We start from the raw sequence: 40816 nt of genomic DNA, 5'->3' as shown, positions 1-40816 counted from the left end.
CCAGGCAGCCCCGTGAACCTCCTGCCCGGCTCAGCCGACCGGGCTCCCTGCACGCGTGCGGCTCGACCGCCGCCTTCGTGCTGGGCCACACTGGGAGCACAGCAAGCCGAGGAGGTGAAGGGGAGCGTGAGCGTTGCCGCCGCTGACCATTACGGGCCGTGGACCGTGGACGATGTCCTGGCCCTGCCCGAGGACCCGCGGAACCGGATCGAGTTGGTCGGGGGCGCGCTGATGATGAGCCCCGCGCCAGGCCTTGCACATCAGTGGGCCTCCCACCGCCTTCACGTGCTGCTGGAACAGGCCGCTGAGACCGCGAAAGCGCCGGTGCTGGTCTTCGACGCCATCAACGTTCTGGTACCGGACGGCCTGATGATCCCGGACCTGGCCGTCGTGGACGAGGGCGTGGACCTGTCCGGTGTGACCGTGCATGCCCAGGACGTCATCGCCGTCGTGGAGATCGCCTCTCCCTCCACCCGCGTCGCGGACCGGAAGATGAAGCCCGCTCTGTATGCGGCAGCGGGGATCGAGCACTACTGGCGCCTGGAACTGGAGCCCGCTCCGCGGCTGTACCTCGGGCACCTGGAGCACGGCTCCTACGCCGACCGGCTGGTCCAGGCCGGCCAGACCACGGCAGTGACAGAGCCGTTCCCCCTGGACATCGACCCCGCCCGGCTGGTCAAGCGGTAAGCAACCAGCACGCGCCGACCATGCACTGGAGCATGCGGCTATTGGTGTACGCGCAGGCCTGTCGGCGTACACGTGAACGTCGACGGGTACGCCGACGGCGCCAGCAATGCCCGGCACGCGCCGGCGCGACAGCCGCGGCTGGCACCCCCAAGACTGGCGTCGCCGAGTCGCCGCCCAGCGGCACTGTTGACGGGGACCGGTGGTGCTCGGGGCGGCGTGTCGGAGTGCCTGCCGCCCCCGCAGCGCTCCCTGCGGTGCCCCCTACGCCTTCCCCTACGTTTTCCCCTACGGTGACCTCCCGTGCCCGGTGTTGCATTCGTGCAGGTCAGCGGGCATGCGCGGGGGTGGCGGCGGTGCCGACAGCCCTTTACTCCCGTGCTTGTGTGTCAGTGGTGGGTGGTGGAGTGGTCGTGGTGGGGCTTGCGGTGGGGCCCGGGGTGCCCGCCCGGCCCCGGGGGTTGTGCGTGCGCGGGCCGTCGGCCGCGCCCCGCGGCGGCCGGGGAGCCGGTGCGGCCCCGGGGGTGGCCGGTTGGGATGTGGAGCGGCGGCGGGGGAGGCGAGGTGTGGGGTGACGGGGAGCAGGCGGTGGCCGTATGGATCGACGGCCCGGGTGCGGGGTCTGGTGCTGCTGGCTTTGGGTGTGGTGAAGGTCGCCACGGCCGGGCAGCTGCGGCAGCTGGTGCTGCCGGGGACGGCGGATGTGCAGACGGTCCGCAACGCGTGCAAAGACCTGAAGGCGGCGGGGCTGGTGGAGTCGGTGGGATCGGCCAACCGGCCCGGCCGGTCGGGCAGGCCGGTGGCGGAGCAGGTGTGGAACCTGACTACGGCGGGGCTGGCGGCGGCCGCCGGCGAACTCGGCCGCCCCGCCAAGGAGATGGGCGGCACGGCCCGGGAGGCGGCGAAGGCCGGTGCCGCGCACGCGCTGAAGGTGACCGACACCATCGACGCGTTCTGCCAGTCACCACCGCAACCCACCCACCCCATCCCCCGCCGCAGCCCTCGCCTCGCTGACGAAGCCAGGCCCGTAAGCGCCGGGCCCGCCCCTACACAACCCAGTCCAGCCGAAAGCGCCGGGCCTGCCACCGGCACCCAGCCCGCCCCTGCAGTCCAGTGGGCGCCACGGCCGTTATCCGCCCGGCCTCGCGGCCTGGGCACCCTGCGCGGCTGGACGACGGAAGTGATCCTCCCGGTCACCGGAACCTTCACAACGCCCGGCAGGGGCAGCCTGCGCGCCGACGCGGTGCTGACGGCACCACAGGACCAGCTGCCGGTGCTGTTCGTGGAGGTCGACAACCACACCGAACCGGCAGCCGTGCTGGCGGACAAGATCGCCCGCTACCACCGCTTCTTCCAGCGCACCGTCAACGGCCACCACGTAGCAGACCAGGTCCCGCTGTGGTCGACACGATGGGAGGACTCCCGTCGTGGGGGCTACCCGCCGGTGGCGATCGTCTTCACCAAACGCGTCAACCCCCAGGCGCTGCAGCGCCGCATCAGCGAAGTGGCCCGCATCTCGGCCCCGTACTGGCAGGGCACCTGGCACACCGGCCCCTACACCGACGCTTCGGGCACGCCAGACGGCTGGCGCACCTACGACCGCACGGTGCCCGTCCTGGCCACCACCTTGGACCAGTTGGCCACTGACGGCCCGCACGGCCCGGTGTGGTGGCGCTTCGGCCACGACGTCCGCGAGGCGCTGATCGCCGCCCTGGCCAACCCTGACGACCACCGCGCCTACCGGCAGCGTGACGAGCAGCGGCGTGCCGCCCGGCAGGCTGCCGAACAAGCCCGCGTCGCGGCCAAGGAGGCCCGCAGGCAGCGACACAAGGAAGAACAGCGCCGCCGCCGGGCAGAAATGTGGCCCTGCCCGGCCTGCGGCACCGACGTTCATCCAGGCGACTACGACGGCGGGCACGGCGACGGCCTGGCGCCCGGGGCCGAGTGCCCGGCCTGCCGCAGCGAGCGTGAGCGCCTTGACCGGGAGCGGGCCGAGGCGGAAGCGGAGTGGGAACGAGAGCGGCGTGGCAACGGACTGTTCGGCTGGCTGCGCAGCTGAACCCCGCCCATGCGGTCTGTTCGTTGCCTACACGGGAAGTCCGAGTCAAGCCATGGCGACCATCGTGAGGCGGCGGCCCGGCCGCTGCTCAGGCTGTGCGCATGAGGGTGTCGCGGTCGGGGCCGAGCAGGAAGGATAGGAGTTCACGCATAACGCTGGCGAACGCCCGGACTCTGAGTTCGGTCAGACGGGCGTTGCGCGCGGTGTTGGGCAGATGGTTCAGTGGCCCGAGCCCGCATCTGACGTACAGATGATTGAGGTACACGCGATCCCGCGCCATGGAGGGTACGTCCGCCCACTCCACGAACGCAGACACCGCCGCTTCGCAATGCCACTCGTAGTGGCGGATCCCGAACCGCAGACCGTGACCGATGTACTCGATCCCACCGCTGATGTCGGCCGGCCCGGCGAAGCCTGCCTCAGGCAGGAAACGGAAGGCTTCTGGTCCCACCCTGCGAACAACCCGCTCCCCGGACTCCCGCTTTCCCATCCATCCACCGTCCAGCGGAACTCCCGCTACCGCCAGATCGCGGTCGAGGGATCCAGCGCCGGATCGCTCGCTGCGGGATCGAGCCCTCCGGACGCCTGTGCCGCAACCGGTGGGTGGTCGAGCGGACTGTGTCCTGGCTGGCCGGGTGCCGACATCTCCACCGCCGCCACGAGCGAAAGTCCGAGCACTTCCTCGGCTCGTAGGCATAGCCGCCGCCTTCATCTGCTTCCGACGCCTGGCGGCTGCCTGATCAAATGCACACAATGCCCAACGCACTCGGAACGTCCCGGATCCAGGCGGCACGGGCCGGCTCCGAAGCGGCGACACGTTCCAGCACCTCGATGAACCGCTGACCTTCCTCTGAGTCCATCTTGCCGGGTTCAAAGGCGATCTCTTCCAGGGTGCTCAAAGCCATCTGCGAGTCGCGTCCGACCTTGACGAGATCCTCCAGGGTCGCCACCGCCACCAGAAGTGCCCGCACCACTTCATCCCCCTGAAGTACGACTTCACCCTCCCCTGGCACCAGCGATGACGAGGCGATGCTGCCACCCCGAACGCTTCCAGGACACCTCACACGAGACGCCCACCGTGACCAGCGAGCCAAGAGAAACAGCGTTTTATGACGGTTGTGGATTGACGAAGGTCGGCAGGTAGCGGAACTCGCCTCCGGTGCCTTCCTGTAGGGAGTAGTCCTGCCAGCGCATGGTGTAGGTGCCGTGCAGGGTGCGGGTGTTCTTCTCGTGCGGCCGGTCCGGCGTGCCCCACAGGAGGGTGCCGGTGAGGGTGTGTTCCTGATGGAGGCGGAACATCTGGTCGCGGCTGGGTTTTGCGGTGGGGGAGGGCGCTGTCCACAGGGCGGGGACGTTGGTGACGAGGAGTGCGAGGCCGTTCTGGTCGGGGCGGTGGCAGAAGCGTTCCAGCCGGGTGATGTCGGTGATGAAGCCGAGCCGGGCGAGGTCGATGGCTGCGTGGGACGTGAGCGCGTATTGCTCCTCCCTTGTCCCGTTGCCGGCCGTCCCGTTCCATGCCCGGGTGCAGTGTTTGAACTCGACGGCGGTCCGGCCCGTTGGGCCGATGCAGAGCAGGTCCAGGTGCTCGATGCGGTCCGAGGCTGGCTGGCGGACCTCCAGCCGGGAGTGCAGGTGAGGCGCGATCTCCCACAGGGTGCGGGCGAAAGCGTGCTGCAGATCTGCCTCGGAGTGGAACACCGGCCGGTTGTGGCGCAGCCGGTCCATGACCGTGGCGAGCGGTACTTCTCCGGCGATCAGCTGTGTGCCGCTGTCGGTGGCGTGCGATGTCATGGCCCGCTCCCTGGTGCGTTGTCTGTCCGATTGCAAACAAGGGTGGCACCAGGCACCCCGTCAATCTGCGGGATAGGACACCTCACCGCATACCGTAGGCGAACCCATCCCACAGTGCCGAGTACCCCGGCGGCCACGAGCAGGTCCATCCAGTGGTGTCCCGTGTCCGGAGACGGGATCCCCGGACACGCCCAGTGCCAGGCCTCCTACACCCGGTTGCGGCTTGCTCGCTACCCCCTTGACGGGTCCGCCGCTGGCCCGGCTGGCTTGGTCCGGCCGCATCCTTGGCCATGGCGGTGCTCCCACGGGGTCCTGTTGTCAGGCGCCGACGTGCTCAGTGAGGCAGACGTACTCCGGCGGACGCTGGTATCCGAGACCGCTGTAGTCGAGGACGGCCGGGTAGGTCATGCGGGTTCCGGGGTACTGCGGCGTGCAGTCCTGCGGGGTGTCGTAGAAGACGATCGAGTAGTCCCCCGGTTTCGTGACGCGGGCGTCGGCGGGGTTCACCAGGTCGGCGCCGCACTGGTATCCGGGGGCGTTCATCAGCAGCGCGGCGTCGCGGGAGGTGCCGTCGCCGCTGCCGGTCCAGGCGACGCAGTACGACATGCCCGGGTCTCCGCCAGTCTCTGGCTCGGAGATGATGTTGACCTTCTGCAGGGCGGGAGGACCGCCACATAGGCTGTTGATGTCCTTGACATAGGCCGGGGATCCGACCGTGCAGATGTCCGCCTTGGATTCGCAGCTCGCCGGGCCCTGGGGGGACTTGAAGGTGACCGGCAGACACGTGGCCGACGCGCTCACCGTCGGCGTGCTCTTCCCGTGCACGGCATCTGGGGTGCCCGCCGCCGGGGAGACGGTTGCCGAAGTCGAATGCCCGCCGGGGTAGACCGTAGCGGAGGCCGCCACGGTCTTTCCGGCCCCTGAGCCGCTGTGCCGCCTGTCCCGGTCCTGCTCGGCGAACGCGTACGCGCCACCCGCGGCCACGGCGAACGCGGTGACACCGGCCGCGGCGACCAGCCACGTACGGCGGCGGGTGATCCGCCGCCGAGCCATGACCCAGGTCGTGTCGTCCTCGGTGTCCGGCAGGTCCCACCCGGCCGTCACCAGGTCACCCACCAGGGTCGGCACTTCGGCCCCTTCGCGCAGAACCTGGGTGGTCTGGGAGGCGAGCAGCACCGTGCACTGCTCTGCCAGTGCCGCGGCCGTGGGCCGCTCCTCGGGTGCTTTGGCCAGCGCGGACGTCACCAGGTCGAGAAGGCCGTCGGGCACGCCGGCGGTGTCAGGGTTGCCGGACATGACCCGGAAGGCGACCGCGTCGGGGGCGCCGGTGCCGAAGGGCGGGCGCCCCGTGGCGCCGTAGGCGACCAGGGCTCCCCAGGCGAAGACATCCCCGGCGGGGCCCGTGGCTCCGGTGCGGTAACCCTCAGGGCTGATCCAGCCTGCGGTACCGGTCATCACGCCGGTACGGGTCACCGAGGTGCCATCCAGGGCATGGGCGATGCCGAAGTCCAGCACCCGTGGCCCGTCCGGGGCCAGGATGACGTTTCCCGGCTTCACATCGCGGTGCACCACACCGGCTGCGTGGACGGCCGCCAGCGCGGCCGCGGTCCCGGCCGCCAGCGCATACAGCCGCGCTCCGCTGAGTGGGCCGTGTGCGGCGATGAACTGGCCGAGTGTGGGGCCGGGGACGTACGCGGTTGCCAGCCAAGGGGTGGCAGCATCGGTGTCCGCGGCGAGCAGCGGCACCAAGCAGGGCCCGAAGACCCTCCGCGACACCTCGACTTCCCGCTTGAACCGGGCGCGGAACTCATCGTCGCAAGCCTGCGCGGGGTGAATGACCTTGACCGCCAGCTGCCGCCCCTCGGGATCCAGGGCCGCGTGCACGGTGCCCATGCCGCCCGAACCGAGCCGGCCGATGATCCGGTAGGGGCCTATCCGGCCCGGGTCGCCGGGCCGCGCAGGATGGACACGCGTGGACAACGAAGACCCCCCAAAGGCCAAGAACGCGCCAACCGCGCCGGTTGGGCCCGCAACTGTCTCACGCGCGCACCGGCCGCCTCAGCCTGGGGTGGCATACCTGCCGCGCCCGGGTTGGCGCGCAAGGGAGGATTGAGGATCCTCGGCCGACACACGGGCGGTGTGTGCTGCTAGTAGGAGCGCAGGGCTCGGTCGGTGGATCCACGTCGCGCGCGGTGGCGTGCGCGCAGCCTCGATCGCCGCGAGCCATGCGGCGACGAATGGCGGGCATGTCCGGGCCGCGCCGGCGGCGGGCCCGGACCAGCAGGCGCAGCCCTTCGAGGGCGTAGTCCGCCTCCACCTCGAACTGGGCCAGGCTGCCAATCTGCGGTAGGGGGTCAGCAGCGGTCTCCCGCGGTGCGTGCGGCTTTGACGGCCGAACCGTACAGGTTGCGGGCGGATCCGGGGTCGGACAGGTCCCGCGTGCCAGCCGACGCGGGAGATGGCTGCGTTAACCATTCGCAGCCGTAGGGTCGTTGTCGGTTCTACGGTTTAGCCTTCGATCATGCGACCGCCTCTTGAACACGAGCTGCGTGATGTGCTCGTACACAACCTGGAGTTGATCGAACCGGGTCTTCGGCCGGTTCAGCTTGAGGAGTACCCGCTGCCCAATGCCCATGGCACCCGGGGCCGCATCGACATCCTGGCTCGCGATCGTCATCAGATGTGGGTAGTCGTCGAGCTGAAGCGCTCCCGCTCCAGTGCACGGCAGGCTCTGCACGAGGTGACCAAGTACACCGAACTTCTCTGCCGGGAGAAGAATCTTGCACCTGACCGTATCCGGGCCGTGATCGTGGCGATGCCGGACGACTGGGAGGAGCTGCTCACGGCCGTCAGCAACGTCGCACGGGACTGGAGCCATGATCTGCGCGGTTACCGGCTTCTGCTGAGCAGCAATGGTGACCCCATGGGGGTCGAGCGGGTGCCGCTCCTGCCCCGAGCGTTCGAGCCGCGCATCACGCCCATCCACAACCTGTTCTTCTTTGCCTCGGAGGAACAACGTCGGCAAGGCTGGAGCATCATCAGCGAGGTTGCCGCCGAACTTGGGCAACTTGACTTGCTGGCGGCAGACTTCGATCGAGTAGCGGAGAAGCAACACATCCCTGCGCCGTTCGGACTCTATCTGGCGGTAGGGCGGGTCAACGAGGCACTCGCCTCGAAGGTTCTGCTGCGTGGTTACGACGGGCCGGAGCCGTTCGCTGCCGAACACCCCGCCGAGTACTTGGCCCTCTGCGCGATCTGCAACCGTCTTGTGAGCAGCCGTTTGCGTGGCATGGGCATGGAATCTGCTCAACCGGGACTGCTGCGGAACCTCGCCGACAATCCCAACTGGGCCATCCGAGGCTTCCGAGGGACCGGCGCCTTCGATGACTCAGCGGCCTTCGAGGAGCGGGACCTGTTCCGTTTCCTCAGCGGGGACGATCGAGGCGACAGCCAGATTCTCTACACAGGCTCGGCGAGTCCGCAGGTTGCCAGCCGCTGGAATGGGTTCCGGCGGGAAGTCCGACAGAGCTTGTCCGGCAACTGTGAGTGGGAGTCGCTGGTGGGCGGCTGGCTAGACGACGTGAGCCAGAAGGTCGAGGACGGAGACGTAGGGCTGCACGTCTACAACCCCTGTGACCTCCTGCAAACAATCATCCATGGGTGGCCGGATCGGTTGGATGAGTTCCTGCCCATGGTCATGGGGGAAGCCACACGAGCCGAGGGGTTGCCGAGTACGGTGCGTGGTGCCTTGTGCTGGAACGGGCAGGGCATGCCGCTCCCTGAAGCCGTACAGCTCGTCTACGGAGACCCGCATCGCCTGATCAGCAACATGTACGCAGGGACGATGTGGCAGCGCGACCGAGAGCTGCTGGACCTTCTCGGGCTTCACTACGTGCTCCTAGAGAAGATCGGCCCCAGCAGGGCTAGATCATCTGCGGTCGATGAGCGCCGCATCTGGGTCGAGAACGAGCAGGGTGTATGCGTCTATTCCTCAATCACGCAGCCCTACGATTTCGCGCGGGCGTATGCGGAAATTACGGCTGATGGCGAGATCGTCTCCGTCGAGCAGTACCTCAACAGGTATTCCCGTGAGGTGGAGATGGTGGCCAGGGAGTACCGCGCCGTCATTCACGTCATGTAGAGGGCACCTGGTCAACGTCTGCACCATTGGGTGCGGGATGCCTGTCACGAGGTTGGTTCGGATGCTCCGGTGAGTTCGCGGGACATTTTGTTATGTCTGCGCTGCCGCTCGGTCGGCTTGGTCTTCCTCTTCGAAGAAGGGCGCCCGCCGCCTTGTCGCGGCGACGTTGAAGTGATCGACGACGGGCACGGCAACACCTGGCGCCTGATGCGCACCGACGACCAGCCGGACGGACTTCTCCCGTGTGGGGGGTGTTGGTGTGGTGGCAGGTGATCTCTGCGCGGGGGCGCCCGTCTCTCCGGCCGTTGGGGCGGGCCTGGGAGCCGCTGCGCTGGGCTTGTGGCGGGGCGGTCTATGGGGTGGGCCGCCGAGGTGTGCCCGGCGTCCGGGGTCGGGGCTGCGCGGTGGGGGTGTGGGGTGCCGTATGGCGGCTGCAGGAAGACGGAGCGCCGCTGTCGGTGTCCCCATCGCACCCTGAACGGTTCAACCCCGTCTGTCCCAAGGTGGGTTCGTGGACGTTATTTCGCACAGTCGAATATTCGAACGTGCCGATAGGCGCCGATAGACGCTCGGCCGCCGCGTCCGGCCACGCGGGACTCGGCCGCGGGCAGGCTGTCACATGGACGTGCGAGGGTGGTTCAGGTCGCGCCAGTCCCGGGGCGACATTCCGTATGTCTGCCTGAACACCTTGCTGAAGTGGGACGCGTCCACGAAACCCCAGCGCCGTCCGGTCGCCGCGATGGTGCGCAGGGGCCCGTGCGGCCCGGCCAAATCCCGCTTGCACTCGGCCAGCCGGCGTGTACGGATCCAGTCGCCGAGGGTGATGCCCGAGCGGGCCAGTACGGCGTAGAGATGTCGCACGGAGACGCCGTGGACGGCGGCGATCCGTGCGGCCGACAGATCGGGGTCAGCCAGATGCGCTTGAACGTACTGAGTGACCCGCTGGGTGAGCGTCGCCTCCAACGGCGCCTTGGTCAGGCCGGAGTCGCCGTGCTGGGTTGCCAGGACGGCGCGGAGCAGTTCGATGCTGGGGGTGACGACGGACTCGGCGTCCCGATCACCCTGATGGATCTCGTCGCTGACGGCCAACTGCGAGAAGTAGGTGAAGGCGAGCCGCGCGACGGGATTGCCGGGCCCCAGGGCGACCGCCGCCACATCCCTCAACAGCCGCTCGGGCAGCGCCAGTGCGGCACGGGGGAAACGCAGGAAGTGGTGGTCGACTCCCTCGTCGAAGAGAAGCGTGTACGGGGCGACGGACTCGTAGACGGCGCACTCGCCCGGCCTCAGCACGCACTCGCGGCCGTTCTGCACCACCAGACTGGTCCCCGTCATCTGCACGCCGAGGAAGACGGCCGGCTCCTCGTCCTCCCGGGCCAGCCGTTCCGTCCGGTGGATGGTGACGGAGGTCGCACGTGCCGAACAGATCCGGAGGGGGCCGACGGTGCCGAGACCCAGGCGGACGGAGATGCCGTCGGTCGGCGGACCGTGATCGATGTCGACCGCCACGATGGAATCCCGCACCGCGTTCCGGACCACTTCCTCCCGGTCCTGCGGTGGCGTGAACGCGGTGTCCAGAACCGGGCTCATGCGCCGCACCTTTCTTTGCCCGCGTCCGCCACCCGGCCGGCCTGACGCCAGCCTGCCCCGTTTCCCTACGCGTCACCCGTCGAACGATCACCCGGACCTCAGTTTGACGGTCTTGTCATACAACGTGCAGCTAATTCGACAGGCGTGCACAAAGGCATCACCGCCCTCGTCCGACACCCTCACCGGAGACGGTGCACGGCGGACAAAGAAGCCTGCACATATGACAAAGACCGGGTCCTATGGTGCCGCTAGTGTCCATGGCCGAGCCCCGGGACAGCACCGCGAGCCGTCCTCGGGCTGCCACGGAAACGACAGTGCTTCTCGCACGGAGGGGAACGACAGGCATGCGCAGGACAGGCAGGAGCAGGGCGCTTCTGGCGACCGGGACCTTGCTGGGGGCCCTGATGGGAGTGGCGTCCGCCGCCGTCCCGGCCCACGCGGCGGACGGGGTGTGCACGGGAGCGGCCTCGGTGCAGAACGGATCGACGGGCCGGCACTTTGTGTACCCGATCAACGTCGCCAACAACACCATCTACTGCTACCTGCAGTCCGGGCACACCGGTCCGGGCGTCAGGGCCCTGCAGAAGAACATGAACAGCTGTTACGGCAAGAAGCTCGAACTCGATGGCATCTTCGGGTCGGACACCAGGAATGCACTGCGTGACGTCCAGAGCAGGATCGGCGCGGCGGTCGACGGCGTCTACGGCCGGGAGACCCTGGCCAAGATGAAGTGGGCCCGCTACAGCAACGAAACCGGCGCCAAGTACGACTGCGTCTGAGCGTGACGTGCAACCTCGCAGGTCACCCGACCTACTGATCTCACAGCGTGATCAAGCACGCCTGCCCGATACTTCCCATGAGGAGCATGATGTCTTCACGCACGCCCCGCAACAAGCCTCGCGCCCTTGCTGCCCTGGGCGCCCTGGCAGCGGTACTCGCCTGCGGTGTCTCCGTCTCCCCCTCCGCGAGCGCGGCCGGTATATACCCGACCTGCAACACCACCAAGGCTGTTTCCATCAGCTCGGGTCACTCCGTCACGGTTCCCGCCTACAACAGCGGCAGCGGCAAGACCCTGACCTGCAATCTGGTATTCGACAGGGGCACACAAAACCCGGCCGTGACGGCGCTGCAGCGGAGCCTGAAGAATTGCGAGAGCTACGGCTACCTCACCATCGATGGTTACTACGGCCTGGAGACGATGACCGCCGTCGAGTTGCTCCAGGAGGACTATGGGCTCGGCGCGGACGGCGTCTACGGCCCGAACACCCGTGACAGCATGAAGCACTACAGTTCCACGCTGGGCTGCGCCCGCCTCTGACACCGCGATTCAGCGCCTGACGGTACTGGCCGTCCCTCGCCGCTCCGGCCGGACCCCCGGCCGGAGCGGCGATGCCGCTTGTCGGCGCCGCACCATGGCCGCGCGACTTCCTTGCCGGCCAGCGGCGCGCCCCCGCTGTCGCAGTCCGAGGCGAGCTGGCCGCGCCTCCATACCTGCCAGCTCCCTTTCGCAACAGCTCCGCACGTTCCCTCGGCCCTTCTCCCAGTGCTGCTGCTACCAGCGCATGCCGAGTGCGTTGAGTTCGGCCCGCCGTTCTGGGGTCAGTTTGTCGGCGCGGCGGCGCGTGTTGTCCACGAACTGACCGAGCTTGATGTCGGTCACGGTCCCGTCGGGCTCAGCGAGCTGCTCGACGTGCTTGCGGGGCGGCTGAAGGGCTCCCTCGCGGGCGTGGAACTGCCGGGCCGCCGAAGGTTCACCGCCCACTTGCCCGCCTGCGTACGAGGCGCCTGCGGCCTCTCCGACGGGTCCGCCGGGCCTAGGTGGAGCATGTTCTGAAGCATCCAGGCCTGCGCGGGCAGCAGCTGCTCCCACCCGTGGCGCTGTGCCTGGACCCACGCCCCGAGGTCCTCCCCCTGCACGCTCACTTGGCCCGGGACGGTGGGGAGTGGCTGGCCGTTCTCGATCAGGGCCCGGCACAGCCGGTAGCACCGCTGCCACACCACGGGCCAGGACGGGCACCAGGACGGGTCGATCGCCTCCAGCGCGTCCAGCCGTTCCTCCGACAGGGCGCCGGCGGTGGAGCCGACCGGCAGCCCTGCCTCACGCCGCTGCGCGATCGTGTCCGCAAGCCGTCCGGCGGTCCGCTGGTTCTTCGTCCAGACGCCAACGGGGTAGCCGTTCCAGACTGCTGTGGCGGGCGGCAGCAGGTGCCCGTGCTCGGCCGCCCACTCCGTGGCGGCTGACAGTCCTTCCTGCCAGGCGACGTCCCAGTGGGACCACACCATGCCCAGATGTGAGTGGGTGCGTTGGTGGCATTGGGTGGGTGTCAGCGGGGTTGGGGTGGTTAGACCTGGTCGCGGCTGTAGAGGCTGTTTCATTCTGCTGTCATGGGGTGACCAGGTGGCTGCTGTTTAGTGGTGAGAGTGGGGCGGTTCGGCTGTCGTGGGGGTGGCTGTTCCTATACCGGTCCCGGTCGCACCGATAGCTGTACCTGTCGCGTCCGTGCGCCGCTGTCCTGTCCCAGCGAAGATGCACCGGTCTCACCGAAGATTGACGACTGAGCTGTTCGTCTCATCGAAGTTTCGCCTGACACAGCTGCTGGCTGCGGCTTCCAGGAGCGTGGGTGGCAGGTCTTGTCCGTGTCCGAAGCGGTAGTTGCGACGACGGGGCGCGGCCCCGCGAGTGCGGCACCCGGGTACGGCATAAGCTCGGCAGATGGCCAAGTACTTCGACGTGCACCCCGAGAACCCCCAGCCTCGCAGCATCGCCCAGGTCGCCGACGCGGTGCGGTCGGGAGCGCTCATCGCATACCCCACCGACTCCTGTTACGCGCTGGGCTGCCGGCTGGGCAGCAGGGACGGCATGGACCGGATCCGTTCGATCCGCCACCTCGACGACCGGCACCACTTCACGCTGATGTGCCGGGACTTCGCGCAGCTGGGCCAGTTCGTGCAGGTGGACAACGACGTGTTCCGGGCCGTGAAGGCGTCCACGCCCGGCAGCTACACCTTCATCCTCCCGGCCACCCGTGAGGTGCCGCGCAAGCTGCTGCACCCGAAGAAGAAGACCGTGGGTGTGCGCATCCCGGACCATGTGGTCACCCAGGCGCTGCTGGCCGAAATGGGCGAGCCGCTGCTGTCCAGCACACTGCTGCTGCCTGACGATGAGGAGCCGATGACCCAGGGCTGGGAGATCAAGGACCGGCTCGATCACGCGGTGGATGCCGTGGTCGACTCCGGGGACTGCGGCACCGAGCCGACGACGGTGGTCGACTTCTCCGGCGGCGTGGCAGAGATCGTACGGCGGGGCGCGGGAGACACCTCGCGGTTCGAGTGAGGCCACGAGGCCGGTCACGAAGGTATGGATCTTGCGTGGCAGCATGAGACGTGCATGCGGCGCCGGGGGCACCAGCTTACCGCCGCTGATTCCTCGGGAGTCTCGGCATGACCGCCGTACAGGGGACGGCCGTCGACATCACGACCGACGACGGCACCCCGACGCGTAGCAGTCACTGCAGGTCAGGGCCCAGCTAGGGTACGCGGGGCCTCATCACCGATTGCCCGCGCAGGTGTAGCCACTGTCGCCCCGACCCCCGCAGCCTCAACAGCCGCGAACGCAGGGCACCGGTCAAACTTCAGTGGGAACGGTCAAACTTCACTGAGACGGGACATCCGTGCGCCGCACGTCTGCCCGGAGCGCGCGGGCGTCAACGGGGGTGGGCCGAGCCGGGCCCGGTAGCGCCGCATGCGGTCCCCGGAGCGCCCCCTGGCACGGCGTGGCGTCCGGGGCCGCTGCATCGCTGTTGGTCCGGAGCATCGCCCGCATCGAGGGCCAGGGGTGCGAGCCGCCCGCTGTATCTGCCGCGGCCGGGGTTTCCAGGGACTGGGAGCTGCTTGGCCTGCCCGCATTGCCGGCGCCCGGGCCCAGGCCGAGGCCCGTATCCGCTCGGGCTGTGCCCCACGGGGTACGGTGCTGGGTGGCCGTATTCGCCGGACACGTTTCCAGCATCGTGCACAGGCACATGAGGAGTGCTCGTCGGGTGGTAGTGGGCCGTGCTGCCAATGCGGTGCTGGTGAGCGGGTATCAGCCTGGTTCTCGCCCTGCCTGTTGATGCTGTGGGCGGCACATTCGGGTGTGCCATGCGGCGGTAGTGCGAAGCCGATGCTGCCCGGAGGGTTGTACTACCCTCGCTGATGGGCTGGCATCGGCTTCGTTGAGCGGGTGCGCCAACACCCTCTCGGTTCCCTGGTGCATCGGTTGGAGCCAGTAGCAATCAGGGCTGACCGGTCCCGATATCTGTGGGCCGGTCTTTGTGATGTCGAGTGTGCCGATGAGGCCTCGGTCATGTCCGCCAGCAACGGGCACGGTCGTGAGTCAACCCAGGTCGTGCGTGGGCGTGCGTCGGGGTTCAGAGGTAGGACGGACCAGCGTCTGCGGGTTCTTGTGGTAGGGCGCTTTGCAACGCGCTGAACAGGAACTTCGGCGGGTGCCCACTACTTCGCAGCTCCCCGGAACCACCATGGGTGAGACGCGCCATTTGCAGCTTGATGCTTTGGTGCGCTGATGAATCAATGTTCCTGCGTGGGCCGTTGGTGGTCTAGGCGACTGACACCATGAATGGCAGCAAGTTCATTCCGCGTGCTGGGAGCGCCAACTCCCGTACGGCGCGAGGAGTGGATCAGTTGGAGCCAGTTCACAGCACCGTCCGGCGATCTTGTGATCGCCGGACGGCTTATCAGGCATAGGTGATCATCATGGGCGTCACGCCCCTTCCTCCTGTCGCGTACGACGCGACCTCCCCGCAGCAGCCGTCCGGCGCTGGCGACCTCCCTGACGTGCCCGAGCGCGCAGGCTTCGGCATGGCGCACGCGCTTGTGCTCATCTTCTTCATCGTCACCGCGGCGGTGCTCGCCGAACTGGGCATGCGGGTGGAGGACGTGCTGTTCCTCCTCGGCGGCGCCGGCGGCATCGGCGCCGTCGTGCTCCTGCTGGTGATCACCAGCGGCCGTACCACGGGCCGGCTCGGCCGCGCCTTGGACGCGCTGGACGCCTACCGCAGGTCGGGGCGCTGACGTGGCCGTCACAGCGGGGCGGCCCGAGCTGCCCGTCGACCGCTCCGTCGCAGCGTCCGGGGACCTCGCGGACTTCCTGCGCGGCCGCCGAGCGGCGGCGGGCGTCACCTACCGGCAGTTGTCCTGGCGTACCGGCAAGTCTGCCGCGACGCTCGAGCGCGCCGCCGCAGGCGGTCGCACTGTCCCTGCTTGGGACACCGTCGAGATGTTCGTCGAGATGACGGTCAGCAAGGAGGAGAAGTTCATCGGCGCGCTCGCGGTTGCCATGATGGACGCCCAGAAGCTGTGGATCCGTGCGCGCCGGGCCGTCCGCGCGCCCTACTACGTCCACACCGCGCCTGCCCCCCTGCTCGTCGCATCCGCTGCCGACTTCAGCCGGGCCCTACGTGATCAGCACATCTGGGGAGGCGTGCCTACCCCGGGCGAGATGGAACGGGCCGCCGGCACCGGCGAGCTCCCTCGCACCACCGCGCGCCGCATCATCAACGGCACGAGTCTCCCCGTCGACCCCCGGCAGGCCAGGGCTTTCCTCCGTGCTTGCCACGCCGACCCCACCACACTCGCGGACTGGATGGACGCCGGCCACCGCGTCACCAAGGTCGACTCCTGGCTGAAGGCTGCCGAAAAGGAGCGGCTGCTCCTCCTCGCCGACAAGAGCATCCCGCTTTCGCCGTCGGGCCTGACAGCCGTGGACGGTCTGCATGACTTTGGTGCGGCCCGTCTCGACGCCCTGGATTCGGCGGCGTAATCCGAGTTCCTCGTGAGTGCCCCGGGACGGGCTTCCGTTCCGGGGCGCTTACTTGCGAGGTGTATTCGGGGGTCGAGGTGTTCGCGGCATCTGAACTTTCGTCTAGCAGACGACCGCTTCCCACTTGTTGACCGATCTCACTGAACCTTGACTGGTCCCCTACTTCAGCTGGCCCGAGCACCAGAACACCTGGGTGATGGACGGCACGGTGTCCCTGAGACACTCCGCACCATGACGACCAGCGTGCAGCCGCCGTACTTCTGGGGCGACGAAGGCCCGTACTTCAACCCGCCGCCGCAGCGGATCGTCTGCTGCCAAGAGCACGGTGAAGGGCTGGACCTAAGGAACCTCAAGGCCGCGGTCGCGATCCACGAGGCCGGGCACGCCGTTGCCGCGTTCCTCCTCGGCGTGCACGTCCCGTCGATCGAGCTTGAGTCCACCTCCGTGGTTCGCGATTGCGGGACGGTGACCCGGGTGGAGGGCGCGAACGTCGGGGTGTCGTTCGCGGGAGCCACGAGGAAGACGGCATTGACGGTGCTCGCGGCCGGCGTGAGGGCGCACCAGTGGTCCCAGCGGGTGACGGGGATGCTGACGTCCGAGCGGGTGCTCTTCGCGGAGCGTGGCGGGACGGCCGACTGGGAACGGGCGCGGCGCCTGGCCCGGGAGGTGGACGGCGGCGCAGAGCTGGCCCCTCGCGATTACTGGCGGCACTGGGAAATAGCTGACGAACTGCTGTCCCCGCACTGGGAGGCCGTCACCAAGGTCGCTGCGCTGGTGGTCGAGGGGCCTGTGTCAGGGGAGGTGGCGGCAGCGGCGGGCGGGCTGAGCAACGCGGCTCGGTGACCTTGCTGGGGGCTTGGACCCATGGGGCGTGAGTCCGCCTTGCGCCTGCGGGCAGAACCAGTTGCGTGCTGCCGCTTTCCAGGCCCAGCTTGCCCTCCGCTTGGCGAAACTTCGGTGAGACGAACAGCCCAGTCGTCAATCTTCGGTGAGACCGGTGCACCTTCGCTGAGATAGGTCACCACTTGTTCGGCTGCCTGAATGCGGGCATGCGGCGCGGTGTCGACTGCCTGCTGTCATGGGGTGACCAGGTGGCTGTCACGGGGCGGCTAGCAGACGGCGGTCCTGCTGTGTCGGGTTTGCCGTTTTTGGTGTGGGTGGGCGGCTGGGGCGGGTGGGGTTGGTTGTGTGACGGTTCCGGAGTCCCTGGTGGGGGAGGCGGCTGCTGTTCCGGTTGTCCCGGTGGACACGGGACGGGTGGAGCGGACGGCGTGGCGCTGGCTGGCCGAGGGGCGTGAGGGCCGGGTGGAGGCTCGGCCGCGGCAGGGCGGGTTCGTGGTGGGCGACGCCTTGTGGGAGGTGCTCACCCAAGCGGGCGGGAACGTCGCAGAGCTGCGCCGCAGGATGCTCCAGGCGCAGGACGAGGGCGTGCTGGAACGCTGGGGAGCGGAGTTCGTGCCGTCGCTGGCGACGCTGCACCGCGCGGTGAAGGACAGTCTGCGTGAGGGCCGGGTCCTTCAGGTCGCCCGTGCGGCGTCGGGCCGGGTGGAGCCGAGCCGGTACGACCGGGCGCTGGCCGACCTCGGCTTCGCCGATGGTGTGGGTGGTCCGCCGGTCGTGGACGGCCCGGCCGGCCGTGTCCACTGGGACTGGCGCGAGCGACAGGAAGCCAGCCGCTACGCCGCGATGCTGACCCAGCACCGGACCCCACCCACACGCTGACCCCGGGCCGGACGGCCCAGCTCCCAAGAGCACGGGGGAGTGAGTTGCCCTTCAGCACTCAGCCGATGGCGAACTCGACGTTGCTGAAAGCGACGTGCACACCGTGGACGCGCCGGCCTCCGTCACGGAAGTAGGCGTGACCCAGCGCCCGTGCCAGGATGACCATCTGCTGCGCCTCGCCTGCGCCGGCGTCACGGGCGGCGAACAGCTCCCGGGCTACTTCCCCCTGCAGGTACTGGGTGATCTGCCGTATGCGTGGATCGTCGGAGGACCCCGCGGAGGCGGCGAACCCGAACCGCGCTCTGACATGGAGGGCGAAGCCCTCCGTCTCGGCCCGGGCACGCCGCCGGGCCCGGATCCGCGGCTGCGACTTGGTCCGGACCGCTTCCTCGATCACCCCGGCCTGCGGGAGGCCCGGTGTGCGCCGGGCTCCGGGCTTGTTCGTCACCCATCGCTGCACGGTGCGCTGCGACACTCCCAGTACCGCGGCGACTTGCTGGGTCGAACCGTACGTCGTGAGCAGGAACCGCAGACGAGCGGAGGTGCTCGAGGGAACGGGTCGCGTGTGCAGCGCGCGCTCCAGTCCCTGCGCGATCTCTCCCACGGTCGCCCCTTCCTTCCTTCCTTCCTTCCTGGCGTTGCAGGCGAGGCTGCCCCGGCCCGAAGTGTCAGGTCTCCCATCCCGGGCCGCCCCTGCCATGCCGTTCGGGCGTCCTGGGGACAGCCCTGGCGCCCGTGCGCTACACGCTGGCGTCCCGCGGATCCCCTTCCCGTCGCAGCACTGATTTTTTTCTGGCCCGCTCCCGATGCTGTGACCTGCGGAAACAGTGTGACATCCGGGGCAGCGGGGGCAGTTGGGAAAAAACTTGGTCTCCGGCATCCGGATTCGGCGTCCGGCGGGCGTGTAAGGGGTTGAGGGCCTTGCGTCCTCGTCAACGAGTTCGTCACTACTGGGAGGCCTTGTCAATGACTTGGTCGTACTGGGCAGGGGCAGGCGGGCTTCCCGCCATGCTCCTGCTGTACTACGCGATGCGCCGCGCGCGGGGTGTCGTGGAGTTGCTTGTGAAGGCGCACGTCGAGACCAGGGTGGAGCGCGAGCAGCGCGCCACCATGGTCTCGATGGCGCAGTCCCTGCCCGACGGCGGCGCCGCCGCCCGCTTCGAGCAGGGGCGGCCGGCCTGGCTGTTCCGCAAGGACGCAGCCGACCCGGCAGGCCACCGGGCCATCGCGACGCGGGAGGCTGCGTGAGCGAGGCCGCACCGGGAGCGGACTACGAGTCCTTCGTCCTCGAGACGATCGAGGCGTTTTCCCGATTGGCCCGGGCCAAGGCGGGCGACCTGCACAGCGCCCAGGACGCTGTGCAGGTCGCCTACCTGAACATGTACCGCCGGTGGGAAGAAATTTCTGCACGACAGGGGTCCCTCGCCGCGTACGGCCGCACCGCAGTGAAGAACGCGGTCAAGGACCAGTTCCGCCGGAACAAGCGGATGGTCACGGTACCGGTACCGGTTCATGAACTGCCCGAGATTGAATCAGGCATCGGCGTTCCCGGTGCCGCGTACGAAATGGTGAAGGAAGGAATCGACGAACTTGTCGCAAGCCTTCCCGAACGGCAGCGCGAGGTCATCACCCTGTGTGTCCTGCAGGACCTCAGCACTGCAGAGGTTGCACAGCGCCTCCAGATCAAGGAGGAGTCGGTGAAGCGCTACATCAAAGCCGCCACCAACAACCTGAAGAAGTCCATCAACGAACACGGCGAGGAGGTAACCGCATGACGAACCTGTCCACTTGGACGCATCAGCCCGAGGAGCGAGGAACCATCCGGTTCCTCGCCCTGTGGCTGCTCATCGAAGGTTCCGAGCAGGCAGTTTCCAAGGGTCCTCGGATCGGCGAGGACCCTGTCCAGGCGGAGGGGGGCCAGCCTGCGGGCTGGCCCCCGGCCCCCGCCCCCTGCCCGGAAAGCGGCGGAAACGGAAATCATCGAATCGGTGCAGTACGTGAACTGCACGCTCTTCTGAAGAAGGAAGTCGATGATTCTGCAACACCGCAAGAGACACGGCGCGTAGCTGAAATCCTTGAGTTCCTGGACAGGGATGGCGAAGCGCGAAGCTGGTGGGAAAAAGCAGCCCTCAAGGGTGACGAAGATGCGCGAGACTATCTCAGTGTCCTCGACTCCGAGAGGGATGATCAGCTATCGGAATGCAGCGGGCAAGAGAAAGAGCGCACGGGTGAATCCCTTACATCGGTCCTAGGCGCATTCGCATGCCGATCCGCCAGTAATCACCTACCTGCAGACAGAGTTGATTCGGCGTTGGGGGATGCCGGAGTCGAACTGTCTGAAGCAACGCAATTCCTGGTGCGCGAGATCGAGGACTTCCTGACGCACCTGGACCACACCACCGGCGGGCCGCGATGCTGACCCACTGCTGCGTGCCGTGCCTACAGACAGGAGAGTCTGTATAGACCAGCCTCCGTTAGGCCTTCGCATGAGAAGGCCAGACGACTCGTTGACGTGGCGGCCACCCCCGCAGGGGGGTGGCCGCCACTGCGTTGAGAACGAGAGGTCCGCTAGTCGACTTGCGGACCGTCATCGGTCAGTGCTCCAGATACGCGGGCACAGAACCTGACCCACGCGCTGGCATGCACGGCAGCGCGGAGCAGGTGAAGACGGTCACCGCGGGGCAGCGCCACCCCGGGTCGGACTGCACCGGATAGCCGGGGCGGATGACGGGCCCCGTACGACCGGGGCCGGCAGGCGCGTCGGTACCAGAGCCTGAGCAGCCAGTGCTGTGGGCGAACATGATCAATCACGCACAGGATGGATGCGCGTTACGCATCGTCAGAAGCCTGGCAGGCGGCCTCCTGGGACTTTGGGCGTTGGCCCGCAGAAGGCGGGATCGCGCTCCTGCGGGTTGTGGGGTCAGGCGGCTTGTCGACGAGGCGGCCGCTTGGGCGTGGTGCGGCCGCCATGGCGTTTCTTCCTGCTGGCAGGTGCTTTGTGCGTGGTTCAGGTGTGGGGGGTGGGGTTGGTGGTGGCGAGGTCGTTGAGGACGGCGTTGACGGTGGACCAGCACAGGTCGGCGGTGTCGTAGTCGGCGCTGTGGCGGGCTCGTTTTTCGGCGAGGGGGTGGACGAGGTTGCGGTAGGTCCGTACGAGGTGGGAGGCGATTTTGGCGTCCTGGTCGATCCAGTTGTTGGCGTGGGCGTGCTCGATGAGGTGTTGCAGGCTGGCGTTCGTCAGCGAGCCTGGGATGGGTGTGGTGGCGGTGCGGGCTTCGGCGGCGTGGACGAGGACGCCTTCGAGGAGGCTGCCGAGCATGATGACGGCGGCGGTGTAGGCGCCGTGTTCCTGGCAGATGTGAGCTTCGTCCAGGCGGAGTTGAACGGTGCGTGCGAGGTTGGGGTCGGAGACGACGTCGGTGATGGCGACTTTGAGCTCGACGCGCTGTGGCTGGGACGGCCGGCTGCCGTCGTGGGCGGTCAGGGTGGGCGTGGTGTTGTCGTAGGCGATGCGGAGCCCTTCGAGGGCCAGGACCTCCTGCAGGCGGGCGATGACGGTTTCGTACTCCTTGGGGTCCTGCTGGTACTCGCGCCGGTCGGCCAGGCGCAGGATGACTGCTTCCACGTCGCCGGCGGCGTCCTCGTTGCGTTCGCGCAGGAGGTCGTGGACCCAGCGCAGCCGTGGCCCGTCGTGGTCGGGGACGTCGTCCCAGCCTGCTCGGCGCAGGAAGCCGGGCAGTTCCCAGCCCCGGCGGTATTTCATGCCTGCGTCGTCGCCGCAGACCATGGCGGCGATCTCTTCCAGGGTGCTGTCGTCGAAGGTGGTCGGTCCGGCCGCAGCGGTGTCGGTCATGTCGCCTCGCATCTTCCCTGGCCTGCGCATCAGGGGTGATGCGCAGGCGCTGCTGGTAGTGACCTGTGCCGGCGTGGGCGTGCCGCGGGGAGGGGGCAGGCCCGGCCCGGGCGTCTGGCAGCTTGCGCGCCGGCCCGTGTTCTATTCGTCGCTGTTGTTGTCTTCGCCGGTGCCGGCTTCCTCGTCAGCCAGGTCGTCCTCGTCCTCTTCGTCGTCACCGTCATCGTCGGGCAGGTCGACGGGCGTCCAGGCAGCGGCCGGCCCGGCGGTGTGGGGATCGGTGACCGAGGGCATGGGTTGGATGCCGAGGACCTCGAGCTGCTCCCACAGGCCGGTCAGGGCTTCTTGGGGTGACAGGGCGAATGCGCTGCTGCGGATGCGCCAGAACGTCCAGCCGGCACGGCGGAGTTCGCGTTCGCGTTCGGTGTCGTGGCGGATCTGTTCGGGGCTGGAGTGGTACGGGCTGCCGTCGCATTCCACGGCCAGTCGGCCGTGGTCTCCGATGACGACGAGGTCGATGAACTTTCCGTTGACCTCCCACTGGGGCACGACGTGGTAGCCGCGTTCCTTGATGTGGAGGAAGACCTTTTGTTCGAACAGGGACTGGAAGGGTGCCTGCTCGTGGTCGGGGCTGACGGTTCCCAGCGGCGGTGAGGGCGGGTAGGGAGGCGGTGGGTTGAGCATGTAGGTGAGCAGGGAGTGTCGCAGGTCCTTGCTGCTGAGCTGGTCCGGGGTGACGGAGTGGAACAGCCACATCTGGTTCCGGGCCCGGGATGCGGCCACGTTGAAGCGGCGCTGGTCATCGCGGCTTGTCACGGCGCGGGTGTTGTCGCCGTCGATGACCATCGACAGCAAGATGACGTCGCGCTGGTCGCCTTGGAACTGTTCGGCGGTACCGACCGTGATCTTGTGACGTTCCCGGGCGGCCGGGTCGATGCGTGTGTCGATGAGGTTCTGCACGAGCTGGGTCTGGGCGCCGTAGCGGAGAATGATCACGCCCATGGTGCTGCTGGCGTAGGCGGGGTCCTGGGTGAGGCGCAGCAGCTGATCGACGACTGCCTCGGCTTCGGGCCGGTTGATCAGCCGTTCCCGCCGGCCCTCGCAGTGTCCTTCGGGCACATGGACGGTCTTGAGCGGCGGGAGCCGGTCGGCGCCGTGCTGGCGCAGCAGCACCAGCTCGTTGTCCGGATAGAACTGGGTGGAGGACCATTTGATGATCTCGGGCATGCAGCGGAAGTGCTCGGTGAGGCGAACGACCTCGGTGAAGCGGGCCGAGAGCAGGTCGTACAGGTTCGACTTGGGGTCGAAGCCCTCGCGCTGCCAGTCCTTGAGGCCGGCGAGTCGTTCGTCGAAGATCTGGGTGATCCGCTCGTGCTTGCTCTGGTTGTAGAAGGGCGCGCACTGCCGGTCGTCGCCGACGACGATGATGCGCGGGGCGAGCCACAGCAGGAGCAGGCCGTCCAGACCGACCTGGCTGGCCTCGTCGACGATCACGACGTCGAAGGAGTCCGGTTCGGGAGCGAGGGTCTCGGTGACCTGCCGCAGTGGCATGATCCACGCTGGCACCGCGCCTTGCGCATCCCGCATGGCGGACCGGGCGTTCTTCATGTGCCGCCGGCCGTATCCGGTGGTGACCTGGCCGGCGTTGGCGATGGCGCTGCCGTAGGCGGCCAGAGCCTGCTTGTGCTGGAGGGTCATCCGCTCCAGGCAGTGGGCCGCCGCCCGGTCGCACACCAGGTCCACGACCACTTGCCGCAGACGCGTCTCCACACGAGTCAGCCGGCCCTGTAGCTGTGCTTCCCGGCCCGGCTGAAGGTGGGCGTCGAGAAAGGCCTGGGCCTGTCGCCAGGCCCAGGCGTTCGGCAAGCCAGCCAGGCGCATCCGCCACGCGGCGTCCTCGGCACTGCCGGCATATGCCGCGGCCAGAGCGGGATGGGCTGCGGCCAGCTGCTGGAAGATCTTGCCGGCCTCGCGGCGGTCCGCCTCCCGCTGGTAGGCCACCACCAGCGCCTCGACGGCTTCGCGATAGGCCTGCGCGTCACGCGCTGCCACAGCGTCGGCCAGATGCTGCACCTCGCCGGGGGTGCGGGGGCCGGGCGCCGGCAGCACCCGGGCGGTCTCGGCCACCTCCGCCTCGGCGGCCCTTACCTGAATCAGCACGCGGGCACGCCCGACCGCCTCGCGCACCATGCCCCACTGGGCGAAGGTCGTGACCGGGGTGTCGGCGCCGAGTGCCGGGAGAGCCCCGTGCACCTGCCGGATCGCCTCGACACAGGCATCGACCGCCTCCAGCGTGACAGCCCGGTCCAGCAGTTCCGCGACCACCTGCTCGATGCCGTCCGCCTCGGGCGGCTCCCCGACACCCTGCCATCGCTCGCGCAGGACCCGGGCGTGGGAGCGCAACTGCAGATGGCTCACCACAGCGGCGACCTGCTCCGCACCCTGGGGCGGCATCCCGTCGACGCGGCACTGCTCCAGCAGCAGGCGGGCCCGCTTGACGACGGCAGGCTTCAGCCACCGCCCGCCGAGCGTGCCTCCACCACGCAGATGCGCCTCCAGTTCCCGGCCTGCGGTCAGGTACTCCCTTTCCTGACTGTCGGACAGGGCCGGGATGTCCACGTGCGGAAACGCACCGGCAGCGATCCGTCCTTGCGTTTCACGAGCCCGCCGGGACGCCATGCGGACGCTGTCCCACAGCGTCTGCCGGTGCTGGGCGAGCCCGTCGTGCAGAGCACGGCTCGTCCACGCCCGCTCTGCCCAGGTCCCAGGATCGGCGGAAAGCCCCACATGCTGCAGGGCCTGCTGCGCGCGGACGCAGAGCACCTCCAGACCCTCCAGCCGGTCCGGGCTGGCCTCCGCCAGATGCTGCGCCAATTCCTCCGCCTCTGGCGGTGAACCAAGAGCGGTCAGTGCCTGCTCGGCATCCCGCAGCCGGGTCAGCCGGCTCGTGACGTCCTGCGGCGCCGGCACAGAAGCCGGGTCCGGACACGACTGCGCCGGGGACTCCAGGATCTGGCGGCCGTGCCGTGCCACCAGCGTCACCATGCGTTCTGCCTCATCGGTGGTGACCGGCGGCCAGGGCTCGCCCGGGTCCGGCAGCGGCGGACACCAGCTGTAGTCCCCGGCAGCCGCCTCCACGGCCGTGACGATGTCGTCGAGCCTGCCGCGGTAGCCAGGAGCGACCTCCCCGTGCACGTACCACTCGGTCTCCCGCACAGCCCGCAACTGGTCACGCAGCGCGGCTTGCTCAGCCTGCAGCGAGACCCGATCCCGCTCACCGTCCTCCATACGCTGCCGGAGCACGGCCGTGTCAGTGGTGGCACGCAAACGCGCCAACGCCGCCAGAGACCGCTGCACATCGGACCTGCCGCCCTGCCCCGGATTGCGCTGCAGAACGCACAGATCACGCATCCGGGGCGGCAACTGGTTCCGCAACACCTCCAGGGCCTGGTCCTTGGCGCTGGTGACCAGGACGCGCTTGCCCTCCGCCAGGAGCGCCGCGATCAGATTGCTGATGGTGTGGGTTTTGCCCGTGCCCGGCGGCCCCTGGACCACCACACTGGTGTCCCGCCGCAGCCGGTCCAGCACGTCACGCTGAGCAGCGTTGGCCACCATCGGGAACAGCGCCTCAGGCCCCAGCGCCGGCGGAACAGGACGACCTCCACTGCCCCACGCCACCCGCTGCGGCTGCTCCAGCTCATACAGCAACTGCGCCAGCCCCAGCGGGCTGCGCGCGCCCGGCTTCTTCAGGTGGCGTGCGATGGACTCGTAGAACCCGATCGCCGAGCGCCTGCTGTTCTCACGCAGGATCAAAGCCGGCGCCCGGTGCACCCAACCCGCCCCGGCCTCCTCGGTCAGGTCCGGATGCTCGACGCCCGCATCGAAAGGCAGCGACCGATCCAGCCCGAAGGCCCGCTGCGCCCAGGTCTGCAGAGCCGCCGTCGCCGGGTCGTCCAGCGGATGGAACCCGACCTCCTCGACCTGAGCACGCACCGACGCGATGAACTCCGAGGTGTAGCCGTCCGACTCACTCAGGAAGTCCGTGTCCTCCAGCCGGCACGACTCGTCCGACAACAGTGACACCGTGACCTCGACAGAATCAGCATCCACGGCAAGCGCCACCGGAGCCGTCAGCAGATGACGCCGCACCCGGGCAGACGGGCGCTCCGCACCGATCTGCACCAGCCCCACGGCCAGCACCACCTCGTAGTGATCACTATCTTGCTGAACCTTCTTCGCCATCCGGTACAGCTGCTGGTACTGCCTCCGGTACGGCTGCGCCTCCAGCTCATCCTGCGCCCAGCGCCGCCACCGCTCCGCCCACTTCTCATAGGCCTTGACCACCTCGGGAGGCCACTGTGCCACCGCGCGGAGGACTTCCCCGCCGCTCGCATTCCCGGCTTCAGCATCAGGCGTCCCGGCCGGGCCCGGCTCCGAGCGTCCGGCACCCCGCACGGGCTCGGGCTGGAACGCCTCGCCGGCGGGTACGGGAGGTTCACCGAGCGCGGGGGGATGCGGGCCCGCCACGGCAGCCGCGGCGGCCGGCACCTTGCCGTGCAGCACCTTCGGCAGTGGTGGCGGATCCAGCGGCGGACGGTGCCTGGCCGTCACCAGCCGGGTGCGGGCCGCCGTACCCGAAGAGAGCATCCGCTCGGGAAGGTCGGCCAGCCACACGACGTCGGAATACTTCACGCAGTCGCGTACGGCCCTCTCGGTCCCCTTCACCAGCTCCTGCAGGCAACCGATGAGCACCCGCGTATCACGCACAGCCGCCGGAGAACTCCCATCGAGAATCGCCCCCTCAGCCATCTCAACCCCCCAACGCCCCCCACCCTGGCGAGCCTTTCAGGATGCACGGCGGACGGCGCTCCCCGCAACGCCCGCATCGCTCCCGACGGTTACCTTTGGACACTGGGCCCGAGAGCACCACTGCACCTCTGCGGGCACCGGGGAAGAGCGCCCTCGTGACCTTAGGAGGGCCGGGGCGGTACGGGCGACGACCGTGCTGACCTGGACGGGGAGTGCGCCGACCTGATCGGCAAGCTCCGCGCGTCGCGCCCGCTGTGGTTCTCGTCCTGAGCGGCGGCCAGGCGCTGCTTGCAAGGCCCGGAGGCTGGGCCGACGCCTGTGACCCCCATGCAGGATCTTTTGCCTGGGGAGTTTGTGGGGCTTCAGCGGCCTGGTGTGTCGGTGGTGGCCGATAGCCTTGCAAGGGTCGTTGCCGGAAGGAGCCACACTTGACCGGGTTCAAGATCAATCAGCGTGGGATCGACGAGATGATGCGCCAGATCCAGAAGGGCGTGGAACGCTCGGTGCGGCGCCATCCGATTCGTATCCCGATTGGCACGGATCCGGTCACCGGCTCCGGTACGCACGGCGACATCGACTACGACCCGTACTTGCCAAAGGCCCTGCTGTGGCTCCACGAGCGGGCAGTCGAGCAGCGCGGGCACTTCCAAGACATGGCGGTCTTCACCGAACGCGAGCACCTTTCGCAGGAGGAAGCCGGAGATCTCGCGCTCCAGCTTGAGCAGCACGGCTTCGTCCAGATCTCTCGTAGCTTCGGCGGTGACGATACGGCGGTGCACCTGACGGACGAGGGCCGCGTAGAGGTGCGGCGGCTCAAGCAGCTCGCTGGTGACCGCGTCCGCCGTGCCGACTACGCGACCAACGCCCTGCTGCGATGGCTGTACGACCAGGACACGTCTGTCGAGCCTGAGAAGTTTGCGGACGCCCCTACCGCCTACTTCGTCGGCACCCCGCTCACAGCCGGTGAGATTTCCAGTGCCGTGGCCGAACTCGTCAGCTACGAGCTCGCGGAGAGCCCAACTCACCGTAACGACAGCGACCCGTACCTGCTGCAGATCACCGACGGAGGCAGCGCCTGCATCCGCAGCGGCCGCGCAGTAAGGAACTACATGGACACCCAGAGCACCGCCGGGACCACTAACAACTACCACGGGAGTACCGTCGTCCACGGCGAGGTGAGCGGCGGAGTTGTCGTGACCGGCGACCACAACACGGTCAACGCGGGCAACGGCATCGACGCCCAAGCCCTCACCAGCCTCGTGCAGGGCCTGCGCGACGTCGCCCCGCAGCTTGCCCTCGACCCGGTCGACGCCGAGGACTTTGACGCCGAGGTTGTGGCCCTTGAACGTGAGGGCGGTGACCCCGAGCAGGGGGGCCGCATCTGGCGCAGGATCATGCGCCTAGCAGGCCCTGCGCTCACCACGGCCGTCGCCACTGGCGCTGGTCAGCATCTCGTCGAACTGGGTGCTGGCCTCTACAACTGACTTACCCCGCGATGAATGCATCCCGTACCCAGCTGGGCGGGCGTCTTTTGTGGGCTGCGGCGTGCCTCGCTCGACTCATTTCCGGCGAAGGCGGTGTGGCCATCGACGGCCGCGAGGTCGATGACGACCAGCCCGGGTTCCGCCAGGTGCAATTCGTTGATCGGCTCCGTGTGCGGCACGACGCGCTGAACGCTGTCAGGTTCGCCAGCATGCGAAGATACACCCGGATAAGGCGCATCCCCGCGAGGGGCGGCGTTGGCACTGCACCGACGACTGCGCTACCGCCGGCTGCCTCAACGGCCGGCCTGCTCCCGCAGGAAGCGGCGCTCCTTGATCCGTCGACGCGCCTGCCACCAGCGGGCGGTGTAGGCGAGGTCTTCCCGGCAGACGTCCAGAAACGCATCACGGGCGGCCACCACGGCCTCGGCCTGTTGCTGGAAGCGGTCGGCGTTCTCCTCGTTCAGGTCAAGGTCGCCGGTCGCGGCAACAAGGGTCTCCGCTGCGGCGATGACGTGCACGCTGCCGCACAGCCGCACGCCCTGCAGCGCGCCGATGAGTTCGCTGCTCAGTTCCCACGCCTGGGGCAACTGACCCAGCAACACCTTGTCCGCTGCCCGTCCGGCCTTATGCCGGAGATGGGCGAACTGGTAGGCGAAGCCGAAGGAGCGGGCGGAGGCATCCAGTAGTCGCCGGTATGCTTCCGCGCGGTCCTCGTTGCTGCCCAGCCGGGGCACGCCTGTGGGCCGGTACCGTCCGATTAGAGCGCTGGCCACGGTGCCCGTGGCCTTGATCCCGGCAGCGGCCATGCCCGGCGTTATGAAGGTCATACCCGGTTCTACCACCGGCGGTTCTGGCGCCGGAGCGGTGCTTCCGTCTACGTGGCCAGCGACGATATCAAACTCCAGACCAAACTCCTTGCCGTCGGACTGCCGTTCATCAAGGACGCATGAGCGGACACTCTGCGCCTACTGCGTCTGGCCGCGTTAGCCGAGACACGAGGAGTGGCGAAGGCTGACCACACAAATCAGGAGCGTGGTAGCGCCGTCAAGTGAAACCCTTGGCCAATGAGTGAGCGCAGCCGTGTCACGATCGAAGCCATTGACACCCGCACGCCGACGGGCGAGTGTCCGAACTGCAAGCTGAACGTGGCGTTCGACCATGTCAGCCGACGAGATGTCTGGCCGACCCTGAAAGAGAGGCCCTTCGGCGCCGTCCGCTCAGGTGCAGATTTCAACGGCACTAGTCCCAGCCCGGACCCGCGACCCAAGGACGACGTCTTCCGTGTTGTCGAGCACATTCTGACTTGCCAGAGGTGCAGGAAGACTGCTGTTGTGCACCAGCACTGGGGCCCGGACCTGCCCACGGGTGACGATCACGACGCCATCGCCACAGCCATCGAGAACAAGGCGTCCAAGCCTCGGATCCTGGTCCTGGTGCATCCTCGACGGTCGGCGCAGACCCTGGATCCAACGGCCCCCCAAGAAGTCCGCGACCTCTTCAGCGAAGGCACCAAATGCCAGGAGGCTGGCGCGCTCCGGGCAGCAGCAGCGATGTACCGAGCGGCCGTCGAAGGGCTTTGCAAAGACCGCGGGGCCACCGGACGGAACCTCAAGGAAAAGATCGCTGACCTGATCAACAAAGGCGTACCAGCCGATGTCGTCCGCGACCTCGACGAGGCCCGGACACTGGGCAACTGGAGCCTTCACGACGGGCTGGCCTTCTCCTACGAAGAGGTAGACGATGTGGCTTCGCTGATCCAAGAGGCCGTATTCATCATCTACGTCCAACCCGAACAGCGCGCTGCCCTCCGAGCGGCACGCCAGCAACGTCGCGATCGGTCGCGCACTGGAGCATGAAGCAGCGCAGTCACCGCGGTCGCGCTCATGCGGCCACCGCAGCGACCTGCGAACAGGCTTCAGATGAGGGGCCGGGTCCGTTGAAGGTGCAGCAACGTGGACGGCAGCGCAAGGTCACTCATCGCCTTCTCAATGGTCGGCTTCATGGGGTTCCCCACCAACAGCGGGCTGATGGCCGCTGCCGCCTGAAGCAAGGCCACGGGAATCCACAGCCGCTCGGCGGTGATATCGGCCTCACCGCCCTTGGGTTCCGTGGTGAACTTCAACTTGCCGTCGTCCATGATCAGGAAAGCGTCGGCAGTCGCACCCGTGGTGTGTGAGTAGGCCGACTGGTGCCGGTAGACCGGATAGACATCGGCAGTGCCGTACGCCTTGACCATGGTGTCGAAGTTCTTGAGCTCGCCGACCAGCCGCCTGTGGATCTGCTCGCTCTCGGGGTTGGCGAACACGATCGGGTCTTCTGAAGGCGCGGGAGCTGGCTCTGGAAGATTCCAGGTCTCGTTCATGTTCTGGGCGAGCTTCCGACGGTGCTCGTTCCAGTAATCAGTGAGCGCCACGACTGCTGGCTCGCCGCTGTCGGCCAGCCAGTTCATCGCATAGGAGTGGCCCAATAGATTTCGCATCAGAGGCGCCGCCTCCACTGTGTACCCCTGGTCGTACAGGGATACCAGTGCCCGCGCCGTCCGGTTCGTGAACTGCCACCAGCCCATCAGCGGCCGAACGACATTCTGATGCTCGAACAGCACCCGCACACCCTCACCGGTGACCTGCTCAGCCGCTCTCAGGATCACCGGCACAACCGCCCGGCAGCGCCGCAGGCACTGCTCATTGGGCCCGAACTTGTAGACCATGATGAGCAACCTACCGACGAATCCCACGCATGAACGAGCGAATTTGGCTCGTCCGGCGGCACCAGGCTATGGCGCTGCCCTTCGCTACTTCACCAAGCAGATGCCCAGTTTGCGCAGGGTGTATCGCTTTTCCTCGGTGACCTTGTCGCGCCGGGAGTCAGGGTGTGATGTCGGGCAGGTGGCCGTCGGCGTCGACCAGGTTGGCGAGGACACGGTAGGGGCGGTGCCAGTCCAACGGCCACGGTCAGTTCCAATCCGGGTCGATCGCTGGCAGTTTCAGTACTGTTCCCTCCGGTCAGGCAACAGTCGAATGTCTTGCTGCGTCCGGCCTGGGTGCCTCGTTGTCCTTATGTGGTGGCAGGTTCCTGGCCGGAGGCTTGGAGGTCCGCGCGGGGGTTTCCTGGTGGTGGGTCGGGGGGTGGTTGCGGGGCTGTGGTGGAGGCGGTGGCCAGCCGGTAACTGATGATCGCCTGGATCTTCTTTTCGGGGTCGTGGATTTCGTCGAGGGCAGCGGCGAATTTCTCGTCGACGAGATTCCCCTTCCGCTGGCGGATGTGGTCCAGGACCATGGCGGTCACCGGTACGGCGAGGCAGCTGGCGATCACGATGGCTCCGACGGCCCACCAGGGGGCACGGCCCAGGGCGCCGGCGAGGACGGCGGGGAGGCCGGCCGCGATGCCTGCGAGCGGTGTCGTGGGGGAGTTCATCGTGTGGATGCCCTTCCGGCACCGAGCGGCGCTGCCGCCTCGTGCCTGAACGAGCCGGTGAGGGCCGGCTGGGTCGGGGAGAGACGGCGCGGGTGCGCCAGGGTGTGCAGGCATGCCGAGGGCCGGCGCCGCCGATGGGCGGTCCGGTGGTGTTTTACGGCAGGCTGCTGCTCCCCGGGGGCACTGAGTGGCCCGAGGGAAAATTTAGAAGAGGTGGTGTGCGGTTTTTGCGGGGGAGGATTTCTTCGGCTTTTTGGGCAGGCTGGGCTACATGATGTAGCTAACAAAAAGAATGCTTATAAAGCCCCTAAGCCGATTCATATAACCTCTGCCGCACCGCCTTCCTCGTGATCGTCGTCGCCCTGCTCGATGAGTAGGCAGGCTAGACGCGCCCACCAGTATGACCCATCACGCCGCCCAGCGTGGCCAGTTCGGCTCTGCCCGTGCGAGCTGTCATGCGGAAGCCCGCCAGGCACCCTGTTCTAGGCCAGCGACGAGACGGGAGCTGTGTCCCATCAGGGCGTCCTGAGGTTCTGCGTGTATCCGGACAAATCCTAGATGCCCGAAGCATCCTTGAACGCCTTGTTGCGGGCCCGCTGCTCGGGAGTGCTGCCGAATCCGGTCAGGGATCTACGCAGCTTCTCGGCCAACTTCTTCTGGGATCGCAGCGCCTTGCCGAGTTCAGTCGCCAAGGCCGGATCCGCAACCTTCAGGATCGGGTGCAGATACTGCAGCAGAGCTGTAGGGATGGAGGCGGGGTGGCTTTCGATGAGTGACCCGATGATGTGGGCGACCTTCGCGGCTGTGCCTTGGTCCTCGGCCATGATCGGCAGCACATGGCTCCAGAGCGCTTCTGGTTCAGGGCAAGCGGCAACGATTACCGCGATCCGATCCGGCTGCCAGTCGGGCTGGGCGAGGCAGTGGTCGATGAACGAGGTCATGGCCGACCCTGCCTGCGGAGAGCCGTGCATCAGTTGCAACGTCTGCGGCAAGTGGTCGCCGGACGATTTGACGAGTGCCGCGCACAGCAGGTCCGAGTCCGCCGTTTTCAGGTACTGCGCGAGACCGGGAGCACGGCCTCGCGCGTCGGCCACCAACCTGCTCTGTTCCTCACTCCCGAGGTGCTTCCACAAGGATGTGGCGTACTGCCAAGGTGCGGTGTCTTCGGTGCTGAGCAGGTGTTCCAAGAGCAGGTTCGGCAGGCCGGTTCCCGCAATGTCAGCGCGTTCGGCTGCTGCCGTTGCCCTGCTGCGGGTGGACTGGGGCAGGGCGGCCCAGTGGGAGGCGAACATCGGTGGCCACGCCGAGTCGACGGCCGGGTCGTCGATGTAGTGCGCGAGGAAGGACAGAGCCGGTTCGATGCGGTTGTACGAAATCAATGCGTGCATGACCTGCAGGGCTCGGGGCAAGTACTGACTCCGCACCATCTGGTCGCGGAAGACGAGCTGGAGGCTTTCGAGCAACTCCTGCGTTTCCTGACCGATTTGGTTTTGGATGCCGACGATCAGGCGTTCGGCGACGCCAGACGCGCCGTCGCGCCCAGTGGCCGTTGTCAGTAGCATCGGCAGTGTTCGACGGGCGAAACGGCCACCCGGAGTGAGGGCTTCCACCTCGGTGGTCAGCGTAGTCGCGCAGAGTGAAGCAGCTTGCTGTACCTCCGACGCGGCGTCTTCGGGGAGTGCGTGCAAGTAGTGGAGCAGACCGTCTCGAAGGCTGGCACCGACAGGATCATCGAGGTCGCGGTGGCTGTCGAGTGTGTGAGCGAGCGCCATGGCCAGCGAGGCGGCGTGCTCTTGGGGCAGGCCTGTGAGGATGCCGCCAGCCACGGCAGCCAACTCTTCGTCGTCGCCGGCTACGGCAGTAACTGCCTCCCCGACTGCTCGGAGGGCTCGGTCAGCGTCTCGGAGCTGCACAATGCCCGGCAGCCAGTCCCGGAGCAGGCGGGCCGTGGTAAGCGCACTGTCGCCTTCGTCCTCTGCGAGGAATGCTGACACGGCGACGGCAATGTCCGAGGCGAGTGTATGCGGGGAGCCGTCAGGGGACGGTCCCCAGTCGTCTTTCGGAGCCGTGTGGCACAGGATCTCGACGGTCTCTAGCTGTACCTCGTCGCTGTTGCTGAGACAGAACAGCAGGGCCTTGATGATCTTGCGTCCCCATCCGTGGGTGTCAGCCCCGTCGATGGTGAGCTGGCCAGCCCTCCGCAGCGCTGTTCCGTCCCCGTAGCGGGCGGCAAGCACCATCAGCGAGCTGAACACCTCGGTCGGCAAGGCATCCGTGGGAACGTGCCGGCGAGTCGTCCAGAACTCCAGGTTCTGCTTGCTGCCGGCCTCAGCCAAATGGTTGAAATAGCGGACGACGTCGGGGCGCAGAGCCGTTGCGTGGCTGCCGGAAGGCAAGGTGAGGAGCGTGGTCGCCCATGTGCGTGCCTCTTCCTCGTCGGTAGGAATCTTCTTGAGAGTGCCCAAAAGCCGGTTGAGGTGTGCGGCATCGGTGAGGTCGAGAAGCGGCGCGAGAGCGTAGCTGGGGACAGGCAGGCTCATCTCGTCCCACAGCCGGGCTATACGGTCGGTGAGGGCCCGGACAGCCTGATAATCCTCGTCCTGAGCGGCGACGGACTCCAACTCTGGCACCTGTGCCAGCCCTTCGACAGCGGCAGCCAGCGCGTTGTCACGGTCCTGGCCAGGACGCGCCGCATCGATGGCTGCGGTGGCCGCCTCCAGGACCCGGGTGCGGTTGGGCGCCTCACCGAGGCGTGCGGCGAAGGCTGCGCTGTCACGCTGGACCAGTTCCGATTCGATGGCGGTGGCCATCTCACTTCCAAGAAGGCGGCTCGCTTGCGTAGAGCCCAGACTCAGCAACGCTCCGATGCGAGCCGGCCGCTGTGTCTTGGCGCGTCGGACTGTGGCATTGAGATAGGCAAGCCCGACCTTCTTCAGATCCAACCGGAGAGGATCAGCATCCTTGATCCTGAAGGTCTCCAAGAGCGGATCGGCCAGAGCCTTCTCGTCGCCCAGCAGCGCGTCGTCCAGCAGATGCAGCAGCCCGTGCTCGGCGTAAATGCGGTCGTACAGGGTCCGGAAGTCATGCCGCAGTACGGTCAGCCTGGCCAGTTCCACCGGATAGCCGGTGACTTCGCCAAGGGCGATGCGAGGGGGCCTGCCCGAGCCTTCGGAAGCTTCCCGGTGGCGTGCGAGATCGTAGTCCGTGAAAAAGGAGTTGAGCAGCCGGATCACGTGACGAGGATCCCGGACATCACGGTGGACCAGGACTTCCAGCAGCGTTCGCATGACGGCTGGACCACCGAGTGCGGATACGGCCGGGTGCTGCCGCGGGCCGTGGAGCAAGATCTCCTCGGCGTAGGTACGCAGATCCGCATCATGATGGGCCGGCAGGACAATCCGCACCGTGAAGAGCTTGTTCAGGTACTCCTGCGCTGCCTCCTCGGTGGCCTTGCGCGTAGTCCTGACCTCCGTGCCTGCGTGGGCGCTTTCCGACGGAACCACAGGCCGGTGCGCCAGCCCTGGGCGGACACCGACGATCGCCTCGCGCACGATGTCCTCGTCGCAAGAGAGCAGGAACACGGGCTTGTGCCTGTGGTGGGCGCCTGTCAGCAGCAGGCTGCGCAGGGTCGCCAAGGCGTCCAGGACCTCGGATGCCCCCAGCCGGTCGATATCGTCGACCGCGATCACCACGCGCCGGCTGATCTTCTCCAATAGACGAATGAAGGCACGCTCAAGCTCATCCGTGGCCTCGGGACGAGGACTGGTGACCGTGATCTCGTAAGCCTTGAGCGTCTGTACCGCTCCTTCCTTGCCGGCAGAGAGCACCCCGGCGACGACAGCACCGACGACAAAGACCCCCGTGAGTGGAGTCGCACCATCGGCGGCGAACCACGTCAGGGACGGAACTGTGCGGGCCGCTCCGAGAAGGTGGAGCAGCGCCGTGGCGCCCATGCCGAGCCCCCAGACAACGACGAGCATGGCCGCCACCCAGACGAGTCCAGTCAGGGCAGCAAAGAAGTACTTCCGCCCACTACTACCCGTTTGTGCGCTGCTCTTGGACCGCCGCGGCAGCGTGTGCTGGTGACTGCCTTCCAGCCTGTTCCGGTCGCTTTCGAAAGCGTCGTCCTTGATGAGCTTCTGACGATGCGCGTCATCGAGCAGCGCGTACATCAGACCGCGGGCTCGGGCTACGCCACTATGGTGCTCGGCGCTGACATGCAATACCGCCCACTGATCGTTGTTGGCTAGCTCGGTCGCGAGCATCCGCACCACCGACGACTTACCGCTTCCGAACGGACCGAGCAAGCCAACAGCGAGGGATTCCTTTGAGCCCCGGATGATGCGGCTGAGCTGCCTCGACACGGAGTGATGATCAAAAAGATCAAGGTCGCTACGCGTAATCGCGGTGTCCTCGATCGTCCACGGGTCCTGCGGCACCATTCATCACTTCCACTCCGCGCGCGGCTCACATCGTGCGCAGATCCTATGAGCAGGTACCGACAGGGCCGAACGACCAGTCCACTCATCCCATCGACGATGATGTTCTTTGCCCGCGCCTCCTCAGAGAAGATCAGGCTCAGCCCCAGGCGCCGCCCTGCGATCCATGAACACGTTGGATCACGACCGCCCGACCTGGCCGCCCACGCCAGCGCAGTCGCTGCACCGGATCAGACACGGGGGACTTCATGGCTGACAGACGGCAGGAACTGCATGCTGGCAGCCACGAAGGGCAGGACGCGACACAAGCCAACCGGGTCTCCTACGGTGCGCCGCATGAACAGCAGTGATCCCGATAGCCAGTTCCCGATCGTCTACACGTACCGCCTGTGGGGCGGCCCTGCGCACGGCCGTCTGGTGAAGTCCTACACAGCCCCCGACCTGCACGAGGTGTACCGCTCAGGTGACTGCAGCTACTGGTGCAGTGGCGGGAAGGACGCCGACGGCAATCACCTTGCGCGGCCGTCCTACGAATGAGCAGCCCGCGTCTGCGCCCAGCTGCCCGAGCTCGCTGCGGATGTTCCCGGCAGGCGCTCCCAGCGCTTGGTCGCAAGTTCACCACCTGCACGCCGATAGCGTTCGGGCCAACCACGACGCGACAGCGTCGCCGACACGGTCGTCCCGCCCGTCCTAGGCCGGGCGGGATGCCCGTCCACTGTCGCAGATCCTGGAGACGTCTTCCCGCGCCAGCAGAACTTTGAGCGGCGCTGGACCATCGAGCACCCGCCATCCCCTCACCAGCCGCGTGAGGAAGCCTGGACGAGGCCGAGCACGCCCCAGGGTCGGCGACGAGATCCGGCTTACTGGTCGGACGGCGCGGTGTCAGGCCCACTCCACGCCCAGCTCGGCGAGGGCGGCGCGCTGCTGTGCCTCCAGCCGGTCGCGTCGGGTCTTGTGGTTGCTGAGGAACACGCCCAGCCGGACGAGTTCCGGTTTTGCCTGACCTTCCACTGCAATCGGCTCTGTGTGGCCCCTGGGTACTCGGTAGTGGCCTTCGCGGGCGATGTACTGTGCGAGTGCTGCCAGGCCGCGTTGGAACGCCTGCTGCGCCTTACTCGATCCGTGCGCTGTGCCCTTCGGCGCCGCGCCCTCGCTCGGCGGGGCGGGTTGGATGCCGAGTGCGGTGAGCCGCTCCTGTTGCTCAGTGCTGAGCTGGGCCCAGCCCTTCGACTGCCGCACCAGCCATGCCCCAAGATCGTCTCCGTTGAAGGTGACGCCGGGGTGGATGCCGGCCACTGAGTGGTCGGGCTCGGTCTGGGCGAGGTCGCGTAGTACGGCGTAGTGGCGTTGCCAGTCCAGGGGCCAGGGGCAGTTCCAGTCGGGGTCGATGGCGGTGAGCTGTGCCGCCCGCTGGGCGGCGCGTTCGGGGTCTTTGCCCAGGCCGCCCTTCCGGCGGAGGTTGGCCATCTGCTGCCCTACCGGCATCGGCTTGCCGTCTCCGTTGTCGGGGGCTTCGCCCCATACGGCGTCCTGCCTGGGTGCGAGGTGCCTGTGGGTGCGGTGGAAGGAGCGGAATGCGGCGAGTTTGGTTTCCCAGGCTTGGTCACCGGGTTCCCAGACCATGCCGGCTTCCGGCTCGTCCAGCAGCTTCCTGCGCCGCTCTTCCAGCTCACCCGCCCGGAGCGCTCGTCGTTGCTGGTTGACCCAGCGTCCGAGCGGGAATCGCGTCACGCCGAGGTCGACTTCGGTGTCGTAGGGCACGGCGTGCAGGCCGGTGATGCCCTTGTTCTCGCGCCAGTGTCGGAGGGCTTGGTAGCCCTCGAGCCAGACCAGGGATTCGGGTCGGTAGACGCGGGTGCGGAGGAATGCGGCGATGGTGGCGGGGTCGCGGGGGGTGGCGAAGTTCAGCAGCGCCGACTCCACCGCGGCCCCTGTCCCCGTCCGGCCCTCAGCAGCGCCCCCGCCGGTGGCCGTGCTGCCGTCCGGGCCGCCGTCGGCGCTGATGATGCGGCCGTCGGCGTCGCGCCGGACATGTACTTTCCGCTGTCCGCTGGTCAGGGCGCGGTTGGCGAGCTGCTCGAGGAGGTGCTCCGAGTGCGAGCGCAGTCCTTGCAGGACGGCGACCAGGGGTGCATACGAGGCGGAGGCGATCATGTCGGTGGGGTCTTCGCCGGGCTGAAGGAAGACGGGGACGATGATGCGCGCCACCTTCGCCCGGCCGTCGGGGTTGGGCCGGAGGGCGCGGCCGATGTTCTGGACGATTTCGACCTGTGAGCCGCGGGTGTCGGCGAAGCAGACGGCTTCGACGCCGCGCTCGCCGACGATGTCGACGCCCTCGCCGAGGACACGAACCGAGGCGAGGAACGCCCGGTGCACCCGCTTGCCGTCCGCATCGGTGCCGTTGGCGAACTGCCGGAGTACCTCACGCCGCTCCGCCACGAGGTGGTCGCCACACAGCCACTGCGCCCAGACCCGGTCCGGGGGCACGTGCCGGTGCGCGGCGAGATCGTAGAAGCCGGCGTCGATCGACGACGCCGGCAGTGAGCCGGCTTCGGCCAGGGCATGCTCGGACGGCTCGCTCCCATAGAGCTCGGCTGCGGTTTCCGGGAGCTTGGCGGCGAACGCGGTGGCTTCCTCGACGCGCTGGTGGAACGTCATGACCGTGCGGAGGTTGTGTGCGGCGGCGTGTTCCAGCAGCGCTGCCTGCAGCAGCGCGAGCCGCCGGCCCCGCATTGCCTCCTCGGAGGCTCCCACGGTGAGGTCGGGGTCCGGGATCTCCAGGACGTCGATCTCGAAGCCGGCGAGGATGCCCCGCTCCACCGCCTCCGACAGCCCCAGCTCGAAGATCCACTCCCCGTAGGTTCCGGCCGGGTCGGAGACCATGGAGGCGATCTCCAGCTCGGTCCCGTCCTTGCCCTTCGGCGGCCGCGGCGCGGCCAGGATCCGCGGCGTCGCGGTCAGGTACAGCCGGTAGGCGACGGGGATGCGGGTGTTGTCGTGGATCGCGGCCCACGGCCGGCCCAGGTCCCCGGCAACGCCGTGCGCCTCGTCGAGGATCGCGAGGTCGAACGGGGCCAGCTGCTGCCCGTACAGGCGCTGCCCGCCGGCCAGTGCCGCCTCCAGCGGCCCGCGCACCCGCCCCTGGCCCGTGGCGTCCTCGGGGTCGTCCCGGTCCACCAGCGACGCGTAGGTGGCGAACACGATCACCGGCCCGGCCCCGGCCCACAGCGCCAGCTGGATCGGGTTCGTGGTGGTCCGCACACCGAGCTGCTCCAGGACCTCGTCGCCTTCCAGCGAGCACACGCCGACCATGGGCCCCCGGTGCCCGACCCGGCGCCACGCCTCAGCCGTCTGCACCAGCAGATCCAGGGTGGGCACCATGACGAGGATCCGGCCGTCCCGGAACAGGTCCAGCGCAGCCACAGCCGCCGTGATCGTCTTACCCGACCCGGTGGCGGACACCAGCGTGGCCCGCGCCCCCTCAGCAGGAACCGCAGAACGTGCAGGAAATCCCACCCATTCACGGACACGGGAATTCGCCTCGACCTGGTGCTCACGCAGCCGCACAAAACTCACGCCCGCCCCTCCTCAAAAGACGGCATGAACGCCACGACCACCAATTGACCCGCCTCGTCCACCCGCGCCTGCTCCACCAACTCATCCAAGAGACGCCCGGGCGTGACACCGTACCGGCCCGCCCACTCCCGCACCCGCCTGCCGGCCTCACCACCCAACGACACCACCAGCCCCTGCTCCCGATCCTCCCGCGCCCGATGCAAATCCTCCCGCGCCGCACGAAACCTCCGCCGCGCCTCGCCCACGGCAGTATCACGCTCCATCTGCCAGCGCAGATACACGGGATCAGCCCGCACCGAGTACACCGCCAGACCTCGCTGCTCCACCAGGTCGCCAATACGCCGCCACTCCGCAGCCTTGGCCCGCAGCACCGACACCGCCCGGAAAACCCCCTCATACGGCAACGGAGACCCCTCCGCAGCTCCCTGTACGAGCCGGTAGGCCGCATCGACCCTTTCCGATATTTCCGCGACAGGCATCCCTTCAGCCTCCGGGCAGACCGCGCCCCGGGCCACATCTGCAGGACCGCTTAATTCACGCACAGACAACCGCCGCCTCAAAGGACCTGACCCACCCACCCGGGTATGCCATGATTCCACCAACTCTACATAGAGATTCCAACTGATGCAGATGAACCCTGCACCCCGCCCCACGGAAGCGTCATCTTCCCCCCACCGGGGAGCCAGAGAATCAAAACCCTCATCCGGGGCACCCAGAAAAGGCAGCCCAGCACCCTGCCCGGACACCGAACCCCCTGAAAAGGCAGCCCAGCACCCTGCCCGGACACCGAACCCCCTGGAGACCCCCGTGACCACCTACGTCATCACTGTGCCCGGCACCTTCGTACACGGCATCAACGACACCCAGCGCTCCGAACTCGAACAGAAGCTACGGCCACGAGACCCGAAGAACACCGACCTCGGCGAAAGCGAGGAACTGAGCCTCCTCACCCTCCAGGACGACGGCAACGCATTCTCCGTACGCCTCGAAGTTGAGGCCGGCGGTCACACCGAAGCCGAAACGCAAGCCGTGCGCCTGGTCACCACCGTCCTCCGTGACAGTGGCTTCACCGAGCAGGACGCACCCCTGGGGCCGGCCGCGGTCACGGGCATCGACCGCGAATTCTGAACCGGCCAGGCGCACCCCTCCCAGCCAGCTGGCCCGCGATAGCGGGCCTAGGCCGGAGGCGAAGCCGAAGGCCAGTCAGGGGAGCGAAGCGAGGCTGACCTTGAGGGCACGTCAGTGCCCGTACTGGGGCTGGAGCGAAGCGGAAGCCCCACACGGCCCGAAGGGCCGGCCGAACAAAGTGAGGCAACCCCCGCACGAAGTGCGGGGGTTCACGGACCGCGAAGCGGGCCGCACCGCTGAGCGCAGCGAGGCGGCCGCCCCCTGCGAAGCAGGGGGCTCTCGCTTGCACATCGCGCAGCGATGTGCAACCC

At 67.8% G+C, this 40816-nt stretch carries 33 protein-coding genes and 2 pseudogenes; 18 read left to right on the top strand and 17 right to left on the bottom strand.

What is annotated here, in order from left to right:
* The first annotated feature begins 126 nt into the window (after positions 1-126).
* Together ACFV3E_RS42900 and ACFV3E_RS42895 are read left to right on the top strand one after the other, a co-directional pair.
* On the top strand, positions 127-687 hold the full coding sequence (locus tag ACFV3E_RS42900; RefSeq protein ID WP_500541427.1) for a Uma2 family endonuclease: 561 nt from the start codon (positions 127-129) through the stop codon (positions 685-687).
* 622 nt (positions 688-1309) lie between these two features.
* The gene (locus tag ACFV3E_RS42895) at positions 1310-2743 is read left to right on the top strand and encodes a replication-relaxation family protein (RefSeq protein WP_500541425.1); all 1434 of its coding nucleotides are present in this window, start codon (positions 1310-1312) and stop codon (positions 2741-2743) included.
* Between the two features lie 88 nt (positions 2744-2831).
* Here the strand turns inward: ACFV3E_RS42895 and ACFV3E_RS42890 are convergent, their stop codons facing one another.
* Positions 2832-3233: a hypothetical protein gene (locus ACFV3E_RS42890; RefSeq protein WP_500541423.1), complete on the bottom strand. Its 402-nt coding sequence runs from the start codon at positions 3231-3233 to the stop codon at positions 2832-2834.
* 44 nt (positions 3234-3277) lie between these two features.
* Here ACFV3E_RS42890 and ACFV3E_RS42885 point away from each other — a divergent pair.
* Positions 3278-3483: pseudogene (locus ACFV3E_RS42885) on the top strand (transposase); the annotation flags it as partial.
* Here ACFV3E_RS42885 and ACFV3E_RS42880 read toward each other — a convergent pair.
* The 3 genes from ACFV3E_RS42880 to ACFV3E_RS42870 form a co-directional block, all read right to left on the bottom strand.
* Complete coding sequence (locus tag ACFV3E_RS42880) at positions 3484-3714, bottom strand: hypothetical protein (protein ID WP_500541421.1); 231 nt, start codon at positions 3712-3714, stop codon at positions 3484-3486. It abuts the pseudogene before it with no gap.
* A gap of 136 nt (positions 3715-3850) precedes the next feature.
* Positions 3851-4534 carry a hypothetical protein gene (locus tag ACFV3E_RS42875; protein WP_500541419.1) on the bottom strand — a complete coding sequence of 228 codons (684 nt, stop codon included), beginning with the start codon at positions 4532-4534 and terminating at the stop codon, positions 3851-3853.
* A 318-nt stretch (positions 4535-4852) separates the two neighbouring features.
* Complete coding sequence (locus ACFV3E_RS42870) at positions 4853-6514, bottom strand: serine/threonine-protein kinase (RefSeq protein ID WP_500541418.1); 1662 nt, start codon at positions 6512-6514, stop codon at positions 4853-4855.
* A gap of 541 nt (positions 6515-7055) precedes the next feature.
* On the opposite strand from ACFV3E_RS42870, the gene ACFV3E_RS42865 reads away from it, so the two are divergent.
* On the top strand, positions 7056-8675 hold the full coding sequence (locus ACFV3E_RS42865) for an endonuclease NucS domain-containing protein (RefSeq protein ID WP_500541416.1): 1620 nt from the start codon (positions 7056-7058) through the stop codon (positions 8673-8675).
* A 615-nt stretch (positions 8676-9290) separates the two neighbouring features.
* On the opposite strand, the gene ACFV3E_RS42860 is transcribed toward ACFV3E_RS42865, so the two are convergent.
* Positions 9291-10262, bottom strand: coding sequence for an AraC-like ligand-binding domain-containing protein (locus tag ACFV3E_RS42860; RefSeq protein WP_500541414.1), 972 nt, complete (start codon positions 10260-10262; stop codon positions 9291-9293).
* Between the two features lie 344 nt (positions 10263-10606).
* Here ACFV3E_RS42860 and ACFV3E_RS42855 point away from each other — a divergent pair, with 344 nt between their 5' ends.
* Positions 10607-11041: a peptidoglycan-binding domain-containing protein gene (locus tag ACFV3E_RS42855; protein ID WP_500541412.1), complete on the top strand. Its 435-nt coding sequence runs from the start codon at positions 10607-10609 to the stop codon at positions 11039-11041.
* An 86-nt stretch (positions 11042-11127) separates the two neighbouring features.
* The gene (locus ACFV3E_RS42850; RefSeq protein ID WP_361809845.1) at positions 11128-11580 is read left to right on the top strand and encodes a peptidoglycan-binding domain-containing protein; all 453 of its coding nucleotides are present in this window, start codon (positions 11128-11130) and stop codon (positions 11578-11580) included.
* A 234-nt stretch (positions 11581-11814) separates the two neighbouring features.
* Here ACFV3E_RS42850 and ACFV3E_RS42845 read toward each other — a convergent pair whose 3' ends face one another.
* Both ACFV3E_RS42845 and ACFV3E_RS42840 read right to left on the bottom strand, forming a co-directional pair.
* Positions 11815-12024, bottom strand: coding sequence for a helicase associated domain-containing protein (locus ACFV3E_RS42845; protein ID WP_500541410.1), 210 nt, complete (start codon positions 12022-12024; stop codon positions 11815-11817).
* Between the two features lie 314 nt (positions 12025-12338).
* Positions 12339-12545: pseudogene (locus ACFV3E_RS42840) on the bottom strand (helicase associated domain-containing protein); the annotation flags it as partial.
* Positions 12546-12975: 430 nt separating this feature from the next.
* Between ACFV3E_RS42840 and ACFV3E_RS42835 the strand changes: the two are divergent.
* From ACFV3E_RS42835 to ACFV3E_RS42815, 5 genes are all read left to right on the top strand, one after another.
* Positions 12976-13596 (top strand): L-threonylcarbamoyladenylate synthase, encoded by a 621-nt coding sequence (locus tag ACFV3E_RS42835; protein WP_431969182.1) that lies wholly within the window; start codon positions 12976-12978, stop codon positions 13594-13596.
* A 1418-nt stretch (positions 13597-15014) separates the two neighbouring features.
* Positions 15015-15332 (top strand): hypothetical protein, encoded by a 318-nt coding sequence (locus ACFV3E_RS42830; RefSeq protein WP_500541408.1) that lies wholly within the window; start codon positions 15015-15017, stop codon positions 15330-15332.
* Between the two features lies 1 nt (position 15333).
* Complete coding sequence (locus ACFV3E_RS42825; RefSeq protein WP_500541406.1) at positions 15334-16080, top strand: helix-turn-helix domain-containing protein; 747 nt, start codon at positions 15334-15336, stop codon at positions 16078-16080.
* Positions 16081-16311: 231 nt separating this feature from the next.
* Positions 16312-16923: a hypothetical protein gene (locus tag ACFV3E_RS42820; protein ID WP_500541404.1), complete on the top strand. Its 612-nt coding sequence runs from the start codon at positions 16312-16314 to the stop codon at positions 16921-16923.
* Between the two features lie 399 nt (positions 16924-17322).
* Positions 17323-17802 carry a hypothetical protein gene (locus tag ACFV3E_RS42815; RefSeq protein ID WP_500541402.1) on the top strand — a complete coding sequence of 160 codons (480 nt, stop codon included), beginning with the start codon at positions 17323-17325 and terminating at the stop codon, positions 17800-17802.
* Between the two features lie 58 nt (positions 17803-17860).
* Here the strand turns inward: ACFV3E_RS42815 and tpg are convergent, their stop codons facing one another.
* On the bottom strand, positions 17861-18406 hold the full coding sequence (tpg, locus tag ACFV3E_RS42810; RefSeq protein ID WP_500541400.1) for a telomere-protecting terminal protein Tpg: 546 nt from the start codon (positions 18404-18406) through the stop codon (positions 17861-17863).
* Positions 18407-18768: 362 nt separating this feature from the next.
* Between tpg and ACFV3E_RS42805 the strand changes: the two genes are divergently transcribed.
* Genes ACFV3E_RS42805 through ACFV3E_RS42795 form a run of 3 tightly spaced genes read left to right on the top strand, consistent with a single transcriptional unit; the run spans position 18769 to position 20221 of the window.
* Positions 18769-19050 (top strand): hypothetical protein, encoded by a 282-nt coding sequence (locus ACFV3E_RS42805; protein WP_500541398.1) that lies wholly within the window; start codon positions 18769-18771, stop codon positions 19048-19050.
* A complete protein-coding gene (locus tag ACFV3E_RS42800; protein WP_500541396.1) occupies positions 19047-19577 on the top strand; it encodes an RNA polymerase sigma factor in 531 nt (176 codons plus the stop codon). The genes ACFV3E_RS42805 and ACFV3E_RS42800 overlap by 4 nt, the downstream gene beginning before the upstream one ends.
* The gene (locus tag ACFV3E_RS42795; protein ID WP_500541394.1) at positions 19574-20221 is read left to right on the top strand and encodes a hypothetical protein; all 648 of its coding nucleotides are present in this window, start codon (positions 19574-19576) and stop codon (positions 20219-20221) included. Before ACFV3E_RS42800 ends, ACFV3E_RS42795 begins: the two co-directional genes overlap by 4 nt.
* 588 nt (positions 20222-20809) lie before the next feature.
* On the opposite strand, the gene ACFV3E_RS42790 is transcribed toward ACFV3E_RS42795, so the two are convergent.
* Together ACFV3E_RS42790 and ACFV3E_RS42785 are read right to left on the bottom strand one after the other, a co-directional pair.
* The gene (locus ACFV3E_RS42790) at positions 20810-21655 is read right to left on the bottom strand and encodes a hypothetical protein (RefSeq protein WP_500541392.1); all 846 of its coding nucleotides are present in this window, start codon (positions 21653-21655) and stop codon (positions 20810-20812) included.
* 141 nt (positions 21656-21796) lie between these two features.
* The gene (locus ACFV3E_RS42785) at positions 21797-26380 is read right to left on the bottom strand and encodes a PDDEXK-like endonuclease domain-containing protein (protein ID WP_500541390.1); all 4584 of its coding nucleotides are present in this window, start codon (positions 26378-26380) and stop codon (positions 21797-21799) included.
* Positions 26381-26892: 512 nt separating this feature from the next.
* On the opposite strand from ACFV3E_RS42785, the gene ACFV3E_RS42780 reads away from it, so the two are divergent.
* Positions 26893-27948 carry a hypothetical protein gene (locus tag ACFV3E_RS42780; protein WP_500541388.1) on the top strand — a complete coding sequence of 352 codons (1056 nt, stop codon included), beginning with the start codon at positions 26893-26895 and terminating at the stop codon, positions 27946-27948.
* Here ACFV3E_RS42780 and ACFV3E_RS42775 read toward each other — a convergent pair.
* Together ACFV3E_RS42775 and ACFV3E_RS42770 are read right to left on the bottom strand one after the other, a co-directional pair.
* A complete protein-coding gene (locus ACFV3E_RS42775; protein ID WP_500541386.1) occupies positions 27939-28127 on the bottom strand; it encodes a DUF6207 family protein in 189 nt (62 codons plus the stop codon). The two genes, ACFV3E_RS42780 and ACFV3E_RS42775, sit on opposite strands and share 10 nt — an antisense overlap.
* 114 nt (positions 28128-28241) lie before the next feature.
* Positions 28242-28754: a hypothetical protein gene (locus ACFV3E_RS42770; protein WP_500541384.1), complete on the bottom strand. Its 513-nt coding sequence runs from the start codon at positions 28752-28754 to the stop codon at positions 28242-28244.
* A 258-nt stretch (positions 28755-29012) separates the two neighbouring features.
* On the opposite strand from ACFV3E_RS42770, the gene ACFV3E_RS42765 reads away from it, so the two are divergent.
* Positions 29013-29804, top strand: a complete 792-nt coding sequence (locus ACFV3E_RS42765; protein ID WP_500541382.1) for a DUF4145 domain-containing protein — start codon at positions 29013-29015, stop codon at positions 29802-29804.
* 59 nt (positions 29805-29863) lie between these two features.
* On the opposite strand, the gene ACFV3E_RS42760 is transcribed toward ACFV3E_RS42765, so the two are convergent.
* From ACFV3E_RS42760 to ACFV3E_RS42750, 3 genes are all read right to left on the bottom strand, one after another.
* A complete protein-coding gene (locus ACFV3E_RS42760) occupies positions 29864-30655 on the bottom strand; it encodes a DUF5677 domain-containing protein (protein ID WP_500541380.1) in 792 nt (263 codons plus the stop codon).
* A gap of 347 nt (positions 30656-31002) precedes the next feature.
* Positions 31003-31362 (bottom strand): hypothetical protein, encoded by a 360-nt coding sequence (locus tag ACFV3E_RS42755; protein ID WP_500541378.1) that lies wholly within the window; start codon positions 31360-31362, stop codon positions 31003-31005.
* Positions 31363-31916: 554 nt separating this feature from the next.
* Positions 31917-35804 (bottom strand): P-loop NTPase fold protein, encoded by a 3888-nt coding sequence (locus tag ACFV3E_RS42750; RefSeq protein ID WP_500541377.1) that lies wholly within the window; start codon positions 35802-35804, stop codon positions 31917-31919.
* Between the two features lie 333 nt (positions 35805-36137).
* Here ACFV3E_RS42750 and ACFV3E_RS42745 point away from each other — a divergent pair, with 333 nt between their 5' ends.
* Positions 36138-36338 carry a hypothetical protein gene (locus ACFV3E_RS42745; RefSeq protein ID WP_500541375.1) on the top strand — a complete coding sequence of 67 codons (201 nt, stop codon included), beginning with the start codon at positions 36138-36140 and terminating at the stop codon, positions 36336-36338.
* Between the two features lie 345 nt (positions 36339-36683).
* On the opposite strand, the gene ACFV3E_RS42740 is transcribed toward ACFV3E_RS42745, so the two are convergent.
* Both ACFV3E_RS42740 and ACFV3E_RS42735 read right to left on the bottom strand, forming a co-directional pair.
* Positions 36684-39377, bottom strand: a complete 2694-nt coding sequence (locus ACFV3E_RS42740) for a helicase associated domain-containing protein (protein WP_500541373.1) — start codon at positions 39375-39377, stop codon at positions 36684-36686.
* The gene (locus ACFV3E_RS42735) at positions 39374-39856 is read right to left on the bottom strand and encodes a hypothetical protein (protein WP_500541371.1); all 483 of its coding nucleotides are present in this window, start codon (positions 39854-39856) and stop codon (positions 39374-39376) included. The genes ACFV3E_RS42740 and ACFV3E_RS42735 overlap by 4 nt, the downstream gene beginning before the upstream one ends.
* Before the next feature lie 328 nt (positions 39857-40184).
* Here ACFV3E_RS42735 and ACFV3E_RS42730 point away from each other — a divergent pair, with 328 nt between their 5' ends.
* Entirely contained in the window at positions 40185-40505 is a 321-nt protein-coding gene (locus ACFV3E_RS42730) for a hypothetical protein (protein WP_500541369.1), read from the top strand.
* Positions 40506-40816 lie beyond the last annotated feature (311 nt).

The organism is Streptomyces sp. NPDC059718 (genome assembly GCF_042733315.1).
Taxonomy (GTDB): Bacteria; Actinomycetota; Actinomycetes; order Streptomycetales; family Streptomycetaceae; genus Actinacidiphila.
This window is presented reverse-complemented; position numbering and strand designations above follow the sequence as displayed.

Excerpts from the sequence above, each read along its gene's own strand:
- ACFV3E_RS42760 (WP_500541380.1), bottom strand. The coding sequence starts at position 30,655 with ATGGTCTACAAGTTCGGGCCCAATGAGCAGTGCCTGCGGCGCTGCCGG.
- ACFV3E_RS42835 (WP_431969182.1), top strand. The coding sequence starts at position 12,976 with ATGGCCAAGTACTTCGACGTGCACCCCGAGAACCCCCAGCCTCGCAGC.
- ACFV3E_RS42875 (WP_500541419.1), bottom strand. The coding sequence starts at position 4,534 with ATGACATCGCACGCCACCGACAGCGGCACACAGCTGATCGCCGGAGAA.
- ACFV3E_RS42860 (WP_500541414.1), bottom strand. The coding sequence starts at position 10,262 with ATGAGCCCGGTTCTGGACACCGCGTTCACGCCACCGCAGGACCGGGAG.
- ACFV3E_RS42890 (WP_500541423.1), bottom strand. The coding sequence starts at position 3,233 with ATGGGAAAGCGGGAGTCCGGGGAGCGGGTTGTTCGCAGGGTGGGACCA.
- ACFV3E_RS42850 (WP_361809845.1), top strand. The coding sequence starts at position 11,128 with ATGATGTCTTCACGCACGCCCCGCAACAAGCCTCGCGCCCTTGCTGCC.
- ACFV3E_RS42855 (WP_500541412.1), top strand. The coding sequence starts at position 10,607 with ATGCGCAGGACAGGCAGGAGCAGGGCGCTTCTGGCGACCGGGACCTTG.
- ACFV3E_RS42770 (WP_500541384.1), bottom strand. The coding sequence starts at position 28,754 with ATGGCCGCTGCCGGGATCAAGGCCACGGGCACCGTGGCCAGCGCTCTA.
- ACFV3E_RS42735 (WP_500541371.1), bottom strand. The coding sequence starts at position 39,856 with ATGCCTGTCGCGGAAATATCGGAAAGGGTCGATGCGGCCTACCGGCTC.
- ACFV3E_RS42765 (WP_500541382.1), top strand. The coding sequence starts at position 29,013 with ATGAGTGAGCGCAGCCGTGTCACGATCGAAGCCATTGACACCCGCACG.
- ACFV3E_RS42745 (WP_500541375.1), top strand. The coding sequence starts at position 36,138 with ATGAACAGCAGTGATCCCGATAGCCAGTTCCCGATCGTCTACACGTAC.
- ACFV3E_RS42755 (WP_500541378.1), bottom strand. The coding sequence starts at position 31,362 with ATGAACTCCCCCACGACACCGCTCGCAGGCATCGCGGCCGGCCTCCCC.
- ACFV3E_RS42790 (WP_500541392.1), bottom strand. The coding sequence starts at position 21,655 with ATGACCGACACCGCTGCGGCCGGACCGACCACCTTCGACGACAGCACC.
- ACFV3E_RS42830 (WP_500541408.1), top strand. The coding sequence starts at position 15,015 with ATGGGCGTCACGCCCCTTCCTCCTGTCGCGTACGACGCGACCTCCCCG.
- ACFV3E_RS42820 (WP_500541404.1), top strand. The coding sequence starts at position 16,312 with ATGACGACCAGCGTGCAGCCGCCGTACTTCTGGGGCGACGAAGGCCCG.
- ACFV3E_RS42865 (WP_500541416.1), top strand. The coding sequence starts at position 7,056 with ATGCGACCGCCTCTTGAACACGAGCTGCGTGATGTGCTCGTACACAAC.
- ACFV3E_RS42805 (WP_500541398.1), top strand. The coding sequence starts at position 18,769 with ATGACTTGGTCGTACTGGGCAGGGGCAGGCGGGCTTCCCGCCATGCTC.
- ACFV3E_RS42795 (WP_500541394.1), top strand. The coding sequence starts at position 19,574 with ATGACGAACCTGTCCACTTGGACGCATCAGCCCGAGGAGCGAGGAACC.
- ACFV3E_RS42750 (WP_500541377.1), bottom strand. The coding sequence starts at position 35,804 with ATGGTGCCGCAGGACCCGTGGACGATCGAGGACACCGCGATTACGCGT.